Raw genomic sequence first — 52,035 nt, 5'->3', positions numbered from 1 at the left:
GGACATCTGCCGGCCATTGGATCTCGGCGAGCCCGTGGATCGCATCTACAACCTGGCATGCGCTGCCTCGCCGCCGCGTTACCAGGCCGACCCGATACACACCACGCGAACCTGCGTGATCGGCACGCTCAACCTGCTCGAACTCGCTGTCCGATATGACGCGCGGCTGCTACAGGCCTCGACGAGCGAAGTGTATGGCGATCCGGAGCAACATCCCCAGAGGGAGGACTATGTTGGCCATGTGAACTGCACAGGCCCGCGCGCCTGCTACGACGAGGGCAAGCGCACTGCCGAAACGCTTTGCTTCGACTATCTTAGAGCCGGCAAAGCCGACGTGCGCGTCGCGCGCATCTTCAACACCTACGGTCCGAGAATGGATCCGGCGGATGGCCGCATCGTCTCAAACCTGATCATGCAGGCGTTAGAAAAACGTCCTCTGACGATCTTCGGCGACGGCTTGCAAACGCGGTCCTTCTGCTATGTCTCCGATCAGATCGATGGATTGAGGCGACTGATGGACATCGACCCCAATCCGGGCAAGCCGGTCAATCTGGGCAATCCCGGAGAATTCACCATCGTGCGACTGGCGGCGCTGGTGAAGGCGATGACCGGCACCAAATCGGATTTGAGATTTCTGCCGCTGCCGCAAGACGATCCTCGGCGCAGGCAGCCCGATATTTCGCGTGCAAAAGCGCTGCTCGGCTGGACACCGAAGGTGCCCCTCAACGAAGGGCTCAAGCTGACGATCGATTATTTCGCGGCGCTCGAAGGCAGTCGCATCGGCGATCAGATGACAGGCTTTGCCAAAAGAGCGAGGCCGGCATCCGGCGGGCTGCAGAACCTTCCGGCGTGATGCGAGACGGCCGCCGAATCTTTCCCGAGATCGCGCGGAACATCCGCCCAAGCTTGTGGTTTGGCGGGAGGACCCGATACGGAGGATCATCCTCATGCAACCCAAGCGACCCGCGAGGGATATCGACCAGATGGCCGAACGCGAGACGGCTGCCTATCTGCGGCGCGCCTCGATCACCTATCTCGAGTGCTGCGTCAGCTTGATGATGACGCATCTGCAGCGCGAGGAAGTGGCCACTATTCTCGAGCAGGAAGCAGACATGTTGCGAAGGCTGGATTGATCGGAACGATCATATCAGGCATTCGTCCAGGAACCGTATCAGTCGCATCCTATATCGGTCTGCCGTCGCGGCCAGCCTTGCTTTTTCCCGGCCATTTTCGGATTGCGCAGCCGTGCTCCAGAGCCCGAGCTGGAATGCCAAATAGCACGGTTCGAAAAAGCCGATGTGGCCGTTGTCGATGGCACGCTTCATTCCTTGGACCAGGGTCCTCACATCGCTGTCGGATAGCCCGTACTCGACACGGGCGCCGGCAATGTCCCACTCTATTGGCTGGCAGCCGATCAAATCGTGTGCCCGGCAATGGTCGACGGCATCTGTCTTGAGCACCCTGCCGTCGGCACGAACGAGAAACTCCCATGGTTGGAGCTTTCCATCGATTTCAACGCGCTGCAGCCCGCTCGCGGGGGCCTGTTTCGAGAGCCAACCGCGCAAGGCTGCCGCGCGTTTTTCGCCCAGGGCTTCCGACGTATTGGAAACAGCCATCTCCGCGAGTGCAAGCAATGATGCACCCGGTTCGCAAGTTCGAAGATTGAGCGCACGCCAGGCCAGGTAATTTGTGAACTCCGCGATCAGTCTTTCCCTGGGTAGCGGCGCCTGATCCATCGTGGTGCCGTCAATCCACCGTTCAACCAGAAAGCCATGGCAAAGCGCGACAAACTGCGATCCGAACTCGGCTTCATGCAACATCGTCGCGGTTCGTTTCTTGCGCCGTCCGGTTTCGCCGAGGCCCGCGAATTTGACGAGCCAGCGGTCACGCCCGGCGGACGCCAGGAATTTACGCCGCTCGGTACCGCGAGGGCTCGGCGGCCAGCGCCCTTCGTCGGCGTAGTGGGCGGCCCGCCACTCGCCGCCAGATAGCTCGGTCAGGCCTAATTCCGGCCTGCCGACCGCCTCGGCCACCCAATCGCGCAACGTGGGAATTTTCGAGCTTTCGGAGAAGGTGCATTCAAACGCCGTCGCCACATGCTTCGGACAGCGCGACCATGTCTCCCGAGCCTCCCGCGACGCTTCGATGCCCGGGCCGCCTGAATGGCTGGGAAACAGGTGAATGCGGTCCGTATCGATACCCAGTTCACGCAGCCACATGATAACGGCATGCATCGAACTGCCGGACAGGCCAGGACCCTCGTCGACAACGGCGAAACGCGCCGACGGATTGTTCATCCAAGTGGCGATCGACTGCGGATCGGCGTTGATATACCTGCGGAAGGGATGGCCGATCGGGCGAACGCTGAATGGTGCCGGCGCACCAATCGAGGCCGCCACCATAGCTGCCAGCCCGAGGCCGATGCTGCGGACGCCGATCACACATGTGTTCGCACCGAGACCCGACTTCTGTGCTGCGTCCAAATAGCTTTCGGGATAAAGCGCATAGTGCGCATAACCCTCGGCAGAGCCGGTCACAACCTCGGCTTGGCAGTCGAGCCCGGCCAGCAGTTTGAGAAGTCCCGGATCGATGCCACCGCCGACGTCGAAACCGCTTCGCCACGACTTCGCCACCTCTGCCGCAAGTCCGACCAGCAACCTGGCACCTTGCTGTTGCCGCGGCGAAAAGATGTCGATGCCGCTGGTTTGGAAATCGACATCGGCAAGCGCCTGAACCAGCTCCGACACGCTGATGAATAGTCCGACCAATACAGCATGGCGGTGGACGCCATGAGACATCCGATCCAGGCTTTCGGCCATTTCGTTTGCTGCTTCCCGAAGCTGCTCTGCGCTCTCGGTCTGCCTGTGGTCGCCGTAGACGATCATCGATCGATTTTCCAATGTTGCCGTGCGGCAACGCATCGAATGCAGCTTCGATCCATGCAGTCTCGCGCAATTTTTCGATGGGCGGAGGAACATTCCGGCACGCTGATGGTTCGGCGCCAGGAACTTACCTTTGAACAACATAGGGTGGCGGTTTCGTGGGATCGAAAAAGGTTCGTGTTGGTATCGTTGGGGTCGGCAACTGCGCATCCTCCCTGGTGCAGGGCCTCTCGTTTTATCGTAACGCGAAAAGCAACGAACCAATCCCTGGGCTGATGCATGCCGACCTTGGCGGCTACCATGTCGACGACATCGAGATTGTCTGCGCATTCGATGTCGCCAGGAGCAAGGTTGGCCGCGACGTCGCGGAAGCGATCTACGCCGCCCCGAACAACACGTTCCGCTTCGCCGACGCGCTGACAACCGGCGTTCGCGTCGAGCGCGGGCCGACGTTGGACGGAATCGGCAAATATCTGCGCGACGAGATTGAAGAAGCTCCGGAGCCGGTTGCCAATGTCAGCGAGATCCTGCGCGACAGCAACGCTGACGTGCTGGTTTCCTACCTGCCGGTGGGTTCTGAGGAGGCAACTTGCTTCTATGCCGAATGCGCACTCGAGGCCGGCTGCGCCTTCGTCAATTGCATACCAGTTTTCATCGCCTCACGCCCGGAATGGCGCCGGCGCTTTGAGCAGCGAGGACTGCCGCTGGTCGGCGACGATATCAAGAGCCAGGTCGGCGCGACCATCGTGCACCGGCTGCTGGCCAATCTCTTCCGCGAACGCGGCGTACGCATCGACCGCACCTATCAGCTGAATTTCGGCGGCAACACCGATTTTCTCAACATGCTGGAACGCGAGCGGCTGGAATCGAAGAAAATCTCGAAGACACAGTCCGTGGCCAGCCAGTTCGATGTTCCCCTGGAGCCAGGCAATATCCACGTTGGGCCCAGCGACCACGTACCGTGGCTGACCGATCGCAAGTGGGCCTATATAAGGGTGGAAGGCACGACTTTCGGCGGCGTGCCGCTCAATGCCGAGCTCAAGCTGGAAGTCTGGGATTCTCCAAACTCGGCCGGCGTGGTGATCGATGCGGTACGCTGCGCCAAGCTGGCGCTCGATCGCGGCATGGCCGGAGCGCTGACCGGTCCCTGCAGTTATTTCATGAAGTCGCCTCCCGAACAGTTCACCGACGCCGAAGCGCGGCAGCGCACGCTCGCTTTTATCGCAGGCAAGGACGAGCCTTTGCTCGATGCTGCCGAATGACGACGACCTTCTTTCTGATCCGCCATGCGGCACACGACAATGTCGGCTCCTATCTGGCAGGCCGTATGGACGGCGTTTGCCTCGGGGATGCTGGTAAGACGCAGGCAACGCAGCTTGGCTGCCGCATGGCCCGGGAGCCGATTGCAGCGATCTTGTGCAGCCCGCGCGAGCGGACCCGAGAGACGGCCCTGCCAATCGCGCTCGCCTGCGGCGTCGGGGAAATCGCGATCTGTGCCGAACTCGACGAGATCGACTTCGGCGACTGGTCGGGAAAGACCTTCGATGAGTTGAGCGGCAACGCCGGCTGGCGAGCGTGGAACGACCAGCGGCAGGAGGCCAGGACACCAAACGGCGAAACCATGCTGGATGTCCAACAGCGCGTCGTCGCGGTGATGAACGCTGCCCACGAGCAGCATCAGAATCAGTGTGTCGCCCTGGTCAGCCACGCCGATGTAATCAAGGCCGCTGTCTGCAAAGTCCTTGGCTTGCCGGCCGGCGACTGCTTTCGCTTCGACATCGATCCCGCCTCGATCACCACGATCGTGTCGGGCGACTGGGGGGCGAAGCTGATCCGATTGAACGAAGTTGCCTGACGAGGATTTGCCGGATGCAGATGGTCATTTTCGGTCTTACCGTCACGTCTTCATGGGGTAACGGCCATGCCACCTTATGGAGGGGACTGATCAGAGCCCTCGCCCGGCGCGGCTGGTCCATCACCTTCTTCGAACGCGACACACCCTACTATGCCGGAACGCGCGATCTTGATCATCTGGACGGCGGCAACATCGTGCTCTACCCGGACTGGGAGGATATCCGCCGGGTCGCGGAGCAAACGATCAAACGATCGGATGTCGTTATCGTCACCTCTTATTGTCCAGATGCCGTGGACGCCTCGCGGCTGGCGCAGCAGGCAGGGCCCGGACTGCGGGTCTTCTACGATCTGGACACTCCGGTCACGCTTGCCCGCATCGAACAAGGTGAGCGTCCACCCTATTTCGGCCCCGAGGGTCTTGCCGATTTCGACCTCGTCCTGAGCTACACAGGCGGCTCGGCGGTCGACGCGCTGAAGGCGGTTCTGGGCGCGCGTCACGTGGTGCCGCTCTATGGGCATGTCGATCCGGATCAACACCGGCCGGCTACGCCGCGGGCCGAGTTCAAGGCCGATCTCTCCTATCTCGGAACCTACGCGCCCGATCGCCAGGCGGCCGTCGAGAATCTGCTGGTTCGCCCAGCTGCGCGCTTGCCGGACCAGCGCTTCATCATCGGCGGCGCACAATATCCGCAGGAATTCCCGTGGAGCGACAACATCTTCTTCGTCAGGCACCTTCCGCCGGCCGATCACCCGGCGTTTTTCTCATCCTCTCGTCTGACACTGAATGTGACCCGCGAGGCGATGGCGCAAAAGGGCTGGTGCCCTTCGGGCCGGTTGTTCGAAGCAGCGGCATGTGGAGTGCCTATCGTAACCGACACATGGCCGGGCCTAAGCAGCTTCTTCGAACCCGGCAGCGAGATCCTGCTGGCCCACGACACCGATGACGTGGTCGCGGCGCTCGCCTTACCCGCAGGAGAACTCGATGCTATCAAAACCCGTGCGCGCCAACGGGTTCTCGACGAACACACCTCTGGCCGGCGCGCGGCGGAGCTGGACCAGATTCTAAACGACGCCTTTCAAAGATCTCCCGGCGAACCGATGATGGAAGCAGTCTGATGTTGGGCATTGTGCCCGCTGCCGGGCGCGGCAGCCGCATTCAACCGCTCGGCTTCTCGAAAGAGCTGCTGCCGGTCGGCAGCCGGATCGATGGACAGACCGAGCGTCCCTGCGCCGTGAGCGAGTATCTGGTGCGGCGGATGGTGCACGCTGGCGTCGACAAGATCTGTTTCATCATTGGATCGGGCAAATCCGACATCCTCGAATATTACGCTGCCGGCTATGGTGAGGCCGCGGCTCTCTTCGTGGTGCAGCCCAATCCCGTTGGACTTTGCGATGCGATTTTTCGGGCAGCGCCTCTCGTCGCGTCCGATGAGGTCGTCCTGGTCGGCCTTCCCGACACGATCTGGTTTCCCGAGGACGGCTTCTGTCATTTGCCTGACGATCAGCTTTCATTTCTGCTCTTCCCGGTGGATCGTCCGGAATTCTTCGACGCCGTCGTTGTCGATGACCACGAGCGCGTGATCGAAATCCAGGTCAAGCAACAGGACGCCGCCACGAACTGGGTTTGGGGTGCGTTCAAGATGCCGGGCCAGATCCTGCATCAGCTTGCGGCACTCTGGCGTGAACGGGAATGCCGTGACGAATATATCGGCACGTTGGTCAACGCCTACCTTGCGGCCGGAGGTCAAGCCTCCGGCGTCAAGGCTGGGTCCGCCTATGTCGATGTCGGCACATTCAATGGCTATCGCACGGCTCTGCGGCTGCTCGAGGACGGCGCCGCACCCGTCCATCACCAACCCGCCACGATTATGCCAGGTGCCCGTTCGCATGTGCCTGTCGTTCCCGGCGAAGGAGCCTGATCATGCTGCATTCCCATGCCGAAATCCGCCGCCGTATCGATGCTCTCGGCCCATGGTTCCACAACATGGAACTGGCGGGTGTCGAAACCGCTCCCAACCATTTTCTCGGCAATTATCCGCTGATCAAATGGCGCAAATTCGCCGAGGCCATTCCCGCCGATCTGACAGGCAAGACGGTGTTGGATATTGGTTGCAATGCCGGTTTCTATTCCATCGAGATGAAACGGCGAGGTGCTGCCCGTGTCCTCGGCATCGATTTCGATGAGGCCTATCTGGCGCAGGCCCGCTTTGCCGCCGAGATCGCCGATTGCGAGATCGAATTCCAGAAACTTTCTGTCTACGACGTCGGCGCCCTGCGCGAAACATTCGATGTCGTGCTGTTCATGGGGGTGCTTTATCACTTGCGCCACCCCTTGCTCGCGCTCGACCTTATCCGTGAGCATGTCGCCGGTGACCTGATGATCTTCCAGTCCATGCAGCGCGGCAGCACAGATCTGCCCGAGATGGAAGAGAACTATCATTTCTGGACGCATGACCTGTTCGACCGGCCGGAATTTCCCAAGCTCCATTTCATCGAGCACCGCTATGCCGATGACCCGACCAACTGGTGGATACCCAACCGCGCCTGCACCGAAGCGATGCTGCGCAGCGCCGGTTTCGAGATCGTTCTGCACCCCGAACAGGAGGTCTATTTCTGCCGCGCCGCCGGCGACGCGGCCAGTGGGGGTCCCGTCTACCCCTCGAAAGGACAGCGCCATGATTGAAGCCGCGATGATCTGGAACGAGCCCAACAACAAATCGCATTGGGATCCCGAGCTCGACCCCGATTGGAGCCGCTTCGCCGGGATGGCAATCCTGGCGGCGGACGCAATCGCATCTGAAAACCCGGCTTTGACCAAAGTGCTCGGTGGCATCTCGCCAATAGATCCGGGGTTCATCACCCGCATGAAGGAATTCGGCGTGCTGGATCATGTCGATGCCGTCGCCGTGCACGGCTTTCCCCTCGACTGGAATCTGTGGCAGATCCAGGAATGGCCGCAGAAGATCGGCGAGATCGCGACCGTCACCGATCTTCCCATCTGGGTCAGCGAAGTCGGCGTATCGACCTTCGGCGCCGAGGAAATCCAAGTCTGGGGGCTCAAGCGCACAGCTGAATTGCTGCTCGGCAATGCGCCACGCATCCAGTGGTACAGCCTCTACGATCTTCCGCGTGAATGGGAAGCAACGACGCGTCACCGCGAAGCCGAGGGCTCCTCTTACTATCGTCATTTTCATATGGGGCTGCTGCGCCAGGACGGCACGCCAAAGCCCGCGCTGGAGGAATTCCTGCGCCATACACCCGCAATGGGCCTGGTGCAGTGGTTTCATTTCGAAGACCCGCGGCTGGACGATGCCGTCGCCTGGATGAAGCGGCTGGGTGTCACCAATATGCGTACCGGGCTTTCCTGGGCGGACAGTTTTCGGCCGAATGCGCTGGACTGGTTCGACCGGCAGATGGAAGCACTCGCCGATTTCGATGTGACGGTCACCTTCTGCTTCACACCCCAGCACCGCGGAATGATGCCCCACCACACCAGCCCGCCCCTGGTGCCGGAGGAGTTCGCTGAATTCTGTTCAACCATGATCCGCCGCTATGCGCCTGGCATGACATCCGCCTCGCTCCCCACGCAGCGGGCCTCGGCCGCGTGAAATGTCATGCTGCCCATGCATCAGGTGCAGGACTTCGCGACGCCGTTGACAGGTGGAGATACGGCGCGGGGCAACGAGACTCGCCCAGGCGAGACACTCACCGTCCTCAATGTCGCCTACCCTCTCGCGCCCGTCGGCCCCGACGCTGTCGGCGGTGCCGAACAGGTTCTGTCGGTGCTCGATCGGGCACTGGTTCAGGCCGGTCATCGATCTATCGTCATTGGCTGCCGAGGCTCCAGAACGACCGGCACGCTTGTGGAAATACCGGCCGAAAACGGCGTACTCGACGAGGCGGCGAAGAGCCGCGCGCAACAGGCCCATCGCGAGGCGATCGCGGCTGCCCGTGCCCGATGGCCCATCGACGTGGTTCATCTGCACGGCATAGATTTCGACGCTTATCTGCCCGACGATGGTCCGACCTTGGTGACCCTCCACCTGCCATTGGATTGGTATCCGGCCGCGGCATTGCGCCCGACGCGCGGTGATCTCTGGCTCCATGCGGTCTCGCCCACCCAGCAGAAAACCGCGCCATCAGACGCCCGGCTGACGGCGCCGATTCCGAACGGCGTTGACATCGAAGCACTGACCCTGCTGCAGTCGAAGCGCGGCTTTGCCCTTGTTCTAAGCCGGGTTTGTCCGGAAAAGGGCGTCCACCTGGCGCTCGACGCAGCCAAACAGGCAGATGTGCCGCTGGTCATCGGCGGCAAGGTCTATCCCTATGAAACGCATACGCGGTACTTTCGCGATGAGGTCCAACCTCGCCTCGATGGCCGCCGCCGCTTCCTTGGCCCTCTCGGCTTCACCGCCAAGCGACGCATTCTCAATGCGGCGCGCTGTCTGGTCATTCCGAGTCTCGCAGCCGAGACCAGCTCGCTTGTGGCCATGGAGGCCCTCGCCTGCGGTACTCCGGTGGTCGCCTTTCCAAATGGTGCGCTTCCCGATGTCATAGAGCACGGCAGGACGGGCTTTCTCGTCGATACGGTCGACGAGATGGCCCAAGCCATTCTTGCGGCGCCCAGCTTGGATGCCGAGACATGCAGGGCCGAAGCGCGACGGCGGTTTTCGCTGGAACGGATGATCTCGTCTTACATGGACGCCTATCAGGCGCTGGCACGGCTTGGCACTGGTCGCCGGCGCTTCGCGGCGACGCCGTGAGCTAAACTGTGCTGCGCAGCGAAATCATCGGTGACCTCACACAATTGGACGCCTTAACGCCGCACTGGTGGAAACTGTGGCAGCGGAGTCCCTCGGCGACTCCGTTTCAATCTCCCGCCTGGCTGGTGCCGTGGTGGCACGCATTCGCACCTGGTGAACTGGCGACGGTCGCGGTCTGGCGTGGCGACGATCTGGTCGGGCTGGCGCCATTCTACCTTGAGCATGGGATATCCGGTTCGAAGCTGCTTCCGGTCGGCATTTCGCTCAGCGATTATCTGGACATTCTGGCTGTCCCTGGGAGCGAAGCCGAGGTCGTCGACATTGTCGCCGAGTCGATCCTCTCGATCGGGTGGGCGCAATGGATCTTGTCGGACTTGCCGCAGGACAGCCTCTCCCTTGCGATGACGCATCCCGAGATGGATTGGCCGACCGCCCATGCCGCCTGCCCCGTGCTCGCCCTCGCCGGCGACGAAACGCTTGCAGGCTGCGTCCCCGCAAGACGCAGACGCCAGTTGCGTCGGGCGCGTCAAGCCGCATCAAGATGCGGCCGGATCGCGCTGTTGTCGGCAAGCGGCAGTCCGCAAACTTTCCTCGATCAATTGATCCGCCTGCACAATATGCGCTGGGCCGAACAAGGAGGCGGTGTGTTGGCCAACGCCGCCGTCGAGCAATTCCATCGGCTCTCACTTCCCTTGCTCGACGCTCACGGTCTGGTGCGATGCTGGCTGTTCGCGATCGATGGCGGAACCGTCGGCGCCTATTACGGATTTCACCACCGCGGCCGTGCCTATGCTTATCTCGGTGGTTTCGACCCTGCTTATGCCGAGGAGAGTCCAGGTGCGATCCTGATTGGCCACGCAATCGCGGAAGCGATCCGCGAAGATGCGTGCGAGTTCGATTTTCTGCGCGGCCAGGAGGCCTATAAATATGGCTGGGGCGCCGTCGACAGGTGGACGATGCGCAGGGTCTGGACGCGGAGTTGATGCATGAGTGTAACCGCACCGAAAGCCGCCCGGCGCACGACATCGGTCAGGCTGGCGGTTGAAGACTGCATGGCCGATGGCATTTGCGCCGAAGGTGTTCTCGTCAGGCTGGCGCTCCACCTGCCGCCCACAATTGGAGCGGCGGAATTGGCGGAGGTCGTGCTGAAGGTCCAGCCGGCGGATGCCGGCGACGCAGCAAGGCTGCGAAAGGTCGCCGGACTGCTGCGCTGCAAACCAGACGTCTTCGCCATGTTGCGGGCAACGGGTGGCGCCGTTCGGCATGAGCGCGATGAGGACGAGACGAATGTCGCTGTCGTCATGCGGCTGGCCTCCAGCTTCGATGCCGCGGCAGCGATTTCGGGAGCCGCGAGTGTCCAACTGGCATCCCTCGGCGATGAGGCAAGGCTCACAGTCACGACCAACGAAATCGTCGCATGGCTGGAAGCGCGAGAATTCACCGGAAGGGAACGGAGCATTCTCGACATCGGTTGCGGCATCGGCCGTTTCGAGCGCGCGCTGTGCAAATCCTTCAAGCGCATGGTCGGCATCGACATATCGCCGAGGATGATCTCCATCGCCTCCGAGCAATGCGCCGCACTCGGCAATGTCGAGTTGCGACAAACCTCCGGTCTCGATCTGTCCGAATTCGCCGATGCCAGTTTCGATTGCGTGCTGGCGGTGGACAGCTTTCCCTATCTGGTTCTGGCCGGCATGGCTGATCGGCATTTCGACGAAATTGCGCGCGTTCTGAAACGGCCGGGCTGGCTCGCCTTGCTGAACTATTCCTATCGCGGATCACTTCTCTCAGACCGCGATGATATCGGCCGTCTGGCGCAAGCTCATCAATTGCGGGTCCTCATCGACGGCGAGAAGCCGTTTCGGTCGTGGGATGGCGACGCCTTTCTGCTCGCTGGGTGAAGCGGAACATTACAGCGCGATGCCAGTTCGGACGTCGAACAACGGGCACCGACGAGTGTCCCCGACTCGAAGGAGGATATCATGGCATCCGGCGGTAAAAAACAATTCGGCCGCAGCAGCCAGGCAAGAGTGCCGGCGCCGGCGCGATGACCTCCCTGGAGAGGGACAAGATCGAAGAAAACGCGGTCTTGTCGAGTCGCAACAAGAAGCAGCATGGCCAGGAGCGCGGGCAGGACGGCAATCGGATCAAGTCCGATCAATATCAGGATCAGGCCGCTGACCGATTGCCTAGGGACTGAACGCCACCGCAGCGCGTCCATGGCCCGGGGCGACGAAGGAGCAGCAAGGAAATAAACCTGTGCAAGGGGCCGCTGGTGAGCTTCTTGACGGTGGACACCGCCTTGTAATGCCAGGCGCTTATCACCACACTAGGATCAAGGGACCCGCTATCAAGAGAATGTGATGTCTCGTTCGAGCGACGATACCCCGGATCCCCATGTCGAGATGGCTGTGGATCAGGAGATTGCTTCCCTGCTGGCCGCCATAGAGCAGGAAAAAATTCCAGACCGCCTGACCAAGCTGGCGATCGAATTGCAGAACGCGCTCGTCGAGAAACGTCGGCGCGACGTGAAGAACTGACTATCTGCGGCCGTCAACCTCGACATCGAGCTGACCATCCGACAGCTGGTTTCGTCTTTCCATCAATGTCTGCAGCGAACTCTCCCCCAGGAATTCAAGGATGTTGGCGCGCGCACGGTTCAGGCGGCTTTTGACGGTTCCGACCGCGCAACCGCATATGTCGGCGGTTTCCTCGTAGCTCACTCCCAAAACGCCGATCAGCATCAGGACCTCGCGTTGGTGTTCAGGCAGCCTTTGAATGGCGCCGTGAACTTCCTTGCTCTGAACGGTCCATTCCTGGGTGGCTTCCGAAATTGGCCTCGAAGAGGCGCAGTCGAGCAGGCCTGGCGACTCCCGGGCAGCGATCTTGACCCGGGTGTAATAAGTGTTGCGCATGATGGTGAAGAGCCACGACTTCATGCGCGTACCGGGTTCGAACTTGTCGATGTTGGCGAGACCCTTGGTCAGTGTCTCCTGCACGAGATCGTCAGCGTCGTCGGGGACGCGGCAGAAGGTGCGCGCAAATGCCCGCAGGGCAGGTATCAGGTCAACGATGGAAACTTCATTGGTTTCCTGGTCGGCCAAAAGGCAGCCTCCGGATGACAATGGTCCAGCTCCCAGAAGAAAGAGTGTGTGAACGCAGCCCCAGCTAAATGCATGGAAGTTTGGTTCGTTCCTCGTGCTGGAGACAACTCTTCATAAATTGTGCGCAGGTTGAGCTATCTGTCATCCGATCGGCGCGCACCATCGCCGCAGCAGCCACGGCTCCTCCGACAGCGGTGTCTCCAGCGTCCATTTTTTACGGGAACAAAGCTGCTCACCGGCAGTTTGATGGCTTGACCACTTTAACCTTCCGGTATCGATCGAGGATCTGTCATGGCCAAATCCGCTCGCCCCTCCGCTCGCCAATCGGCAAGTGGACTGGATCAGAATAGCGCGCGCGGAAATGGCGGCGAGTTGCACCAGATCGCGGGGGACGAAACGCCTGCGCTCACGACGGCGCTCGGAACGCCTGTCTCCGACGACCAAAACACATTGCGGATCGGTGAGCGCGGACCATCGCTGATCGAGGACTTTCACTTTCGCGAGAAGATTTTCCACTTCGACCACGAACGCATCCCGGAAAGGGTCGTTCATGCCCGCGGCTACGGCGCGCATGGTTATTTCGAGACCTACGAGTCACTTGCCAAATACACACGTGCCGACATTTTCCAGCGAGTTGGTGAAAAGACGCCGGCATTCGTTCGTTTCTCGACGGTTGCCGGCAACAAGGGCTCGTTCGATCTCGCCCGCGACGTGCGCGGCTTCGCGGTCAAGCTCTACACCAAGGAGGGCAATTGGGATCTGGTCGGCAACAACATCCCGGTCTTCTTCATCCAGGACGCCATCAAGTTTCCCGATCTGATCCACGCCGCCAAACAGGAGCCCGACCGCGCCTTTCCGCAGGCACAGACGGCGCACGACAATTTCTGGGACTTCATCAGCCTGATGCCGGAATCGATGCACATGGTGATGTGGATCATGTCGGATCGCGCGATCCCGCGTTCCTTCCGCTTCATGCAAGGCTTTGGTGTGCACACGTTCCGCCTCGTCAACGCGAAGGACGAATCCACCTTCGTCAAATTCATCTGGAAACCGAAGCTCGGCATGCAATCGGTGGTCTGGAACGAGGCGGTCAAGATCAATGGTGCCGATCCCGACTTCCATCGCCGCGATTTGTGGGAGGCCATACAGGCCGGCAATTTCCCGGAATGGGAGTTGACGGTGCAACTGTTCGATCAGGCATTTGCCGACAGTTTCGACTTTGATATCCTGGATGCAACGAAGATCATTCCCGAAGAGGTCCTCGAACCAATTCCGGTCGGTCGGCTGGTGCTCGACCGGATGCCGGACAATTTCTTCGCCGAGACCGAGCAGGTGGCGTTCATGACGCAGAATGTGCCGCCCGGAATCGATTTCTCCAACGATCCGCTACTGCAAGGCCGCAACTTCTCTTATCTCGATACCCAATTGAAACGGCTGGGCAGCCCGAACTTTACCCATCTGCCGATCAACGCGCCGAAGTGCCCGTTCGCCCATTTTCAACAGGATGGGCACATGGCCATGCGCAATCCGGCCGGTCGCGCCAATTATGAGCCGAACTCATGGGGACTGGGACCGCGCGAGGATCCGCAGCGTGGCTTCCGTTCTTTCGCCGATGCCGAAGAAGGGCAGAAAGTACGTCTGCGCGCGGAGAGCTTCGCCGATCACTACAGCCAGGCCCGGCAATTCTTCAACAGCCAGACACCACCGGAGCAGCGTCACATCGCGATGGCGCTGACATTTGAACTGAGCAAGGTCCAGGCGCCGGCGATCCGCGAGCGCATGGTTTCGCATTTGTTGAACATCGATGAAACGCTGGCGACCACGGTCGCCGATAAGCTCGGCATCCGTGACATGCCCGAACCTGCCGAAGCCGCCGTTCTGCCGCGCGATGACTTGCCGCCGTCGCCGGCGCTTAGCATCATCCAAAACGGGCCTGACAGTTTCGAAGGCCGCAAAGTCGGTGTCATGCTCAGCGATGGAGCCGATGTCGCGCTGTTCGAGGAACTTCGTTCCGCCATCGAAGCGGAAGGCGCGGTGATGGAGGTGGTTGCGCCCAAGGTGGGCGGCGTCGAAGCCGACGACGGCACCCACATCGAGGCAAGGCACATGATCGACGGGGGCCCGTCCGTATTGTTCGACGCTGTGGTGCTGCTCCTCTCCGAGGCGGGCGCCGAGCTACTGGTCAAGGAGGCCGCCGCGAAGGATTTCGTGTCTGATGCGTTTGCGCATTGCAAGTTCATCGGCTTCACCCCGGGGGCCGAGCCGCTCCTGATCAAAGCAGGCGTCGCTCCCGATGCCGACGAGGGGCTGACGCGGCTGGATTCAGCAGCTTCGGTAACTGCGTTTGTGCAGTCATGCCGGAAGCTGCGGCTCTGGGCGCGGGAGGCGGCTGTCAAGCTTTGATGCGATGGCGTCAGCTGTTTTCCGCTGGCATGTCCGCAGGCTTTGGTTTGCCGCCAAGCCTCAGCGGGCGCCGCGACCTACGAGCGACTTTCCTTACTGGACGCTTGTTGCCGCTGCTTTTCCAGGACCTCGTCGGTGCCGACCAGCTTTTTCGCTCCGCCTGAAATGGTCGTGGACACCACCGATGGCGGATCGCTCGCCGGAAAGGAATCCTCCAGCCCCGCCTGCAGTTGGTCCTCGAGCGTGCGTGGCTCTTCGGAACGGCCGGGCGTTCTGCGCGTGTCTATCTTCTCAAGCGGCTGTTTCCTTTTTGGCGAATCGTTGGCGTTCCGGACCAGGGCGTAAAGTTGCTCGATCGCGAATTCCTTGATCGTTTCGAAATCGGCGCGATCGTCCTCTGCCGCCTCGATCTGATCAACCATGGCTTTCTCGAAGCGGTCGAGGCTGTCGCCTCCGCAGGCATGGGAAAGGCGCAACAGGGCTTCGTTCAGCATCAACGGAGCAAAATGTGCTGAAGCTTCAAGCCTGAGTTGTCTTAGACGATCCGGAGTGGCGGCCTGCAACTTTGACATGGACAACCTCCTTTCTCCCACAAGCGTCTCAACGACAATTGACCGCCGATGTTCCACCGCGCCTGAACATCCTTCCCGCCCGGCGAGCTACAGGAACCAGCTTGCCACCAGTCCCGCCGACGCCGCAAAGATCGCCAGGGTCGTCACGCCGCCCAGGATGTTCGTGCTTATGCTGTTGACCTTGTCGCCCATGATCTTGCGATTGTTGGTCATGATCAGGATGAGAAGCAGCAGAGGTGGCGTTGAAAATCCTTGCACGACGCCCGACCAGACCAGGGCTTTCATAGGGTTGAAGCCGAAGAAATTGAGACCCACCGCCACCAGCGTTATGATCCCCATCACGATATAGAATTTGGGAGCCTGCCGAGGTTTGGCATGCAAGCTATTCTTCCATCCCATCGCCTGGGCGAAATCGAAAGCGGCGCCAGCGGTCATGATCGGCACGGCCAGAAAGCCGACGCCAATTACACCGGCCGCAAAGAGAATGCCGGCAGCGTCGCCGGCAAGCGGCCGCAGCGCTTCGGCCGCCTGTGCCGCTGTCTCGATCTGCGTCTGCCCGGCCTTGTAGAGCGTCGACCCTGTCGAAAGGATGATGAAGTACATGATCAGATTGGAAAACGTCATGCCGATCAGGATATCGCGGCGGGATCGGCGCAGCTCGCCCTCGGTGGCGCCTTTGCGCTCTTCGAGGCTCGTTCGACCCTTGGCGATCTCCTCCTCCACCTCCTGATTGGACTGCCATGTGTAAAGGTATGCGGAGAGCGTGGTCCCGATGATGGCGACGAGGATGGACAGGTATTCTCGGCTGAACTCGATTTTTGGCAACAGCGTGCCACGCAGGACAGAGGCGGCATCCGGTTTGGCAAGCACCGCGGAGACCACATAGGCAAGCAGAGCCAGAGCCAGCCACCGGAACACATTTCGGATCAATTTATACGATCCGAACACCTGCAGGGCAAAAATGACGATCGCGACGACAATGACGACCAAAGGAGCAGGCAGAGGAACGAACAGCACGATGGCCGCCGACATGGCGCCAAGATCGGCCGCTGCCTCGATCGTGTTGCCAATCAGCACGCCCACCAGCACGGACCATAGCAGCCAACGCGGATAGAAGTCCGATATGACCTTGAAAAGCCCGCGACCCGAAACCTGGCCAAGTTTGGATGAAAGGTAGACGACGAGATACATCATCGGCAGCGTGACAGGTGCCGTCCACAGCAGATCGGGTCCGAACCGCGCTCCGGCGCTCGCGTAGGTACCGATGGCCGAGCAGTCGTCATCGGCCGCACCGGTAATCAGACCAAGCCCGAGAGCCCGAACGACGCCGCCCTTTTTTTGCCCGCTTGCCCTTTGGCCGGCATTGTCAGACGGCTTGTTCATTGCAGGCGCGTCTTTACCGGGGCCACGCAAGAAATCATGACGAAAATTCCAATCGGATGCCGATGAAGCAGCCGTTTCAAGCTGCATCGAGATCGAGTTCGAACCTCTGGTCAGTCTTTTTGTTCCTGGACACGGTTCCGGCCCGCGACGGCGATTTCGGCGGAGCCGAACCTCCAAGCGAATGCTCGGTCCTCTAAAGAAGAGAATGCTTGTGTCGAAGCCTGTCCTTCAGGCGACGTGGCACAAAAGCTATTCCTTCAAAGTCAGCGGCTCGTACCGCCGCCGATGACCATCCGTAAGCCGAGGCCGATGATGAGACAGCCGGCGAGCCGCTGCTGCCAAAGCCTTGCGCGAGGGTGCCGCATGACCCATGCCCCGGCCGCGCCCGATGCCAAGGCATAGGCTCCCAGCACCAGCACACCGGTTATCTTCTGTGTTGCGCCAAGCAGCACCAGCTGCAACGTGACGGAGCCCCTGTGCGGATCGACAAACTGCGGCAGGAACGCAACCATGAACATCAAAGGCCAGGGATTGCTCAGATTGGCGATCATTCCTTCCCGGGCGGCGGCGAGCGGCCGCAGGGCCTTGAGGTCACCCGTGGGAATGGTTGCCGAGGATGAAAGCAGCAGCCGGACACCCAGCCAGACGATGTAGGCCGCCCCGGCCCATCGAAGCAGATTGAACGCCAGGGGCGAGGCGTGGACAAGCGAGGACAGGCCGAATGCAATCAGCGGAAGCTGCACAAGTCCGGCGCCCAGCGTCATGCCGAGCACCGTGAACAGCGCCACGTCGCGCCCCTGTCCAATGCCGCGGGCCATCACCAGCATGCTGTCGGGACCTGGCGGCACCTGCATGAGAATGACGGTTCCGACAAAAGCTATCCACAATGAGGGATCGATGGGGCATCTCCGTTAGCGCTGCCGATGACATCAAAGCGGCCAGCCGTCATCCGGGTTCCGCGGCAAATGAAAATGTCCCATCGCGAAGAACCAGGCATGAACCGTCAGATGGAACGCGGTGCCAGTCCTGGAAGTTGAAAAAAGCCGGAGCCGTTCCTGAGCCGGTTTTGGAGGCCTATCCGTGCATGAACCAATAAACGCCTTCCCGCTCCCGCTGGACACGTCTCCGATGGAGGCCAAGCTTGCCGATGAAATCCCCCGGGATGGAAACCGCTGGCAGTACGAGCCCAAATGGGACGGGTTTCGCTGCCTGGCTTTCAAGAGCGACGACACCGTTGACCTGCGCGGCAAATCCGGCAAGCCGCTCGGCCGCTATTTTCCAGAAATCACGGACATTTTGCGTGACCTCAAGCGCGGGCATTTCGTCCTCGACGGCGAGATTGTCATTGAGGTTGACGGTGAGCTTTCTTTCGAGGCGCTGCAGATGCGCCTTCACCCGGCACAAAGCAGAATCCGCAAACTGAGTTCGCAGACGCCTGCCAGTCTGATCCTCTTCGACATGCTTGCCAGGCCGGGCGGCGAGGTCATCACGGGCAAGCCACTTGTGGAACGGCGGCGAGCGATCGAGGACTTGGTGACCTCCTCGAACAGTCCAGATCTTCGCCTGTCGAAGTGCACTTATGATGCAGCCACGGCGGCTCGATGGCTACACGGCTCCGGCCATGCATCGACCGACGGCATCATGGCCAAGGTGCTTGATGAGCATTATCTGTGCGGCGAACGTGCGATGGTGAAGGTAAAGCCGAGGCGCACCGCCGATTGCGTTGTCGGCGGTTTCCGTTATCTCGCGGACAGTCGTGAGGTTGGCTCGCTGCTCCTCGGCCTCTACAATGACGACGGCAAGCTCGATCACGTCGGCTTCACGTCGACCATTGCCAGGACCGACAGAGGAGCGCTCACGCGCCGGCTGGAAGGGCTGCGGTCAGAGCCCGGATTCACCGGCAAGGCGCCCGGCGGCCCGAGCCGCTGGAGCACGGAGCGCAGCGGACAATGGGAACCCTTGCAGCCTGAACTGGTGGTGGAGGTCCGCTTCGACCACGTTACCGGCAATCGGTTCCGCCACGGCACCAAACTGCTGCGCTGGCGCCCCGACAAGGCGCCACGGCAATGCACGTTTGAGCAGATCGAATAGACCGCTCCTGGAAGATCGCTTCCACGATTTATTGTGACGAAGGAACCAACTCGGGATTCACCGGTTCGGACACCATCCACCGGAGCTACCCCGACATGCCAAATGCAGCAGAAATTCTCATCGATACGCTCGTCGCCTGGGACGTGGAGGTGGTGTTCGGCTTGCCGGGAGACGGCATAAACGGCGTCATGGAAGCGTTGCGGACGCGGCGCGACAAGATTGCCTTCGTTCAGGTCCGGCATGAAGAGTCGGCTGCCTTCATGGCATGTGCGTATGCCAAGTGGACAGGAAAGCTGGGCGTGTGCCTTGCGACGTCCGGTCCCGGCGGAACACATCTTCTGACCGGCCTCTATGACGCCAAGCTCGACCAGGCTCCGGTGCTGGCGATTACGGGCATGCAGTTCCACGATCTGATCGAGACGTTCACGCAACAGGATGTCGATCTGACGCGCGTGTTCCACGATGTCTCCGTTTACAATGCACATGTCGCCGACGCCGCGCATATGGAAAACGTCGCCAGCCTTGCCTGCCGAGCCGCGCTGGCGCGCAAGGGCGTCGCCCATCTTTCGATTGCCAGCGACATCCAGGAGCAGGAGAGCGATCCGTCGAAGCGCTCCAAGCGCAATCGCCCGGCGCACACGCCGCAGGATATGTTCGCCGGTCACAGCGTACCGCTGGAGGTTGAGCTCGACAAAGCCGCCGCCATTCTCAATGACGCTTCGCGGGTTGCGATCCTGGCCGGACGCGGCGCCATCGGCGCGGCCGCCGAACTCGAACACACGGCGCGCCTGTTGCAGGCGCCTGTCGCGAAGGCCTTGCTGGGCAAGGCGGTGCTGCCGGACGACCATCCTTACACCACCGGCGGGATCGGCATTCTTGGAACCCTGGCTTCGCAAGAGGCGATGGAGAGCTGTGACGCGGTGCTGATTGTCGGTTCGACCTTTCCCTATATCGAATACTACCCGCAGCCCGGGCAGGCCCGTGGCGTCCAGATCGACAGCGATGCGCAGCGGATCGGCTTGCGCTTTCCGGTCGAGGCCGGCCTTGTCGGCGACGCGGCCGAGACATTGCGCGCGCTCAACCAACGTCTGACGCAGAAGCCCTCCGATGAATTCCTGCACCGTTCCCAGGAGACCTTGAGAAAATGGCGCGAGATGATGCGGCAGTCGGAAGACATGCAGGCGCAACCCTTGAAGCCACAAGCGATTGCCCGGGCGTTCGGACAAAGATTGGCCGACGACACAGTGCTGGCCACGGATTCCGGTCAGAACACGGAGTTGGCCGCACGCCATGTCGATCTTCGCAGCGGCCAGGCATTCGGGGTGTCCGGATCGCTGGCGTCGATGGCTTGCGGTCTCGCCTACGCCATCGCTGCCGGCATCGCGTTCCCCGGTCGACCGATTGCCGCCATCGTCGGGGATGGCGGCTTTGCCATGCAGCTTGGCGAATTCTCGACGGCGGTGCGCTACAAGATCCCGCTGAAGGTTCTGGTGATCAAGAACAACATGCTCAATCAGATCGCCTGGGAGCAGATGATGTTTCTGGGCAATCCGCAATTCGGTTGCGAATTGCAGCCGATCGATTTTGCCATGGCGGCGGAAGCAATGGGCGCAAAGGGTTTTCGCATCGAGCGGGCCGATCAGATCGAGACGGTTCTCGACCAGGCTTTCGCCACGCAAGGCCCAGTCGTGATCGAAGCGCTGGTAGATGCCTATGAGCCGCTGATGCCGCCCAAAATGCCGGCAGACTACGCCAAGAACTTCCGCCAGGCCCTGCCGCGGACGCCGGGACACGAACGCATAGAAGAAAACATCGCCCGGGAGCCGGCGAAATCGATGATGGACGCCTAGAGGCACGGAGGTGAGAACAGCGCCTCAGTGGCTTCAATCTGGATCTTTCCAGATGAACCGGAGCTCCGGTGCTCTTCCGGCTGACGGATGCGGATCATGAGCTTCGACGCGCTCTTTTCGACCTCGATCTGCTATGGCAACGGCGCCCCGCAAGCCGGTTGGACACTGGCGCTTCCCATCACATTGCCGCTCCTGGCAGTCGTGTCGCTCTATACAGCGGGCGCCAGCCGACTGTGGCGACGGAGCGGACGCGGACGTCGCTTGCGATCACGGCAGGACTTCCAGTTTGCTGCCGGCTGGGCCGTCCTGGCGTTCGCCCTTGTAAGCCCGATCCATCCGTTGGGCGAACATGTGTTTGCGGCGCACATGATCGAGCATGAATTGCTGATGGCGGTCGCAGCGCCTCTGCTGGTTGCCTCCAGCCCGACAGCGGCGATGATGTGGGCACTGCCGGTACAGCTGCGCCAGATATTCGGAGCGGCCGGACATGCAAATACGCTTCGGGCGATCTGGTCGTTCATCAGCCGCCCTGTGGTCGCGACCGTCCTGCACGGAGCCGCGATATGGATTTGGCATGTCCCGGCGCTGTTCGAGGCTGCCCTCCAGCAGGGTTTCCTGCACTATGCCCAGCATGCGAGCTTCCTCGGTACCGGGCTTTTGTTCTGGTGGGTGCTGCTGCCTCGCCCTGGCCGCGAGCACGCTTGCGGCAATGCGGTGATGCATCTCTTCTTCACCTCGCTCCACACCGGGCTGCTCGGGGTTTTGCTCGTCGTCTCGCCAAAGCTGTGGTATCCGGCTAATGCCGTCGGCTCGGATCTGTGGGGGCTCAGCCCGCTCGAGGACCAGCAACTTGCAGGCTTGATCATGTGGATTCCCGCTGGCCTGATCTATGGCGGAGCCGCACTGCTCTCGGTCGCTTTCTGGATTCAAACGAGCAGCCGGCGGCATCAGGCTCCCCAGGAGTTGCGCATCGTCTAACCCGCACCGCTTCACGTCGGTTTTCACCGGGCGGTGTTGCCAAGCATCCTTTTTCAGCCAGCTGCGTTATGGCCTTGGCAACGATGGTGGATCCTTCATGGCGAGGTGCATGAGTCCGTTGGCCCGCTCTCGCAGGCGGACATGACCGCAAATGTCGCTTGCCTTTACATGTCCAACGCAAATCCTGACTGGCATTGTTCCGGGAAAGGCTGCGCAACCGCGTTTGAGGTGGGTCAGCGCAGCGTCGACGTTGCGGCGATCGGCAATCGGCCCTCCATGCACACGGTGCGAACGCCCGGAGAATCCTTGATCTGATCTGGTCTTTCAGCGCAGTCGCGGCGGCCACGTGGCTGCTTGTCATGCTGGTCTTGGCGGCAGCGCTTTTGCGTCGCCGCCTCTCCGAGACAACGCGCTCGCCGCTCGAGATCGATTCACATCAGGAGCGCCGATTTACCCGCGCTGTCGGCAGCGCCGTTGCGCTGACCGTTCTGGTGCTCGTCATGATGACGATAGCGAGTTTTTTCGCCGGCAAATCCATTGCTTCGCTGAGCGGAACGGAAACGCTTGCCGTGCGGATCACGGGGCACCAATGGTGGTGGGAGGTCCGGTATGCCGGTAATGATCCCTCGCAATCGATCGTCACGGCAAATGAAATCCATGTCCCGGTTGGCGAACCGGTCAAGGTCGAACTCGATTCGCTCGATGTTATTCATAGCTTCTGGGTGCCGAACCTTGCCGGTAAGCGCGATCTCATTCCGGGCCGGCCAAGCCAGCTTACCCTCATCGCCGATAAGCCCGGCATCTATCGTGGCCAGTGTGCCGAATTCTGCGGCTATCAGCACGCCCATATGGCCATCACCGTCATCGCGGAAAGCCGCGAAGCGTTCGACGCATGGCAATCCAGGCAAAACGCCGTCGCATCCGCGCCTGGCGGCGAGGAAGAACGCCGCGGCCAACAGGCATTTCTTTTCACCGGCTGTGCGCTCTGCCATACGATAAGAGGCACGCCTGCCAGCGGAACGGTCGGTCCTGATCTTACGCATCTCGCCAGCCGACGTGCACTGGCCGCAGATACGCTGGCCATGACCCCTGGCGCGCTCGCCGCCTGGATTGCCGATCCACAGTCGGTAAAGCCCGGCGCCAAGATGCCGCGCATTGCCCTTAGCGCCGACGATCTCAACGCGGTCGTCGCCTATCTCGGAAGCCTCGAATGAGCGGCTTTGGGAGAAAGCCGGCCGAGCATACCCAGGAGGGCCTGAAAGGCATCCGTGACACCGGCCTCGAAGAGGTGAGACTGCGCGCCTTTCTGGGGCATGCCTGGCGAACGCCGAAAGGCTTCTACGGCTGGCTGGTCACGGTCGATCACAAGCTGATCGGACGGCGCTATATCGTGACGGCTTTCCTGTTTCTCATCCTTGCGGGTCTATCAGCGCTCGCCATGCGTTTCCAGCTTGCCCAGCCTGAGGCCGGCCACATCGGCCCCGATCTCTACAACCAGCTGTTCACCATGCATGGCACGACGATGATGTTTCTGTTCGCCGTGCCGGTGATGGAAGCTTTCGCCATTTCCCTGGTGCCGCTGATGATCGGCACTCGCAATGTCGCCTTTCCGCGGCTCAATGCATTCAGCTACTGGGTCTATCTTTCCGGCGGGCTGATGATCTGGATCGCCTTCGCCTTCGAAACCGGTGCGGATGCCGGCTGGTTTTCCTACGTACCGCTCGCCGGACCCGAATATGGCATCGGCAAGCGCCCCGATTTTTGGGCGCAGATGGTGACCTACACTGAAGTGTCCGCGCTCGCGGTAGCGGTCGAGATCATCGCGACAGTGTTCAAACAACGTGCTCCCGGCATGTCGCTTGACCGCATCCCGCTCTATGTCTGGTCCGTCCTCGTCACGGCTTTCGTCATCCTGTTCGCCATGCCGGCCGTGATGGTCTCGAGCACAATGCTGATCCTGGACCGCCTGGTCGGCACGAAATTCTTCGATCCCGCTGCAGGCGGCGATGCACTGCTGTGGCAGAATCTGTTCTGGTTCTTCGGCCATCCCGAGGTCTACATCATCTTCATTCCGGCGACCGGCTTCGTCTCCGCGATCCTGCCGACCTTCGTTCGCCGCCCGATCTTTGGCTATCTCGGGATCGTCCTGTCGTTGATCGCGATCGGTTTTCTTTCCTTCGGCCTGTGGGTGCACCACATGTTCGCTACCGGCCTGCCGCAGCTCGGCGAAAGCTTCTTTACCGCTTCCTCGATGATGATCGCCATTCCGAGCGGCATTCAGATCTTCTGCTGGATTGCGACGATCTGGGGCGGCCGGCCGATCTTCGCCACGCCCATGCTTTTCGTGCTCGGCTTCATCTTCACCTTTGTGATCGGCGGCCTGACCGGGGTCATGGTCGCCTCGGTGCCGCTCGACCTGCAGGTACACGACACCTATTTCGTGGTTGCCCATTTCCACTATGTGCTGGTCGGGGGCGCCGTCTTCCCCCTGCTCGGCGCCGTTTACTACTGGTTTCCCAAGATCACCGGACGCATGCTGTCCGAGAGGCTCGGCCGCTGGAATTTCTGGCTCGTCTTCCTCGGGTTCAATCTCACCTTCTTCCCCATGCATATTTTCGGTCTGCAAGGCATGCCGCGCCGCGTTTATACGTATCCGCCGGCGAGCGGCTGGGGCGAGATGAACCTCTTCATCAGCCTCTCTTCACTGGTGGTGTTCGCCGGCTTTGCGCTTTTCTTCCTGAACCTCCTGCTCAGCCTTCGCAACGGCCGCATTGCCGGAGACAATCCCTGGGGCGCGAGCACGCTCGAATGGGCGACGACGTCGCCGCCGCCCTCCTACGATTTTTCGCGGCTGCCCGTGGTAACTCACCTCGAACCGCTTTGGGCCGAGCCCGATACGCTTCCCGTGGTCGAGGGTCTGCGTGTCGACGCACGCGAGGTGCTCGCCGGCACGGTCGCCGATGCGGTGCCGCAACTAAGGGTGCCATCGGCTGACAACTCCATCTGGCCGCTTCTGTCGGCCATTGCGGTGGGCGGTGCATTTCTCCGTTCGATATACACGCCATGGGCGGTGGTCTGGGGAGCGATCCCGGTTTCGATCGGCTTCATCTGTTGGTTCTGGCCGAAAGGCGAGCCGGAGGACGAGGAATGAGGCACCGTCCCGTCGCCGACGTCAGCCACCTGCCCACATATGATTTCGGGTCGGCGAGCCCGATGTGGTGGGGAACCCTTGCCTTCATTGCTCTCGAGGCAACAGGTTTTGCCTTGGCGATAGGCACCTACTTCTATTTGGCCGTGCTGGCCCGGCATTGGCCCATCGGAGCCCCGGCGCCAGATTTGCTGCCGGGCACGGCAGTGTTGATCATTCTGGTTGCGAGCGTCGTGCCCAACCACCTGATCGAGTTTTGGGCGCGTCGCCAGGACCTCGCGAAAGTTCGCCTTGGCATGGTCGTCATGTCGGTCGTCGGGATTCTTCCGCTGATCGTTCGCATCTGGGAATTTCCGGCTCTGCGGATTTCCTGGGATCAGAACGCTTACGGATCGATCGTGTGGTTCCTGCTTGGACTGCATACCACGCATCTTCTTACCGATGTCGGCGACACGATCGTCCTGGCAGTTCTCATGTTCACGCAAAAAGGCAAGGCGGGCCGCCGCTTCAGCGACGTCTCGGACAATGCGTTCTACTGGGACTTCGTCGTCGTCTCATGGGTCGTGCTCTATCTTGTTATCTATTGGGCTCCGAGGATGTGAGATGCAGGCGATCCGTACCGGCGTTTCCTGGGCAGGCCTGGTCAGCGGGCCAGTTGCATGGGCAATAGCCCTGCAGCTCGATTACTCCATTGCATCCTGGCAGTGCCATGCCGGCTTTCGTCCCACTGCCTTGTTCTCATTGATAGGCGCCGCTGTCGCCCTGGCAGGCACGCTCCTGTCGTGGCACGCCGTTCATGACCGCGGGCATGGTACGATCCCGCCCCGGAAGGCGCGCACGCGCGCGTTCCTTGCCAGGACTTCGGTGGGATCGGGGCGCTGTTCACGCTCATCTTGCTGGCGCAAGTGGTGGCAGGGCTGATCTTCAGCGGGTGCGAACTGTGACGACGCCAAAGACGCGGAGATTGGCCATCCGCCGCCGGTGCGCGCTTTGGCCTGCCACGGGCATTCCATTCCCAGCCGTCATTTCTCGGGCGGTCGTCGTTGGCGCTTTGCACCGAGCTGCGGGCGAGCGAAATCCAGAGGTGTGAATATCTCACGCGAGCGGCCGACTGCATCGGCTGTCACACGTCCAATCCGAGCCGCCCCTTCGCTGGAGGCTATCGCGTGCCGACACCCTTCGGCGATGTATACTCGACCAACATCACACCAGATCTCGAAACGGGCATCGGACGCTAGTCCGCGGACGAGTTCGTGCGAGCCGTCCAGAAAGGTATCAGGCGCGACGGAGCCGATCTCTACCCCGCCATGCCCTATGACAGCTTCGCCGCAATGAGCCGCGAGGACGTGCTTGCGATCCGGGCCTATCTCCTTGCGCAGCCGCCGATTTCCCAGCCGCGGCCGCGAAACATTCTGCCTTTTCCATTCAACCAGCGCTGGACGGTTGCGCTGTGGAAGCTCACGAACCTCCAAAGCGGCAGTTTCACGCCTGATCGGAGCCGGACCGCCGCATGGAACAGGGGAGCCTACCTTGTCGAGGTGCTCGGCCACTGCGGTGCCTGCCACACGCCAAGGAATGCGACGTTCGGCATGGATGAAGACCACAAGCTTGCCGGCGGCACCGCCGGCATCTGGCAACATCACCAGCGACAAGATCGCAGGCGTCGGCGGCTGGGGCAACGAAGAGTTGTCTCGATTCCTCAAAACCGGCGTCGTGCCCGGGAAGGCCTACGCAGGCGGGCCGATGGCGGAAACGGTCATGAACAGCCTGCAGCATCTTTCCGACGACGACATCCAGGCTATTGTCGCCTATCTCAGGGACGTGCCCGCCCAACCGGGAGACGAGAAGCAGCCGCGTTTCACATGGGGTAACGCGGCCGCGGCCGCGGCCGACGGCGATGCTGGAACCGAAGGGATGACGCAAGGCAGCGGAACCGCAACCGGCGATGATCTCTATCGATCGCTCTTTTCGACGTGCCATGGGGCGAACGGAGGCGGATCATCAGACGGATCCTATCGGTCCTTGACCAGTAACAGCACCCCCGGCGCGGCCACGCCCGAGGATGTCGTCATGACCATCCTTGAAGGCGTAAAAGCTGGTGACGTGGCCGGGCGTCAATCGATGGCGGCCTTCGGCGGCTGGCTGGATGATGGCCAGGTGGCAGCTCTTGCAAATTACGTCACCGCGCGGTTCGGAAATCCCGACCTCAGCGTCACCGCGGCCGATGTACGCCAGATGCGGGCAGGAACGACAACCAGCCAGACAATCATCATTCTGGCGGTTCAATCACTTGTAGCGGGCGCCGCCGTGTTGATGCTGGCCTGCTGCTTTTGCTGGCAAGACGCCTGCGCCGTAGGGCGACTTAAGCGAGCCTCATGTTCGCGCATAGAGATAGGCGGTAATGTCGCGCGCCTCTTGAGGCGACAGATTTGTATTGGGCATGGCCGTCTTCGGGTCAACGTCCCGCGCCCTGCTGATCCAGCGCATCATCGCATCCGGGGTGGCTCGCGACGGCCCGGTATATCCTCTTTCGACGACGCCTTGCAGGGACGGACCGACGGTGCCACGGGCGCCGGGCACTCCCGGGATTTCGTGACATCCGCCACAGCCGTTGCGGATCATTGCCGGGACGGCCCGGTCAGGGTCGCCCCCGATGGCCTGTGCAATGGTGGTTTCCCGGAGATTGTCGCCGCGGACCAAGTTGATGGCGCAAACCACCGGAACAATGACGACCGCCGCGGATACGCCTGCCACCCAAGGCAGCGCGGATGGCATCAGCCTGACGGGTTGTCGGCTCATCCGCGCCTGCTGCCGCCGCAAGACGCGGCCCGGTGACCGCTGCAAGCGCCCTCAAAAGCCCGATCATCCCCGGATCTTGCTGTAGACAGCTCAACCATCGCGACGAAAATCATACCAGTGGGCCGAACACGAATGTAGCCAGCAGAACAAGGAAAATCACAGCGATAACTGCGATCGCCCACATGACGATCCTTCTTGTCCCCCGTTGCTCTTGCTTGCGAGAGATATCTTCTGACACAGTACGAAATCCTTGCTGCAAAATTCAACTGTTGGGCCGCGTCTTGGAATTGGCCGCGGCCCGGGCCTCACGCGCTTACCAGCCCTGCTGACCGTACCAGTCATCGATATCGCGCCGCACACGGTCCTTTTCGAGGCCATAACGCTCCTGGATCCTGCCTTCGAGTTGATCGCGCTTGCCGGCGATGCGGTCAAGGTCGTCATCCGTGAGTTTACCCCACTGCTCCTTGACCTTGCCTTTCACCTGTTTCCAGTTTCCTTCCACGCGGTTCCAGTCCATGACACCGTTCTCCTTCGGTTTGAAAACGTCTAACCTCGGAGAGCAAACGCAAATCAACGACGGATGTTCCTGGAACTCGACGCTCGTCTTGCTCTCACAGGCCACGACCCATTCCTTTACGCTCAGCCTGCGCCATCAATTGAGGTCGTCCTACTCGAAGGCGACGCCATGACCTTCGACCCAAGACGCCTCCAAACCTTCCGCAACAGTTCCGCCACCAAGCAGGCGCAAGCGCTTTTCATCCTGTCGCCGCCGTCCGTCTACAGGCACAGTTATCTTAAGCCAGCGTAGTCCGATGATGTCGCTTTCGGGAAACGGCGAAGCTGGTCTTAATGACCGACTTGAGGCGCAAAGCCGCCGTTCGGCTTGAGATAAATTCGGTCAGCGAAATGGCTGGATCAGCTTCCTGAATCGATTTGAGCGGACCGCTTCGTAACCTGTTGACAAATAATGATTATGTTAGTCTCTGAGGGTCAGTGCTTCCTGCACAAATCAATATGTTAGGGGCTGGACTGGAGCGGCGGCCTCATTTTGTAAAAATCCGGGCGTTGGCAGCTTAGCCAGCTAAGCAGCGACGCCACCTAAATAGGCGCTGATAACCGCTTCATTGCTCGCGAGATCGCTGCCTGGTCCCTCAAGAACAACGCGTCCAGCCTTGAGAACGTAGCCGTAGTCGGCGAATTTCAAGGCGACTTTGCTATTCTGCTCCACAAGCAGGATGGTCACGCCTTCACGATTGAGGCGCTGCACGATGTTCATGACTTCCTTGATCAGTTGCGGCGCCAGACCCATGGAAGGCTCGTCGAGCAACAGCACCTTGGGCGCGGCCATGAGGGCTCTGCCGATCGCCAGCATCTGCTGCTCGCCTCCCGAGAGGTTCCTTGCATCGCCATTCTGTCTGCGCGCAAGGATGGGGAAGAGCTCAAAAACATGATCCAGCCGCCTGCGGCGCTCGGCGTCGTCGGCAAGCGTAAACGAGCCCAGGTCAAGGTTCTCCTTGATCGTCATGTCGCCGAAAATACGCCTTCCCTCCGGGACGTGGACGAGCCCGCGATGCGGCAGGCGATGGGCAGGGACCTTGGTTATGTCCTCGCCCAGGAAGCGGACACATCCGGAGGATGCGGCAACGAGGCCGGACAGCGTGCGCAGCGTGGTGCTCTTGCCCGCACCATTCGCGCCAAGCAGGGCGACGATCTGGCCGCGTTTGACCGAAAGGCTGACACCATGAAGGGCTTCGATGCCGTCATAGCGCGCGACGATGCGGTCCGCGGAAAGAACGATTTCGGCGTCCATCATTCCTCCGTGCCGAGATAGGCTTCGATGACCCTGGGGTCTGTTCGCACGGCCTCCGGCGGTCCGTCGGCGATCTTCTGCCCATAGTCGAACACCACGATCTTCTCCGACACCTGCATGACCAGGCCCATATCGTGCTCGATCAGCAGGACGGTGACACCGGTTTCGTCACGGATGCGGCGGATCAGGTGCACAAGGTCCAGCTTCTCGCGCTCGTTCAGGCCGGCGGCGGGCTCGTCCAGCAGGATGAGCTCGGGCGTCGACGCCAGGGCTCTTGCGAGTTCGAGCCGCCGTTGTTCGCCATAGGAAAGACCACCGGCACGGCGATGCGCATGCTGCTCGATGCCGACAAAATCGAGCCAGCGCATGCCAGCCGCGCGGATCGCCTCCTCCTCGCGCCGCTGTGCCGGCAAGTGCAGGATCGCCGACATGATGCCGTGGCGGCTGCGGCAATGCTGGCCGGACATGGCGTTTTCCAGAACGGTCATTTCCTTGAACAGCCGGATGTTCTGGAACGTACGGGCGAGGCCGAGCGCGGTGATGCGATGCGGCGGCAAGCCGGTGATTGGCCGGCCGCCCAGACTGATCGAGCCGCCCTTCGGCTTGTAGAAGCCGGTCAGGCAATTGAAGAGTGATGTCTTGCCGGCCCCGTTCGGCCCGATAAGACTGTTGATGGCGCCTTTCTCAACTGAGAACGAAATGTCGTGAAGGACTTTCAGTCCTCCGAAACTGAGGCGCAGATCGCGGACTTCCAGCAGCGCCATGGTCAAACTCGCTTGTCCGGCCACAGCCCGTTCGGCCTGAAGAGCATGATTGCCAGCAGCGCAACCGCAGTCACCAGCGGACGATAGGTCCCCGCGCCGCGCAGCACCTCCGGAAGCAGGGCCACGAGAACAGCACCAAGGACGACGCCGGGAATGCGGCCCATGCCGCCCAGGACGACGCCGAGAAGGATGAGCAGCGATTGGTTGAAGGTGAAACTCTCCGGCGAGATGGCCGTCATCTTGGCTGCGTAGAGGCATCCGGCCACGGAAGCGATCACAGCGCCCATCATATAGGCTTGCAGCTTGGCCGTGACACGGTTGATGCCGATGCCAGCGGCGGCGTCCTCATCGTAGCGAACGTAGAACCAGGCTCGTCCCATTCGCGATCGCTCGACGCTCAGACAGACGAAGGCGGTGAGCAGCGCAAGCACCAGGAACGCATAGTAGAAGTGCTGCACCTGCATCAACCTGAAGCCGAATATCTCCGGGCGCTCGATGCCGATGAGTCCGCTCGCGCCACCGGTGATGTCGAGGTTGCGGGCGATGATGCGCACGATTTCGCCGAAGCCCAGCGTCACGATCGCCAGATAGTCGCTGCGCAATCTCAATGTCGGAGCCCCGATGATGATGCCAGCCACGCAGGCTGCCGCCATGGCGACCGGGATGGTGAGCCAGAAATTGAACCCGAATTCGGCGGTCAGGATGCCTGACGTGTACGCGCCGACCGCGAAGAAGGCGGCGTAGCCGAGGTCGAGCAGGCCTGCATAGCCGACGACAATGTTGAGGCCGAGGCACAGAACGACATAGAGCAGCGCCGTGGTTGCCACCTCCGTCACATAGCCGTTGGCGAATTGCGGCAACACCAGCGCGACGGCGAGTGCCGTCAGGCCGGGCAGCACGACGGACCAGCGCATCAATTGCGGTTGCACGGCGGTCGGCATGGTTCTGACTTCGTCGATCATCACACCCGCTCCACGACAGAGCGTCCAAGAAGGCCGGTCGGCTTGAACACAAGGAACAGGATCAGGGTCCCGAAAACGAAGACGTCACGCCACTCCGATCCGACGAAGGGCAAGGACGAACCGAAAGCCTCGAGCAGGCCGAGCAGCAAGCCCCCGAGCATGGCGCCCGGCACGCTGCCGATCCCGCCTATGACAGCGGCGGTGAAGGCCTTGAGCCCCATGATGAAGCCCATGAAAAAATGGACACTGCCATAATAGGCGCCGGCCATGACCCCACCGCCGGCAGCGAGCGCCGAGCCCATGAAAAACGTCAAGGCGATCACCCGGTCGACATCGATGCCCATCAGGCGGCTCGCCCCCATGTCGATGGACACGGCGCGCATCGCCTTGCCGTACATGGTGCGGGAGACAAAGGCCTGCATGCCTGCCATAAGAGCAATGGAGGCGGCCACCAGAACCATCTGCGTGTAGGTGATATGAACGGTGGAAATGTCGACACCGGCAAAACCGAGGTCGGTGTTGAAGGCGTAATGCCGCCCGCCGGTCAGGGCGAGTGCCGTGCCGTTCAACACCATCGAGGCACCAAGCGCCGTGATGAGGATGGAGAGGCGCGGCGCATTGCGCATCGGCCGATAGGCGAAGCGTTCAATGATGACGCCGAGCAAGCCGACAGCCAGCATCGACACAAGCAGGGCGCAGACCACGCCCAGCCAGCCATTGCCGACCCATATGCCGACAAAGGAGAACACGATGAGGCCGACGAAGGCGCCGTTCATGTAGATGTCGCCATGGGCGAAATTCAGGAGCTTGATGACGCCGAAGACCATGCTGTAGCCAAGCGCGATCAGGGCATAGAACGAGCCGACGATAAGACCGTTCACCAGTTGCTGAATAAGCAGGTCGAGCGTCATTGATGCTCCAGGGCAGAATTGAAAAAGTCTTGTCTGGGCGCAGCGTCGGCGCACCAGACAATCGGCGGTGACGCCGAGGCCGCCACAAGGCCTGCCTCGGCATCAATCCGGTTGGCCTTTATTCGACAGCCACCCACTTGCCGCCCTTTGCAATCACCGGGCGGAAGTTCGAGGTCTGGAGCGTGTTCTTGTCGGTGAACTTGATTTCACCGGCGAGGCCCTTGAAATCGCTCGCCTTGAGCGCCTCGATGATCGCTTTCTGATCCGCCGACTTGGCCCGCGTGATCGCATCGACGATCAGGTCGCCCACATCGTGGGAGAGCGCCGCATAGGCGCCGGCGTCGCGGCCATAGGTTTCCTTGTACTTGGCCTTGAAGTCGGCGGCGCCGGACAAGAGGTCGACAGTCGGCGGAGACAACAGGTACACGCCCTCACCGGCCGACCCGGCGATCTCCAGATATTCCGGTGAATTGTTGCCGTCGCCCAGCACGATGCCGCCCTGGAACCCGGCCTGCCGGAGCTGCTTGGTGAGCAGAGCGCCACCGGCATGGTAGGCGGTCCAGAAGACAGCATCGGCGCCGCTCGACTTGATCTTGGTGACGACCGCCGAATAGTCCTGCTCGCCGGCCGTGGTGGTCTCCTTGGCGGCAATTTCGCCGCCAGCGCTCTTGAAAGCTTCGGCGGTCAACTTGGCCAGGTCGGACGAATAGGCATCGCCTTCGTCCACGAACGCGAACTTCTTGTAGCCATTCTTCTTGAAGAGTTCGACGGCTGTCGTCGCCTGCATGTCGCCGGTCGAATTGGCGAGGAAGGCATTGCCCTGATTGGCGGCGACCAGCTTGGTCGAGTTCGCTCCGATGATGACGAACGGAATGCCGGCGTCACCATAGATCTTTAATGTCGGCAAGACGGCGCCCGAGCAGTAGCCGCCGACGATGGCGGTCACGCCTTCCGAGACAAGCTTGCTGCCTGCGGTCACCGCCTGTTGCGGATCGCAGGCGTCGTCGGCGGTGGTGATAGTGATCTTGTCGCCGTTTACGCCGCCCTTGGCGTTGACGGCATCGATCGCCATCTTCACGGCGTTCTCCATATCCTGCCCTTCACTGGCCAGTTGGCCAGTCATGGGGGCCACGATGCCGATCTTGATGTCGGCAGCCGCGGCCATCGTGGTCAGAGCCAGCCCGGCAAGGGCGGTGGCGCAAGCTAGCCTCTTGAAGGAAACAACCATCAATTCTCTCCATTTTCCCCTGTTGGTGCATCCAGGCGGCGTGCCCGAAATGCATTGTTTCGCCCCTCGGTTAGCTGCGGAGCGGTTATGTTGAGCAGGATCGCCAGCCGGCCACACGATTGTCACCGGCAAGGACTGACCCGGCAGATCAGTGACTGCCGCTTGAAGCCCGGGCATAGGCTCCCTGATAACGGTTCTCCTGGATGCTCTGCATGATCTCGGCCTCGCGGGCTTCCTGCGCCCGGACGGCCGCCAGCAAGGCCGCGGCACCGTCGATTGGAAATGCCACGACGCCATCCTCGTCGCCGACGACGATGTCGCCAGGACCGACGACCATGCCGCCTATGCAGACGGGAACATTTATGGCTCCCGGACCATCCTTGTAAGGTCCGAGATGGATGGCCGACCGCGCGAAACATGGGAACGGATTGCGGCCGATGGCACCGGCATCGCGAATGGCGCCGTCGATGACAATGCCTGCGGCGCCGCGCGAAGCCGCGACACTTGTCATGATTTCGCCGACCAGCGCGCGCCCCTCATAGCCACCGCCGTCCACGACAATGACGTCGCCGGGCTGCAGCAGATCGAGCGCACGATGGATGAACTGGTTGTCGCCGGGGCGGGTCCTGACCGTCAGCGCCCTCCCCGCCATGACGCCGCTCACCCGATGAAACGGCCGTAACCCGACAGCCCCGGGGACACGAGCGAGATTGTCGCTGATCAACGCCGTCGCAAGGGCGCGGAACGCGTCGATCAGTTCGCTTTCCTGAGATCCATCCGCCATCGCCTACACTCCTCGCCGTCGTCACTTTATGAATATAATATCCAATCACAATTAATTCAGTGGAGTCAACCGGCTTAAGATGGTTGGCAGAAAAAAGCCAAAAGTGGCTTAGGAACGGCAAACAGCTGCAGAACCGACCCAACAGATCCACTTATCCGGGGCTTGCAATGGCGTCGAAGTTCAAGATAGATTGGATAACATATCCATAAATGCGTATTGTGAAAAAGGGATTGGGTTGTGAAGCACGCAGGAAAAGTCGTGATCGTCACCGGGGCGGCACGAGGCCTGGGCCTTGCCTGCGCCGAGCGCTTTCATGCCGATGGCGCCAAGGTGGTGCTTGTCGACATACAGGCCGATCGCGGGCGCGAGCATGCCGAACGTCTTGGTGAGCGTGCCGCATGGCTATCGGCGGATCTCTCCGAATGCACGCAGGAAATGGCAGCTGATATTGTTGCCAAGGCCACGGAGCGATTCGGCGGCGTCGACGTCCTCATCAACAATGCCGGCATCATCCATCTGGACGATTTCGTCGACTTCCCCGAGGAGGCGTTCGACCTGGTTCAGCGGATCAATCTCAAGGCGCCCTTCCTGCTCGGGCAGGCCGCGGCAAGAGCCATGATCGCACAGGGACGCGGCGGCTCGATCATCAACATGTCCTCGATCAACGCCATTCTGGCCATCCCCAATTCCGTCGCCTATGCCGTGTCCAAGGGCGGCATCAAGCAATTGACCGCGGTGATGGCCGTCGGACTGATCCCGCACAATATCCGCGTCAATGCCATCGGCCCCGGCACCATCCTGACCGACATGGTCAAGAGCTCGGTCATGGCCAGCGAAGCGCAGCGCCAGACCATCCTGTCGCGCACGCCGAGCGGCCGCTGTGGCGAGCCATCGGAGATTGCCAGCGTCGCTTCCTTCCTGGCCAGCGACGACGCTTCCTACATTGTCGGCCAGACCATCTATCCGGACGGCGGCCGTCTGATCCTGAATTATACGGTGCCGGTGAAGGACTGACCGCCCATGGTTGTCGGTACGCCCCACATCAGTCTTGCGGGATCGGGCGCGCTGCTGCTCGATGGAATGCAGGGGGCTTTCAACGATGCCACCCAGGAACTGGTCTGGGCGGTAGCGAATGCCGCGCTGAGCCTCGAAGGGGTGCGCGAGGCCGTTCCCGGCATGAACAACCTGCTGGTGGTGTTTGACCCGCTCGCCACAGACGCCCACAGCGTCGGAGATCAACTGATGTCGCTCTGGTCCGCCACCGATGCCCACCCGGTGACCGGCACGCATCATACGATTCCCGTTCACTACGGCGGCGCGCGCGGCGAGGATCTCACCGGCTGGGCCGCGCATTGCGGCCTGTCTGTCGACGAGACCGTCAGGCGCCACGCGGCGGCCCGCTACACCGTCGCCGCCATCGGCGCCATGCCGGGTTTTCCCTATCTATCCGGTCTCGACCCGCTGCTTGCCTGGGCAAGGCGCAGCACGCCTCGCCTCAAAGTCGCTGAGGGCGCCGTCATCATTGGTGGCGCGCAGGCGGGAATCATGCCGATGACCGCGCCGTCCGGCTGGCACATCATCGGCCATACCGACGTGAAGCTGTTCAAGGCCGAAGCGGAATTGCCCGTGCTGCTCAGGCCCGGAGACAAGATTCGCTTCGCAATTGCAGGGATCGAGGCATGATCGAGATCCTCACCACCGGCCTGCCGAACACGGTCCAGGATCTCGGCCGGCCCGGTCATCTGGCGCTGGGGGTCAGCCATGGCGGCGCCATGGACAAGCAGGCACTGGCGATCGCCAATCTCATGCTGGGCAATGATCCTTCGGCCGCCGGGATCGAGGTCACGCTTCATCCGTTCCGGCTGCGCGCGCATATCGACACCGCCGTCGCCATCACCGGCGCTGATTGCGCCGTCAGCATCGGCGACCGGCCCTGCCCGCCCTGGTGGGCCATGACGATCCGCGCAGGCGAGACCCTTGTCCTCGAGGCACCGCGCGCCGGTGCTCGTTCCTACATCGCCTTTGCCGGCGGGATCGATCTGCCGCCCGTCATGGGGTCGCGCGCGACGGATGTGAAAGGCGGTTTCGGCGGGTTCGCTGGACGCGGCCTGTCGCGCGGTGACCGGCTTGCGCTCAAACCTGCGCAATGCCGCCTTCCCGCGGGCGGCATCGGCGCAGCGCTGGAGGAGCGACGAGGCGCGGCGGACGCCTTGGCCTCGGCAATCGAATTGCGGGTTCTGCCGGCCGCCGAGTTCGACGCCTTCACGCCGGAGGCCCAGGCGGCCTTCGCCGGCAGCGAATGGCGCATCACCAACGACGCCAACCGCATGGGATATCGCATTGCTGGAGAGACGCTTTCGCTCCTCTCACCGCTCGAATTGCTCTCGCACGGCATCGTACCAGGCACAGTCCAGGTGCCGCCGTCCGGCCAACCGATCATCCAACTTGCCGATGCCAACACTTGCGGCGGCTATCCGAAGATCGCTACGGTGATCGAAGCTGACCTCTGGCGGCTGGCGCAAGCGCCGGTCGGCGCGCGCCTGCGTTTCTCAGCGGTCTCGATAGAAGCGTCGACGGAAGCGCTTCGCGCGAACCGGCAGCAAAGTCACGACTTTATCGCCGCCCGAAACCTTATGGCCGGCGAGCAGAGGACTCCATGAAAATTCGCCCCTTCACCATCGAGATTGCCCAGTCTGAAATCGACGATTTGAAGAAGCGCATCTCGACCTGGCGCGAGCCGGACCAGTTGCAGGCGATAGGCTGGGCGCAGGGAACGGAGCACGAGGAACTGCGCCGACTAATGCAGCACTGGCGCACCGGCTTCGACTGGCGCAAGCAGGAAGCCGCCTGGAACATCCATCCGCACTACCAGACGGATATCGGCGGCGAAACCATCCATTTCATCCATGCGCGTGCCGCTGTGGCGACCAACAGAACGGTCATACTCACCCATGGCTGGCCAGGCAGCGTCTTCGAATTTCACAGGCTGATCCCGCTTCTGACCGATCCGCTTTCGCATGGCGGAAGACAGGAGGACGCCTTCAACGTCGTGGCCCCCTCGATTCCCGGCTATGGCTTTTCAAGCCGACCGACCAGGCCTGGTCTCAACCTGTTCACCGTCGCCGACCTTTGGGCCGAGTTGATGAGCCGTCTCGGCTACAAACGATATCTCGCGCAAGGTGGCGATCTGGGCGCCGGCGTGTCGACCTGCCTGGCGCACGCGTATCCAGACAGTCTCGCCGGCGTGCATCTGAACTTCATCCCCGGCTCATACTCACCTCCTCACGATCCAGGCCCGGATGGCGACCTGAGCTTGGAAGAACGCGCCTTCCTGGAACGGAAAGCCGGATGGGCGGATCTTCATGGCGCCTATGCTCATATTCAAGCGACGCGCCCGCAAACGCTTGCCTACGGGCTGACGGATTCGCCGGTCGGACTGGCGGCGTGGATGATCGAAAAATTCCGCGACTGGAGCGATTGCGATGGCGATCTGGCCAACGCCGCTTTTTCGCGCGACGACATGCTCGCCAACATCTCGCTCTACTGGTTCACCCGGACCGTCGCTTCGTCGATGCGGCTCTATTGGGAAACGCGCGCCCGTCCGCTTGCATTCGCGCCCGGCACGGCGATCAACGTCCCGCTTGCAGTGGCTTTGTTTCCCAAGGAATTGCCGATGCCGCCAAGGAGTTGGGTCGAGCGCGTCTTCAAGGACATCCGCCAGTGGACAGCGATGCCGCGCGGTGGTCATTTCGCAGCCCTCGAGCAGCCCGCTTTGCTTGCACAGGATCTAAGAGCCTTTGCCGGTGGTCTGGATTTTTAAAGGCAGCGTTTGCGCGCAGCCAAGCCCGAAGGCCAGAAATGACCAACACCACGATCACCATCGATGCCCTGCATGAGCGCGTCGATGCAATTTTCCGCAAGGCCGGACTGAACCCCATTCAGGCCAGCGCCATTACAAGGGTCATCGTCGCGGCGGAACGCGATGCCTGCAAGTCGCATGGCATCTACCGGATCGAAGGCGCCCTGCGGACGATCAAGGCCGGAAAGGTAAAACCGGACGCGCTGCCCGAGTTGCTGCCGCAAGACGCTCCCGCCCTCGTCAAAGTGGATGCGAAGCATGGTTTCGCCAACCCAGCCTTCGAACTGGGTCTGCCCGTGCTGATCGAGCGGGCACGGTCGTGCGGCATTGCCGCACTCGCGATCAACGATGCGGTGCATTTTTCCGCCCTTTGGGTGGAGGTCGAAGCTTTGACACAGGCAGGCCTGACCGGCCTGGCCATGTGCCCGAGCTATGCCACCGTCGCTCCGACCGGTGGCAACGGACCGTTGCTGGGCACCAATCCTTTTGCCTTTGGCTGGCCGCGAGAAGAGCAGCCTCCCTACGTTTTCGACTTCGCGACCTCGGTTGCCGCGCGCGGCGAGATCGAGCTCCACCGCCGGGCCGGCAAGAAGCTGCCGGAAGGCTGGGCCATGGATTCGGACGGCAGGCCAACGACCGATCCCGAAGCTGCCTTGGCGGGCGCCATGCTTCCCTTCGGCGGGCACAAGGGCTCCGCCATCGCGACGATGATCGAGCTGCTCGCCGGGATCATGATCGGCGACCTGACCAGCCCCGAGGCGCTCGAGCTGCTTGGCACCACGACGCTTTATCCGTCGCACGGAGAGTTGGTCATCGCTTTCTCGCCGAAAGCCTTCGCCGCCGGCCGGCCCGGCAATCCGCTGGGCCGTGCTGAAGCGCTGTTCGAGGCGATCTTGGGCCAGGGTGCGCGCCTGCCCTCGCAAAGGCGGTTCCTAGCCCGCGAGACGTCGGAGCGCGACGGTATCGTCCTATCGCACCAGGAAATGGAACAACTCGATCGTTTTCTCGAACGAGGGCTCGACGCGGTCTGAATCGGTATCGCCAGGGCCAAGACCAATCACAGGAGGAGAAAAATGCGCTGGACGAAAACATTCACGGTCGTCGGCTGCCATGCCGAGGGCGAAGTCGGCAATGTGATCACCGGAGGCGTCAAGGACGTTCCGGGCAAGACCATGTTCGAAAAGAAGGAGTATCTCGAAGCGCATATGGACGACATTCGTGGGCTGCTCTTGTTCGAGCCGCGCGGTGCGCCCTACGTCAACGGCAACATCATCCTGCCGCCTTGCGATCGCTCGGCGGATCTCGGCTACGTCATAATTGAAAGCACGGAATACCCGCCCATGTCTGGCTCAAACACCATCTGCGTCGCCACAGTGGCGCTGGAAACGGGGATGGTGCCGATGAAGGAGCCTGAGACATTGCTGCGCATGGAAGCGCCGGCCGGCATGATCGAGGTGCGCTGTCTCTGCGAGAACGGCAAGGTGAAGCAGGTGGAGTTCACCAATGTACCGGCTTTTGCACTCCACCTCGACACGCATGTCGAGGTGGAAGGGCTCGGCACGATCACCGTCGACACCTCCTATGGCGGCATGACTTTCGCCCATGTCAATGCGCGCGCACTCGGCTTTTCCATAACACCCGACGAGGCCCACCAGATGTCGCTGATGGGCCAACGCATCAAGAAGGCGGTCAACGAACAGCTCGAGGTCGTGCATCCGGAGAACCCGAAGATCCGCGACGTGTCCAACGTGATTTTCGAAGGACGATCGAGCGCGTCGACGGGCGCGTGGAAAGCGTCAACGGCACGGTGTGCCTGCATGGCAGGCTCGACCGCTCGCCGACAGGCACCGGCACCACCGGGCGGCTGGCGGTAATGTCGGCAAAGGGGCAGATCGCCAAGGGCGAGCTGTTCCGCAACAGATCGATCATCGGGACCCATTTCGATTCCCGCGTGATCGCCAATACGCGCCTCGGCGATCGCGACGCTGTCGTGGTCACCATCGCCGGACAGGCCTGGATCACCAGCATCGGCCAATATGGCCTCGACCCGACAGACCCTTATCCACGCGGGCATCGCCTCAGCGACGTCTGGTTCTGAAACGGACGCGGCCGTGCTCAGGCCGCGAACGCTCTGACCCTGACGCCGCTCGCCTCCAGCCGTCGCCGAACGCGCGCGGCGATGGCGACGGCTGCCGGCGTGTCGCTGTGGACGCAGATCGAATCGATCGGCGTCTGCAGCATCTGCCCGGAAAGCGTCTCGATGGCGCCTTGCTTGACCATCCGCACGACCCGTTCTGCCGCCTTCTCGGCGTCGTGGATGACAGCGCCTTCCAGCTTGCGCGAGACAAGAAAGCCTTCCTCCGTATAGGCGCGGTCGGCAAAGATTTCGGACCTGACCGTCAGGCCCGCGTCGCGCGCGATCCTGTCCTGGAAGCCGAGCGCAATGGACAGGCAGATCAGGCCGGGATCGACGGCCTTGACCGCGCGCGTCACCGCTTCGGCAACGCCACGGTCGGTCTGGGTAAGGTTGCCCAGCGCGCCATGCGCCTTCACATAGCGGATCGGGTGGCCGGCATAGGCGGAAAGCGCCTGCGCCGCGCCGATCTGGTAGGCGACCAGCCTTTCGATCTCATCCATGGAATGCGGGATGATGCGGCGTCCGAACCCCCACAGATCGGCAAAGCTCGGATGCGCGCCAACGGCGACGCCCTTGTCGCGCGCCATCGAGAACGTGGCCGCCATGATCTCGGGGTCGCCGGCATGAAAGCCGCAGGCCACATTGGCTGAACTGACGATGTCGAGGATCGCCGCATCGTCGCCGAGCCTGTAGGCTCCAAAACCCTCGCCCATGTCGGAATTGATATCGACCTGCAATCCTTGGGCCGCCATGGCGCTTTCCTCAGTGGTTCGAACCGTCGCCTTGCTTCACACCAGCTCGTAGAGCGGCGTCCCGTAGCCGACGACCGCTCCGTCCTCGATCAGCGCTGCACCCAGCACACCGTCTGCCGGCGCAACGATTGCCTTCAGGCATGGGCCGACCTGCAGGACGCCGACCGTCTCGCCCTTGCGAACCGTCTGGCCAGGTTCGGCGATCGGACGACCGGTCGTTGGGTGATCGAGACGGAACACGCCGACGCCGGGCGCGCGCACGCCCTTGAAGACCGTTTCGGCCTTCAGGGCTTCGACCGGGGGTGTCGAGGCAACAACGGATTGCATGTGCAAGCGCAACGAAAACCCGGCCTCCGACACTTCGATCTCGCCGATGCCGGCGCTAGCGCACCAGGCGGCCAGCCTTTCGATCTCCTCAACCGTCATCGCCGCCTCGTCCCTGGAGCAGACCGCCTTCAATGAGACGTTCGAGATGATGGATATCGAAGCCGCCGGCAGCGAAGCCGGGCTCGTCCATCAGGAGGCCGTGCAGCGGCGCGTTGGTGGCGATGCCGACGGCCTCCATCTCGCCCAGCGCGCCACTCATGCGCCGGATCGCCTCGGCTCGCGTCACGCCATGCGCCAGCAGCTTGGCCACCAATGAATCGTAGTGCGGCGGCACGGTGTAGCCGGAGTAGAGATGCGATTCGACGCGGATTCCGGGACCTCCGGGCGGCGTCCAGCGCTCGACCCGGCCCGGATGCGGGCGAAAGCTGTATGAATCTTCAGCGTTGATGCGGCATTCGACGGCGTGGCCCTGGATGCGGATGTCTTCCTGGCTGAACGACAGGGGTTCGCCCCGGGCGATGCGGATCTGCTCGCGCACGATATCGATGCCGGTGACAAGTTCCGTGACGGGATGCTCCACCTGCACGCGGGTGTTCATCTCGATGAAAGAGAAGCGCCCGTCCTCGTAGAGGAATTCGAATGTGCCCGCGCCTGTATAGCCGATGGTCAGGCATGCCTGGGCACACAGCTCGCCGATCTCGGCAACCGCCTCGCGGGCGATGCCGGGCGCCGGCGCCTCCTCGATGATCTTCTGGTGGCGGCGCTGCATGGAGCAATCCCGCTCGCCGAGCCAGACCGCCCTACCATGCTTGTCCGCCAGAATCTGGATCTCGATATGGCGCGGATGCTCGAGGAATTTTTCCAGATAGACTTGCGGGTTGCCGAAGGCCCGGTCCGCCTCTTTCACCGCCATTGAAACGGCTTCCATCAGGGCGTGCTGCTCGCGCACGATGCGCATGCCGCGCCCGCCGCCGCCGCCCGCTGCCTTGACGATGACCGGATAGCCGATGGCCTCGGCAATGGCGCGCACTGCCTGCTCGTCCTGCGGCAGCGCCCCCTCCGAGCCCGCAACGCAGGGAACGCCGGCGGCGATCATCGTGCGCTTGGCGGAGACCTTGTCGCCCATGGTGCGGATCGCCGCCGCCGACGGCCCGATGAAGGCAAGGCCGGCATTCTCGACAGCCTCGGCGAAGGCGGCGTTTTCCGAGAGGAAGCCGTAGCCCGGATGGATCGCGCCCGCGCCGGTGAGTTGCGCGGCCGCGATGATCTCGGCGATGTTGAGATAGCTCTCCGTCGCGGCCGCCGGTCCGATGCAGATCGCCCTGTCCGCCAGCGCGACATGTCGAAGGCTCGCATCCGCTTCCGAGTGCGCCGCCACCGTCTTCAATCCGAGGTCGCGGCAGGCGCGCAGGATGCGCAGCGCGATTTCACCACGATTGGCGATGAGGACGGTGTCGAACATCGCCTCAGCCCAAATCTTCGAGAACGAACAGCACATCGCCGGACTGCACCGCGGCATGGTCGTCGAACGCGATCTGGACGATCCGCCCAGCGCGATCGGATTCCACGACATTGAACGTCTTCATGGCTTCGAGGACACCAACCTTCTGCCCTTCCACGACCACATCGCCAACCGAAGCGAGCGGCGGTTCACCTTCGGTGCCGGAGCGGTAGAACACGCCCGTCAGCGGCGCGCGGATCGAATAGCGTGCGATGGGCGGAGATGTCGAAGCCGGATTTGTGAAGACGGCAGGGACGGCGGCTGGCCCCGACTGCGACGCAGATTGCGCTTGCGACGCGGATTGCGCCGGCGCCATCTGCCTGGACATGCGGATGCGAACGCCATTGCGCTCGATCTCCAGTTCGGCAATGGGCGAACGCGAGACAAATTCGATCAGCTTCTGGACGAAGTCGAGATCCATCGCCGACCCTATCGCAGCGCTTCGACAGCCTTGGCGATTCGCCCGATCGCTTTTTCGATCAGATCCATCGACGTGGCTATGGAAATGCGGAAATGCGGCGACAGCCCGTAGGCAGAGCCCTGCACCACCGCGACCCGCGCCTGATCGAGCAGGTAAAGCGAGAAATCATCGTCGCTGCCGATGGGAGTGCCGTCGGGGCGACGACGGCCGATCAGGGCCGAGCAATTGGGATAGAGATAGAAGGCGCCCTCGGGCGTCTGGCAGGTAAGGCCGGGAATCTTGCGCAGCAGCTCCAGAGCGCGGTCGCGCCGAGCCTGGAATTCGAGCGCCCGAGGGCGAAGAAAGTCCTGGGGACCTTCCAGTGCGGCAATGGTCGCGGCCTGCGAGATGGATGACGGGTTCGACGTGCTTTGGCTCTGCACGGTGGCCATGGCGCGGATCAGCGGTTCCGGCCCGCCGGCATAGCCGATCCGCCAGCCGGTCATGGCATAGGCCTTCGACACGCCATTCACTGTCAGCGTACGGTCCTTCAGCCTCGGCTCGACGCCGGCGATGGTATGGAAGGTACGTCCATCGAACAGGATATGCTCGTAGATGTCGTCGGTCAGAACGTGCACATGCGGGTGATCGAGCAACACCCCGGCCAGGCCGGCAAGTTCGTCGGGGCTGTAGACGGCGCCAGTCGGATTGGAAGGCGTGTTGAGCAGCAGCCATTTGGTGCGCCCGGTGATCGCGGCTCGCAGGGCTTGCGGTGTCAGTTTGAAGCCCTGCGCCTCCGTGCAAGGAACGACCACGGGCTTGCCTTCGCCGAGCAGGACGATGTCGGTGTAGGAAACCCAATAGGGCGCGGGGACGACCACCTCGTCACCGGGGGCCAGCGTTGCCAGCAGGGCGTTGTAGATGATCTGCTTTGCGCCACCCGCGACGCTGATTTGCGAAGGCTTGTAGTCGAGGCCGTTCTCGCGCCTGAATTTCCCGGCCACCGCCTTCTTCAGCGCGGCGGTGCCGTCGACCGCCGTATAGCGCGTTTCACCCCTGCGCATCGCCTCGTAGGCCGCCTCGACGATGTGCGGAGGCGTTGGAAAATCCGGCTCGCCGGCGCTCAGGCTGATGACGTCGATGCCGGCCGAGCGCATTTCGATTGCCCGCGCGGTGACCGCCATGCTGGGGCTTGGCTTGATGACGTCAAGACGGGGAGCGATGAGGCCCACGGGAAATCCTCGTCATGGCTGCCGCGACGTTGCCGGGCAGGTGATATCTGGTGAAAATTGGATAATGTATTCTGATTTTCGCGTCAAACCCCTTTTTCTGCATCGAAGACCGGGTTATGTCTCATTCCAGTGGTGGGTCGATAGAGGAAAGTATCCAATCCTTCATCGCCGCGTATGACATTCGAGATAGGGAACACGATTGGAATGGGCACAAACTATGATGTGGTGATCGTCGGCGGCGGCGTTGTCGGCAGCTCGATCGCCTATTTCCTGTCAGCCAATCCGGATTTCGATGGCAGTATTGCGGTGATCGAGCGGGACCCCTACTACACGGCCTCCTCGTCTTCCTTGTCGACCAGCGCCATCCGCCAGCAGTTCGGCACGGCGCCCAACATTGCCATGTCGAAGTTCAGCATCGACTTCCTGCGCCAGGTAAAGACGCGGCTTGCCATCGGCGACGAGTTGGCCGACATCGGCCTGCATGAGCCCGGTTACCTCGTGCTGGCGACACCCGAGCGGGCAGACGCGCAGCGTGCCAAGAACCGCGTTCAGCGCGGCATGGGCGTCGACGCCGAACTGATCGAGCAGGTTGATCTGGCACGACGCTTCCCGTGGCTCAACACGGACGATCTCGCCCTTGGCTCGCTCGGCCTTGGCAGCGAAGGCTGGTTCGACGGCCCCGGCCTGATGCAGGCCTTTCGCCGCAAGGCGCGCACGCAGGGCGTGGACTATCTTGCCGCGACGGTGACCGGACTGACCATGGCGTCTCCCCAAAAGGTCGGCGAAGTGGTGCTCGACAATGGCGACCGGCTTGCCGCCGGCACGGTGATCAACGCGGCCGGACCGTGGAGCGCGGGCATCGCCAAGATGGCCGGCGCCGAACTGCCGGTTGTCCCGAGCAAGCGCTGCGTCTTCGTCTTCGAAACGCCGGCAAGGATCGAAAACTGCCCCTTCGTCTTCGACACGAGCGGCTTCTGGCTGCGGCCGGAAGGCCAGCTCTTCCTGTGCGGTATTCCGCCGGTGCGCGAGAACGAGCCGGACGATTTTGGCCTGGATGTGGATTACGACCTGTTCGACGAGTTGATCTGGCCGGCGCTCGCCCATCGTGTGCCCGGGTTTGAGCAATTGCGGATGTTGCGCGCCTGGGCGGGGCTCTACGAATACAACACCTTCGACCACAGCGGTATCATCGGCCGGCATCCCGAGGTTTCGAACTTTGTCCTGGCCACCGGCTTCAGCGGCCACGGCATGATGCATGCAGCGGCGACCGGGTCGGGCGTCAGTGATCTCATTGCCTATGGCGAGTACCGCTCTGTCGACCTGTCGGCCTTCCGCTACGAACGGATCGCTGGCAATCAACCTATCGAGGAACATGTCTACTGAAGCGAAACGGGCGACATGGCATCGCGGTGACAACGGTGCTATGCGTCCACTTCTTCAATCAACACGGCGCCAGTCAACAAACACGGCGGCCGCCTCAGGCTGATTCATGCTCGTACAGAAGAAAACCATCTCGACCCAGGTCGCCGATGCCATCAGGCAGAAGATCCTGATCGGCGAATACGAGGCCAACTTTCAGTTGCGGCAGGAGCATCTGGCCACCGAGTTCGGCGTCAGCCGAATTCCGGTGCGAGAGGCGCTGCATCAGCTTCATTCGGAAGGCTTCGTCACGCTGGTTTCCCACAAGGGCGCCGTCGTCACCTCCATTTCCCTGGACGAGATCCTCGAGCTCTACGAATTGCGGGCCCGGATCGAAACATGGCTACTGGCCCTCGCCATTCCAAGGATGACGGAGGCCGACCTCGCGCTGGCCCGGGAGCGTGCAAAGCAGCACCAGGAGCAGGGCAAGACCGGCGAGTATTCGAACCAGCTCAACTGGAACTTCCACGCCGCGCTTTACGCGCCGTCCGGCCGCAAGGCGACGATCGAACTGGTCGGGCGCATCTATCAGCAGCTGGAACGCTACACGCGCATGATGGTGACGCTCACCGAGATCCAGGCACAGTCCGACCGCGACCACTGGCAGCTCATCGACCTGTGCGAAGCCAAGGATACGCTGCGCGCCGTCGGCCTTTTGGAAATGCATATCATCACCAGCGGCAAATTCCTGGTCGACCGGCTTGAGGAATTGCGGGGCAGCTGATCAGTCGCCCCGTCTCCTTGTCCAGCCCAATCCTTCGCGCGAAGATCATTTGCCGGGCAGATTGGTCGCCCTCGTCAGCAGGATCACGCCCGCCTTGTCGGCCGTATCGTAATAGGTGAAGCCGGTGCGGTTTTCCCGGCGCCCGCGCATCAGCACGGGAAGCCCGTCGTCCTGCGCCTTGGCCTCGGCTGCATCCGCATCGCGAACCTCGAAGCCGATATGGAAGACGCCTTCACCCTTGCTGTCGAGATGAATCCGCTGCGGTGAAGGATCGCCGTTCGGCTCGCACAGCTGCAGCTGAACGTTCGGCAAGTTGCAAATCCGGTATTGCATCGCCTTGAAACCCTCCGGGCTTGGGACCTGGAGTTCTTCGTATTCGGCCAGCGGCGGATAGGACTCCCATGGCCCGATGCCGATGGAGTCATAATAGGCCTGCGCCTTGTCGATATCGTGCACGACGATGCAGATGTGATGCAGCTTGTCGAAATTGCCCATGTCGTCACTCCCCATTCTTCTCACTCCTTGATCGGGACCGTATAGTTCAGAACGCGGCGCCCCCCGTCGGGGTAGATCGTCTCGCCGGTGATGTAGGAAGCGTCGTCGCTGGCCAGGAACGCCACGACCGAGGCGATCTCGGCTGCCGTGCCGAGGCGCCCGAGCGGTGTACGCGAAAGGACTGCCCGTCTCATTTCTTCCGAATCGATGAATGTCCCGTCCATGACCATGTCCGTGGCGATGGTGCCCGGGCCGACACCGACCACACGGATGCCATGGGGAGCGAAGGCGACGGCCGCGGTGCTGGTGACCTGGTTCATGCCGCCCTTGGAGATCGCGTAGGTGGCGACACGTGGGTTGGCGAGGCCCGAATTGATCGACGACATGTTGATGATGACGCCGCCTCCACCTTGCGCGATCATCTGGCGGGCTGCGGCCTGGGTGCCCATGAACGCACCTTTGAGATTGACGGCGAGAACCCTGTCGTAGTCCGCCTCTGTGATGTCGAGAAAGTCCTGGACCGGAGCGATGCCGGCATTGTTGACCATGATGTCGACACGGCCGAACTTCGCCACCGCCGCTGCAATCAGCCCATCGACCTGGTCCTTCTTGCTGACATCCGTGACGACCGCCAGGACGCTGTCGGTGGTACCGATTTCAGCGGCACATTTTTTTAACTCCACGGCATCGATGTCGCCGAGCACGAGCTTCGCGCCTTCGGCCAAAAAGCGTTCCGCGCAAGCGCGTCCGATGCCGCGCGCCGCGCCTGTGACAACCGCCACCTTGCCTGCCTGTCTCATGTCCAATCCTTCGATCATTTGTAAGTCGGCCACCGTCTCAGGGAGCATGGGCCGAGCTTGGCTAGGAATGGGGTTTCTCCCACCGAAGCCTAGCCTAGCGGATAACGAAGGGATTGGCGGTCTTGCCGGCGGTGTCTATCCACACCGTCTTGGTCTGCAGATAGGAATTGATGGCATCCTGCCCGCTTTCGCGCCCGATACCGCTCCTCTTGTAGCCGCCGAAGGGCGCCATGTAGGAGACGGCACGGTATGAGTTGATCCAGACCATCCCCGCTTCCATCGCGGCCGCGCCGCGCAGCGCCCTGCCCATGTCGCTGGTCCATATTCCCGCCGCCAGCCCATAGGGGCTGTCATTGGCAATGGCGAAGGCCTCGTCCTCGTCGTCAAAGGGGATGACGGACAGGATCGGCCCGAACACCTCCTCACGCGCGATCCGCATGGTGTTGTTCACGCCGGTGAAGATGGTGGGCTCGACGAACCAGCCCTCGGCCAGTTCACCCGAGGCCGGCTTGCCGCCGCCCAGCACGCAAAGCGCACCCTCGCGGCGCGCGATGCCGAGATAGGACAGCACCTTCTCGCGCTGGGCTTGCGTGGTGATCGGCCCGACCTGCGTCTCTTGCAGCGCCGGATTGCCCAATCGAGCGCTGGCCGCCAGCGTTATGACGCCTTCCACGAACCGGTCGTGGATTTTGCGATGCACCAGCAGCCGCGAACCCGCGATGCAGGTCTGGCCGCTGGCCGCGAAGATGCCTGAGATCGCGCCGTTGACCGCGCTCTCGATATCGGCGTCGTCGAAGACGATGTTGGCCGATTTGCCGCCGAGCTCCAGCGTGACGACTTTTAGCTGTTCGGCAGCCGCCCGATAGACCGCGATCCCGCCAGGCTCACCACCGGTGAAGGCGATCTTGGCGACGTCGGGATGAGAGACGAGTGGCGCGCCGACATCAAGCGGCATGCCGGTAACGGTGTTGACCACGCCGGGCGGGAAGCCTGCCCGCGCAAACAGTTTCACGAACTCCAGCGTCGAGGCCGAGGCGTGTTCCGACGGCTTGATGACGACAGTGTTGCCTGCCGCCAGCAGCGGCGCGAGCTTCCATGTCAGGAGTAAAAGCGGCGAATTCCAGGGCACGATCGCTGCAATGACACCCAGCGGCTCGTGGCGGGTGAAAGCGAACATGCCAGCCTTGTCGATCGGCAGCACCGACCCTTCGATCTTGTCGGCAAGACCGCCGAAATAGCGGAACCATTCCGGGATATAGCGCAGCTGTGCCGTCATTTCGGTGAGCAGCTTGCCATTGTCGCGCGTCTCGATGGCGGCAATACGATCTGCGTTCTCGGCGATCAGATCGGCCAGCCGCACGAGCAGCTTGCCCCGCGCGGTCGGCGTGATGCCGGCCCATTCCTTCGACCGGAATGCTGCCTTCGCGGACGCCACGGCGGCGTCCACCTGGCTCGCTCCTCCACGCGGGATCAGCGCCCAGGGCCTGCCGGTGAACGGATCATGGCTCTCGAATGTATCGGCTGTCGATTGCAACCGACCGCCGACCGTGTTCTGGAAACTGACCAGCGCCATATCGGTCCTCAACAGGTGGCAAAGCCCAGATGGGCGCGAAAGCGGTTCTTGACCTCGACCGCGTCGCGCGGCGGCAGAGAGCGCGGCAGGTTCTCGGCGGTGATTTTCAGCACGAAAAGGCGCGGACCGTCGGCCGGGCGCCGAAGTTCTCCACAGAGCATGTCGACCTCCTCCAGCGTACGCAGCTCGGCGGTCTTCGAAAAACCGCAAGCGGCCGCGACCTTGTCGAAACCAATGCCCTTGCCGGTATGGCTGGACTGCATGCCGGTCTCGCCGAAATGCTGGTTGTCGAGCACGATCAGGTCGAGATTTTTCGGCCGCGCCACCGAGATCGTCGCCAGCGAACCGAAGGCCATCAACTGTTCGCCATCCCCGGTGATCACCATGACCCGCTTGGCGGGCTGGGCCTGGGCAATCCCCAGGCCGATCAGCGCAGCGCCGCCCATGGCGCCCCACAGATAATAGTTGTCGTTGCGGTCGCCGGCGGCATGCACGTCGTAGCTCGGCGAGCCGAGACCCGTCACGACCAGGGCTCCGTCGCGGGCGTCGAGCAGCTTCTTCACCGCAACCCGGCGGTCCATGGTCGGTAAATTCATGTCGCTCACCACTTCTTCTTGCCGAGCAGCCGCTGCCCGATCAGCACGGCAATCTGCTGGTCGGCGTCGAAAGCCATCAAGGCTGCCTGCGCCACCGTCTCCACCAGGTCGGGACCGGTTTCGGCGCGCAGCACCCTGAGCCCGATCGCCTTCAGCGACGCCTCCGTCGCCTGCCCCATCGGCACTTGCCACGGGTTGAACTCGGCCCATTCGCCCCGCATCGTCACCAGGACGAGCAAGGGGAAGCGCGCCTGCACGGGAAGCGACAGCATGTTGATGCAATTGCCGACACCGGAGGATTGCATGAGCACGACGCTCCGCTTGCCACCGAGCCAGGAGCCTGCTGCGATGGCGATGCCCTCCTCCTCCGTCGTCAGCACATTGGTGACGACTTCGGGATCCTCACTGAAAAGGCGGATCAATGTGGTATGACCGGCATCCGGCACATAGGACATGTGGCTGATGCCGGCAGCCTTGAGCACCTCATAGACCTGATCCGGCCACTGCCTTTCAGACACGGTCGGAGCGGCGGCAAGCGCTGCTGCTTCCGGAGGTTTTGCTTGTATGCTCGCCGTCACCTTGCATCTCCGAGATATTGGACTGGCATTAGACTAGCGCGCTTGACCGATGCAATCTTCGTCTCTTTCTCGTGATCAGATATAATGGTATTCGATAGCTCATGGAGTTATCGCAGCTACGCACCCTCATCCACGTCGCCGAACTCGGCAGCCTCAGCAAGGCCGCCGACCGGCTGCACATTGCGCAGCCGGCGCTCAGCCGGCAGGTGCGCATGCTGGAGGAGGAATTGGGCTTTGCCCTTTTCCTGCGCCATGGACGCGGCATGGTGCTGTCCGAGCAGGGCAAGGAGGTGCTGGCGCACGCCATGCGCGTGATGGCCGAGATCGACGAGATCCGCGCCACGGCCACGCCCGCCGATGCGCCGCTGACCGGCGAAGTGGCCATCGGCCTGCCGCCCACCGTTGCCGACATTATTTCGCTGCCGCTGGCGGCCGCCTTCGGCAAGGCCCATCCCAAGGCGAAGCTCAGACTTGTCAGCGCCTACACCGGCTATCTGCTGGACTGGATGCACCGCGGCGAGGTGGACGTCGCGGTACTCTACGATCCGCGCATGGCGCGTTCGCTGCGCTCGCGCCCGCTGCTCCTGGAAAACCTCTTCCTGATCGGACCGCCGGATGCGGGATTTTCAACCGTGCGCGCCGTGTCGTTCGCCTCGCTCGCCGGCAAGCGCCTGCTGCTGCCCAGCATCAAGCACGGGCTGCGCATCATCGTCGAACGCTGCGCCACGGATGCCGGCATCACGCTCGATGTCGGCATCGAAGCGGACTCCTATTCGGCGCTGAAGGACCTGGTGCGCAACGGCCATGGCTGGACGATCCTGCCGCTCGCCCCTATCCATGCCGATGTGACCGCCGGGCTGCTCACCGCCGCGCCATTGATCGATCCGGTGCCCGTGCGCCGCCTGATCCTTGCCTACCCGGCGGACCGGCCTGCCTCGCGGCTCGCGCGGTTTGCCGGACAAGCGATAGAGGACATCGCCAAGGATCTTGTCGGGCGGGCCGTCTGGGTCGGCCAACTTCTCGGCCCTCCACCATAAGCATTCGAATTCCGTTATATCTGCTCACGTCCGCTCTGCATTGCTGACAGGGCATGGAGGCGCGATAGTGAGGCCGCAGCAAGACGAAAACCCGGACAAACCTCATGGAAGCCTATCAAGACATTCGCGATGCCGTCGCCAGGCTGTGCACGCGCTTTCCCGGAGAATACTGGCGCGCACTCGACAGGGACATGGCCTATCCCGGCGACTTCGTCGCAGCGTTGACGCAGGCCGGTTGGCTCTCGATCCTGATCCCGGAGGCGTATGGCGGCTCGGGCCTGCCACTTTCGGCCGCCGCTGCCGTGCTGGAGGAAATTCA

General features: G+C 62.0%; 52 protein-coding genes and 2 pseudogenes (1 of these 54 cut by a window edge). 32 read left to right on the top strand and 22 right to left on the bottom strand.

Annotated elements, in window-relative coordinates; genetic code table 11:
* On the top strand, positions 1 to 853 hold an 853-nt coding region (locus EOB59_RS08645), incomplete at its 5' end, for an NAD-dependent epimerase/dehydratase family protein (RefSeq protein WP_245486570.1).
* A gap of 94 nt (positions 854 to 947) precedes the next feature.
* Positions 948 to 1,133: a hypothetical protein gene (locus EOB59_RS08640; RefSeq protein ID WP_032900517.1), complete on the top strand. Its 186-nt coding sequence runs from the start codon at positions 948 to 950 to the stop codon at positions 1,131 to 1,133.
* 9 nt (positions 1,134 to 1,142) lie between these two features.
* On the opposite strand, the gene EOB59_RS08635 is transcribed toward EOB59_RS08640, so the two are convergent.
* Entirely contained in the window at positions 1,143 to 2,885 is a 1,743-nt protein-coding gene (locus tag EOB59_RS08635) for a hypothetical protein (protein ID WP_128288168.1), read from the bottom strand.
* A gap of 155 nt (positions 2,886 to 3,040) precedes the next feature.
* Between EOB59_RS08635 and EOB59_RS08630 the strand changes: the two genes are divergently transcribed.
* From EOB59_RS08630 to EOB59_RS08580, 10 genes are all read left to right on the top strand, one after another.
* A complete protein-coding gene (locus tag EOB59_RS08630; protein WP_128288167.1) occupies positions 3,041 to 4,144 on the top strand; it encodes an inositol-3-phosphate synthase in 1,104 nt (367 codons plus the stop codon).
* Positions 4,141 to 4,737 (top strand): histidine phosphatase family protein, encoded by a 597-nt coding sequence (locus tag EOB59_RS08625; RefSeq protein ID WP_128288166.1) that lies wholly within the window; start codon positions 4,141 to 4,143, stop codon positions 4,735 to 4,737. The genes EOB59_RS08630 and EOB59_RS08625 overlap by 4 nt, the downstream gene beginning before the upstream one ends.
* 14 nt (positions 4,738 to 4,751) lie before the next feature.
* The gene (locus tag EOB59_RS08620) at positions 4,752 to 5,852 is read left to right on the top strand and encodes a glycosyltransferase (RefSeq protein ID WP_128288165.1); all 1,101 of its coding nucleotides are present in this window, start codon (positions 4,752 to 4,754) and stop codon (positions 5,850 to 5,852) included.
* Positions 5,852 to 6,655, top strand: a complete 804-nt coding sequence (locus EOB59_RS08615; protein WP_128288164.1) for a sugar phosphate nucleotidyltransferase — start codon at positions 5,852 to 5,854, stop codon at positions 6,653 to 6,655. Before EOB59_RS08620 ends, EOB59_RS08615 begins: the two co-directional genes overlap by 1 nt.
* A 2-nt stretch (positions 6,656 to 6,657) precedes the next feature.
* Positions 6,658 to 7,419 (top strand): TIGR04290 family methyltransferase, encoded by a 762-nt coding sequence (locus EOB59_RS08610; protein WP_128288163.1) that lies wholly within the window; start codon positions 6,658 to 6,660, stop codon positions 7,417 to 7,419.
* Positions 7,412 to 8,344, top strand: coding sequence for a beta-xylosidase (locus EOB59_RS08605; RefSeq protein ID WP_127269611.1), 933 nt, complete (start codon positions 7,412 to 7,414; stop codon positions 8,342 to 8,344). Before EOB59_RS08610 ends, EOB59_RS08605 begins: the two co-directional genes overlap by 8 nt.
* Positions 8,345 to 8,350: 6 nt before the next feature.
* Complete coding sequence (locus EOB59_RS08600; protein WP_128288162.1) at positions 8,351 to 9,499, top strand: glycosyltransferase; 1,149 nt, start codon at positions 8,351 to 8,353, stop codon at positions 9,497 to 9,499.
* An 8-nt stretch (positions 9,500 to 9,507) separates the two neighbouring features.
* The gene (locus EOB59_RS08595; RefSeq protein ID WP_164895610.1) at positions 9,508 to 10,482 is read left to right on the top strand and encodes a GNAT family N-acetyltransferase; all 975 of its coding nucleotides are present in this window, start codon (positions 9,508 to 9,510) and stop codon (positions 10,480 to 10,482) included.
* A 3-nt stretch (positions 10,483 to 10,485) separates the two neighbouring features.
* Positions 10,486 to 11,400, top strand: coding sequence for a class I SAM-dependent methyltransferase (locus tag EOB59_RS08590; RefSeq protein ID WP_128288161.1), 915 nt, complete (start codon positions 10,486 to 10,488; stop codon positions 11,398 to 11,400).
* Positions 11,401 to 11,862: 462 nt separating this feature from the next.
* The gene (locus tag EOB59_RS08580) at positions 11,863 to 12,039 is read left to right on the top strand and encodes a hypothetical protein (protein WP_127270589.1); all 177 of its coding nucleotides are present in this window, start codon (positions 11,863 to 11,865) and stop codon (positions 12,037 to 12,039) included.
* Here EOB59_RS08580 and EOB59_RS08575 read toward each other — a convergent pair whose 3' ends face one another.
* A complete protein-coding gene (locus EOB59_RS08575; RefSeq protein WP_127326434.1) occupies positions 12,040 to 12,603 on the bottom strand; it encodes a sigma-70 family RNA polymerase sigma factor in 564 nt (187 codons plus the stop codon).
* Positions 12,604 to 12,894: 291 nt separating this feature from the next.
* Between EOB59_RS08575 and EOB59_RS08570 the strand changes: the two genes are divergently transcribed.
* Positions 12,895 to 15,006: a catalase gene (locus EOB59_RS08570; protein WP_128288160.1), complete on the top strand. Its 2,112-nt coding sequence runs from the start codon at positions 12,895 to 12,897 to the stop codon at positions 15,004 to 15,006.
* A 77-nt stretch (positions 15,007 to 15,083) separates the two neighbouring features.
* Here EOB59_RS08570 and EOB59_RS08565 read toward each other — a convergent pair whose 3' ends face one another.
* The 3 genes from EOB59_RS08565 to EOB59_RS08555 form a co-directional block, all read right to left on the bottom strand.
* Positions 15,084 to 15,578, bottom strand: a complete 495-nt coding sequence (locus tag EOB59_RS08565) for a hypothetical protein (protein ID WP_128288159.1) — start codon at positions 15,576 to 15,578, stop codon at positions 15,084 to 15,086.
* A gap of 87 nt (positions 15,579 to 15,665) precedes the next feature.
* Complete coding sequence (locus tag EOB59_RS08560) at positions 15,666 to 16,961, bottom strand: Nramp family divalent metal transporter (RefSeq protein ID WP_128288158.1); 1,296 nt, start codon at positions 16,959 to 16,961, stop codon at positions 15,666 to 15,668.
* Positions 16,962 to 17,224: 263 nt separating this feature from the next.
* Complete coding sequence (locus EOB59_RS08555) at positions 17,225 to 17,815, bottom strand: LysE family translocator (protein WP_128288157.1); 591 nt, start codon at positions 17,813 to 17,815, stop codon at positions 17,225 to 17,227.
* A gap of 226 nt (positions 17,816 to 18,041) precedes the next feature.
* Here EOB59_RS08555 and EOB59_RS08550 point away from each other — a divergent pair, with 226 nt between their 5' ends.
* The 8 genes and pseudogenes from EOB59_RS08550 to EOB59_RS35240 all read left to right on the top strand — a co-directional run bounded on the left by EOB59_RS08550 (position 18,042) and on the right by EOB59_RS35240 (position 27,863).
* The gene (locus EOB59_RS08550; protein ID WP_128288156.1) at positions 18,042 to 19,052 is read left to right on the top strand and encodes an ATP-dependent DNA ligase; all 1,011 of its coding nucleotides are present in this window, start codon (positions 18,042 to 18,044) and stop codon (positions 19,050 to 19,052) included.
* Positions 19,053 to 19,147: 95 nt separating this feature from the next.
* Positions 19,148 to 20,902: a thiamine pyrophosphate-dependent enzyme gene (locus tag EOB59_RS08545; protein ID WP_128288155.1), complete on the top strand. Its 1,755-nt coding sequence runs from the start codon at positions 19,148 to 19,150 to the stop codon at positions 20,900 to 20,902.
* Between the two features lie 96 nt (positions 20,903 to 20,998).
* Positions 20,999 to 21,880 carry a cytochrome c oxidase assembly protein gene (locus EOB59_RS08540; RefSeq protein WP_128288154.1) on the top strand — a complete coding sequence of 294 codons (882 nt, stop codon included), beginning with the start codon at positions 20,999 to 21,001 and terminating at the stop codon, positions 21,878 to 21,880.
* Positions 21,881 to 22,179: 299 nt separating this feature from the next.
* Positions 22,180 to 22,767: pseudogene (coxB, locus tag EOB59_RS37175) on the top strand (cytochrome c oxidase subunit II); the annotation flags it as partial.
* Entirely contained in the window at positions 22,744 to 23,094 is a 351-nt protein-coding gene (locus EOB59_RS37170; protein ID WP_281040165.1) for a c-type cytochrome, read from the top strand. The pseudogene coxB and the gene EOB59_RS37170, both read left to right, overlap by 24 nt.
* On the top strand, positions 23,091 to 25,031 hold the full coding sequence (ctaD, locus tag EOB59_RS08530) for a cytochrome c oxidase subunit I (RefSeq protein ID WP_128288153.1): 1,941 nt from the start codon (positions 23,091 to 23,093) through the stop codon (positions 25,029 to 25,031). Before EOB59_RS37170 ends, ctaD begins: the two co-directional genes overlap by 4 nt.
* Positions 25,028 to 25,630 carry a cytochrome c oxidase subunit 3 gene (locus EOB59_RS08525; RefSeq protein ID WP_128288175.1) on the top strand — a complete coding sequence of 201 codons (603 nt, stop codon included), beginning with the start codon at positions 25,028 to 25,030 and terminating at the stop codon, positions 25,628 to 25,630. The genes ctaD and EOB59_RS08525 overlap by 4 nt, the downstream gene beginning before the upstream one ends.
* Positions 25,631 to 26,621: 991 nt before the next feature.
* A complete protein-coding gene (locus EOB59_RS35240; RefSeq protein WP_164895609.1) occupies positions 26,622 to 27,863 on the top strand; it encodes a c-type cytochrome in 1,242 nt (413 codons plus the stop codon).
* 277 nt (positions 27,864 to 28,140) lie between these two features.
* Here the strand turns inward: EOB59_RS35240 and EOB59_RS08505 are convergent, their stop codons facing one another.
* The 7 genes from EOB59_RS08505 to EOB59_RS08475 form a co-directional block, all read right to left on the bottom strand.
* Positions 28,141 to 28,344 carry a CsbD family protein gene (locus EOB59_RS08505; RefSeq protein ID WP_128288151.1) on the bottom strand — a complete coding sequence of 68 codons (204 nt, stop codon included), beginning with the start codon at positions 28,342 to 28,344 and terminating at the stop codon, positions 28,141 to 28,143.
* Positions 28,345 to 28,908: 564 nt separating this feature from the next.
* A complete protein-coding gene (locus tag EOB59_RS08500) occupies positions 28,909 to 29,637 on the bottom strand; it encodes an ABC transporter ATP-binding protein (protein WP_127266690.1) in 729 nt (242 codons plus the stop codon).
* Entirely contained in the window at positions 29,637 to 30,401 is a 765-nt protein-coding gene (locus EOB59_RS08495) for an ABC transporter ATP-binding protein (protein ID WP_127398881.1), read from the bottom strand. The genes EOB59_RS08500 and EOB59_RS08495 overlap by 1 nt, the downstream gene beginning before the upstream one ends.
* Positions 30,402 to 30,403: 2 nt before the next feature.
* The gene (locus EOB59_RS08490; RefSeq protein WP_245466214.1) at positions 30,404 to 31,363 is read right to left on the bottom strand and encodes a branched-chain amino acid ABC transporter permease; all 960 of its coding nucleotides are present in this window, start codon (positions 31,361 to 31,363) and stop codon (positions 30,404 to 30,406) included.
* Positions 31,363 to 32,274 carry a branched-chain amino acid ABC transporter permease gene (locus tag EOB59_RS08485; RefSeq protein ID WP_023809510.1) on the bottom strand — a complete coding sequence of 304 codons (912 nt, stop codon included), beginning with the start codon at positions 32,272 to 32,274 and terminating at the stop codon, positions 31,363 to 31,365. Before EOB59_RS08485 ends, EOB59_RS08490 begins: the two co-directional genes overlap by 1 nt.
* 118 nt (positions 32,275 to 32,392) lie before the next feature.
* The gene (locus EOB59_RS08480; RefSeq protein WP_127326424.1) at positions 32,393 to 33,502 is read right to left on the bottom strand and encodes a branched-chain amino acid ABC transporter substrate-binding protein; all 1,110 of its coding nucleotides are present in this window, start codon (positions 33,500 to 33,502) and stop codon (positions 32,393 to 32,395) included.
* Between the two features lie 148 nt (positions 33,503 to 33,650).
* Positions 33,651 to 34,286: an RraA family protein gene (locus tag EOB59_RS08475; RefSeq protein ID WP_127396967.1), complete on the bottom strand. Its 636-nt coding sequence runs from the start codon at positions 34,284 to 34,286 to the stop codon at positions 33,651 to 33,653.
* 237 nt (positions 34,287 to 34,523) lie between these two features.
* Here EOB59_RS08475 and EOB59_RS08470 point away from each other — a divergent pair, with 237 nt between their 5' ends.
* Genes EOB59_RS08470 through EOB59_RS36070 form a run of 7 tightly spaced genes read left to right on the top strand, consistent with a single transcriptional unit; the run spans position 34,524 to position 40,243 of the window.
* Positions 34,524 to 35,300, top strand: a complete 777-nt coding sequence (locus EOB59_RS08470) for an SDR family oxidoreductase (protein WP_164873809.1) — start codon at positions 34,524 to 34,526, stop codon at positions 35,298 to 35,300.
* A 6-nt stretch (positions 35,301 to 35,306) separates the two neighbouring features.
* Entirely contained in the window at positions 35,307 to 35,969 is a 663-nt protein-coding gene (gene pxpB / locus EOB59_RS08465; RefSeq protein ID WP_127322232.1) for a 5-oxoprolinase subunit PxpB, read from the top strand.
* Positions 35,966 to 36,946, top strand: coding sequence for a biotin-dependent carboxyltransferase family protein (locus tag EOB59_RS08460; RefSeq protein WP_128288150.1), 981 nt, complete (start codon positions 35,966 to 35,968; stop codon positions 36,944 to 36,946). Before pxpB ends, EOB59_RS08460 begins: the two co-directional genes overlap by 4 nt.
* Positions 36,943 to 38,106, top strand: coding sequence for an epoxide hydrolase family protein (locus EOB59_RS08455; protein ID WP_128288149.1), 1,164 nt, complete (start codon positions 36,943 to 36,945; stop codon positions 38,104 to 38,106). The genes EOB59_RS08460 and EOB59_RS08455 overlap by 4 nt, the downstream gene beginning before the upstream one ends.
* A gap of 38 nt (positions 38,107 to 38,144) precedes the next feature.
* Positions 38,145 to 39,176: an Ldh family oxidoreductase gene (locus EOB59_RS08450; RefSeq protein WP_127326620.1), complete on the top strand. Its 1,032-nt coding sequence runs from the start codon at positions 38,145 to 38,147 to the stop codon at positions 39,174 to 39,176.
* Between the two features lie 42 nt (positions 39,177 to 39,218).
* Entirely contained in the window at positions 39,219 to 40,019 is an 801-nt protein-coding gene (locus EOB59_RS08445; RefSeq protein ID WP_245486568.1) for a proline racemase family protein, read from the top strand.
* Positions 39,932 to 40,243, top strand: coding sequence for a proline racemase family protein (locus tag EOB59_RS36070; RefSeq protein WP_348639506.1), 312 nt, complete (start codon positions 39,932 to 39,934; stop codon positions 40,241 to 40,243). The genes EOB59_RS08445 and EOB59_RS36070 overlap by 88 nt, the downstream gene beginning before the upstream one ends.
* Positions 40,244 to 40,260: 17 nt before the next feature.
* Here EOB59_RS36070 and EOB59_RS08440 read toward each other — a convergent pair whose 3' ends face one another.
* Genes EOB59_RS08440 through EOB59_RS08420 form a run of 5 tightly spaced genes read right to left on the bottom strand, consistent with a single transcriptional unit; the run spans position 40,261 to position 44,494 of the window.
* Positions 40,261 to 41,034 (bottom strand): 5-oxoprolinase subunit PxpA, encoded by a 774-nt coding sequence (locus EOB59_RS08440; protein ID WP_127809641.1) that lies wholly within the window; start codon positions 41,032 to 41,034, stop codon positions 40,261 to 40,263.
* Between the two features lie 36 nt (positions 41,035 to 41,070).
* Entirely contained in the window at positions 41,071 to 41,460 is a 390-nt protein-coding gene (locus EOB59_RS08435) for a biotin/lipoyl-containing protein (protein WP_127809640.1), read from the bottom strand.
* A complete protein-coding gene (accC, locus tag EOB59_RS08430) occupies positions 41,450 to 42,823 on the bottom strand; it encodes an acetyl-CoA carboxylase biotin carboxylase subunit (protein ID WP_127809639.1) in 1,374 nt (457 codons plus the stop codon). The genes EOB59_RS08435 and accC overlap by 11 nt, the downstream gene beginning before the upstream one ends.
* Positions 42,824 to 42,827: 4 nt before the next feature.
* On the bottom strand, positions 42,828 to 43,283 hold the full coding sequence (locus tag EOB59_RS08425) for an acetyl-CoA carboxylase biotin carboxyl carrier protein subunit (protein WP_127809638.1): 456 nt from the start codon (positions 43,281 to 43,283) through the stop codon (positions 42,828 to 42,830).
* Positions 43,284 to 43,291: 8 nt separating this feature from the next.
* Positions 43,292 to 44,494: a pyridoxal phosphate-dependent aminotransferase gene (locus EOB59_RS08420; RefSeq protein WP_127269418.1), complete on the bottom strand. Its 1,203-nt coding sequence runs from the start codon at positions 44,492 to 44,494 to the stop codon at positions 43,292 to 43,294.
* Between the two features lie 204 nt (positions 44,495 to 44,698).
* Between EOB59_RS08420 and EOB59_RS08415 the strand changes: the two genes are divergently transcribed.
* Together EOB59_RS08415 and EOB59_RS08410 are read left to right on the top strand one after the other, a co-directional pair.
* Positions 44,699 to 45,877 carry an FAD-binding oxidoreductase gene (locus EOB59_RS08415; protein WP_128288148.1) on the top strand — a complete coding sequence of 393 codons (1,179 nt, stop codon included), beginning with the start codon at positions 44,699 to 44,701 and terminating at the stop codon, positions 45,875 to 45,877.
* A gap of 106 nt (positions 45,878 to 45,983) precedes the next feature.
* Positions 45,984 to 46,637 (top strand): GntR family transcriptional regulator, encoded by a 654-nt coding sequence (locus tag EOB59_RS08410; RefSeq protein WP_023809526.1) that lies wholly within the window; start codon positions 45,984 to 45,986, stop codon positions 46,635 to 46,637.
* Positions 46,638 to 46,682: 45 nt separating this feature from the next.
* Here EOB59_RS08410 and EOB59_RS08405 read toward each other — a convergent pair whose 3' ends face one another.
* From EOB59_RS08405 to EOB59_RS08385, 5 genes are all read right to left on the bottom strand, one after another.
* A complete protein-coding gene (locus EOB59_RS08405; RefSeq protein WP_245463670.1) occupies positions 46,683 to 47,147 on the bottom strand; it encodes a VOC family protein in 465 nt (154 codons plus the stop codon).
* A 5-nt stretch (positions 47,148 to 47,152) separates the two neighbouring features.
* A complete protein-coding gene (locus EOB59_RS08400) occupies positions 47,153 to 47,932 on the bottom strand; it encodes an SDR family oxidoreductase (RefSeq protein ID WP_024503240.1) in 780 nt (259 codons plus the stop codon).
* A gap of 94 nt (positions 47,933 to 48,026) precedes the next feature.
* Positions 48,027 to 49,505, bottom strand: a complete 1,479-nt coding sequence (locus tag EOB59_RS08395; protein WP_127809636.1) for an aldehyde dehydrogenase — start codon at positions 49,503 to 49,505, stop codon at positions 48,027 to 48,029.
* Between the two features lie 8 nt (positions 49,506 to 49,513).
* Entirely contained in the window at positions 49,514 to 50,101 is a 588-nt protein-coding gene (locus EOB59_RS08390) for a thiamine pyrophosphate-dependent enzyme (RefSeq protein WP_128288147.1), read from the bottom strand.
* Between the two features lie 5 nt (positions 50,102 to 50,106).
* Positions 50,107 to 50,619, bottom strand: coding sequence for a thiamine pyrophosphate-binding protein (locus tag EOB59_RS08385; protein WP_164748823.1), 513 nt, complete (start codon positions 50,617 to 50,619; stop codon positions 50,107 to 50,109).
* A gap of 161 nt (positions 50,620 to 50,780) precedes the next feature.
* Here EOB59_RS08385 and EOB59_RS08380 point away from each other — a divergent pair, with 161 nt between their 5' ends.
* Together EOB59_RS08380 and EOB59_RS08375 are read left to right on the top strand one after the other, a co-directional pair.
* Positions 50,781 to 51,716: a LysR substrate-binding domain-containing protein gene (locus EOB59_RS08380; protein ID WP_127267891.1), complete on the top strand. Its 936-nt coding sequence runs from the start codon at positions 50,781 to 50,783 to the stop codon at positions 51,714 to 51,716.
* Between the two features lie 104 nt (positions 51,717 to 51,820).
* Positions 51,821 to 52,035: pseudogene (locus EOB59_RS08375) on the top strand (acyl-CoA dehydrogenase family protein) (it continues 912 nt past the right edge of the window).

This window comes from Mesorhizobium sp. M7A.F.Ca.MR.176.00.0.0, from assembly GCF_004023165.1.
Taxonomy (GTDB): domain Bacteria; phylum Pseudomonadota; class Alphaproteobacteria; order Rhizobiales; family Rhizobiaceae; genus Mesorhizobium.
This window is presented reverse-complemented; position numbering and strand designations above follow the sequence as displayed.

Excerpts from the sequence above, each read along its gene's own strand:
- pxpB (WP_127322232.1), top strand. The coding sequence starts at position 35,307 with ATGGTTGTCGGTACGCCCCACATCAGTCTTGCGGGATCGGGCGCGCTG.
- EOB59_RS08490 (WP_245466214.1), bottom strand. The coding sequence starts at position 31,363 with ATGATCGACGAAGTCAGAACCATGCCGACCGCCGTGCAACCGCAATTG.
- EOB59_RS08395 (WP_127809636.1), bottom strand. The coding sequence starts at position 49,505 with ATGGCGCTGGTCAGTTTCCAGAACACGGTCGGCGGTCGGTTGCAATCG.
- EOB59_RS08610 (WP_128288163.1), top strand. The coding sequence starts at position 6,658 with ATGCTGCATTCCCATGCCGAAATCCGCCGCCGTATCGATGCTCTCGGC.
- EOB59_RS08540 (WP_128288154.1), top strand. The coding sequence starts at position 20,999 with ATGAGCTTCGACGCGCTCTTTTCGACCTCGATCTGCTATGGCAACGGC.
- EOB59_RS08570 (WP_128288160.1), top strand. The coding sequence starts at position 12,895 with ATGGCCAAATCCGCTCGCCCCTCCGCTCGCCAATCGGCAAGTGGACTG.
- EOB59_RS08485 (WP_023809510.1), bottom strand. The coding sequence starts at position 32,274 with ATGACGCTCGACCTGCTTATTCAGCAACTGGTGAACGGTCTTATCGTC.
- EOB59_RS08635 (WP_128288168.1), bottom strand. The coding sequence starts at position 2,885 with ATGATCGTCTACGGCGACCACAGGCAGACCGAGAGCGCAGAGCAGCTT.
- EOB59_RS08640 (WP_032900517.1), top strand. The coding sequence starts at position 948 with ATGCAACCCAAGCGACCCGCGAGGGATATCGACCAGATGGCCGAACGC.
- EOB59_RS08590 (WP_128288161.1), top strand. The coding sequence starts at position 10,486 with ATGAGTGTAACCGCACCGAAAGCCGCCCGGCGCACGACATCGGTCAGG.
- EOB59_RS08480 (WP_127326424.1), bottom strand. The coding sequence starts at position 33,502 with ATGGTTGTTTCCTTCAAGAGGCTAGCTTGCGCCACCGCCCTTGCCGGG.
- EOB59_RS08605 (WP_127269611.1), top strand. The coding sequence starts at position 7,412 with ATGATTGAAGCCGCGATGATCTGGAACGAGCCCAACAACAAATCGCAT.
- EOB59_RS08410 (WP_023809526.1), top strand. The coding sequence starts at position 45,984 with ATGCTCGTACAGAAGAAAACCATCTCGACCCAGGTCGCCGATGCCATC.
- EOB59_RS08620 (WP_128288165.1), top strand. The coding sequence starts at position 4,752 with ATGCAGATGGTCATTTTCGGTCTTACCGTCACGTCTTCATGGGGTAAC.
- EOB59_RS08445 (WP_245486568.1), top strand. The coding sequence starts at position 39,219 with ATGCGCTGGACGAAAACATTCACGGTCGTCGGCTGCCATGCCGAGGGC.
- EOB59_RS08405 (WP_245463670.1), bottom strand. The coding sequence starts at position 47,147 with ATGGGGAGTGACGACATGGGCAATTTCGACAAGCTGCATCACATCTGC.
- EOB59_RS08615 (WP_128288164.1), top strand. The coding sequence starts at position 5,852 with ATGTTGGGCATTGTGCCCGCTGCCGGGCGCGGCAGCCGCATTCAACCG.
- EOB59_RS08600 (WP_128288162.1), top strand. The coding sequence starts at position 8,351 with ATGCTGCCCATGCATCAGGTGCAGGACTTCGCGACGCCGTTGACAGGT.
- EOB59_RS08440 (WP_127809641.1), bottom strand. The coding sequence starts at position 41,034 with ATGGCGGCCCAAGGATTGCAGGTCGATATCAATTCCGACATGGGCGAG.
- ctaD (WP_128288153.1), top strand. The coding sequence starts at position 23,091 with ATGAGCGGCTTTGGGAGAAAGCCGGCCGAGCATACCCAGGAGGGCCTG.
- EOB59_RS08415 (WP_128288148.1), top strand. The coding sequence starts at position 44,699 with ATGGGCACAAACTATGATGTGGTGATCGTCGGCGGCGGCGTTGTCGGC.
- EOB59_RS08555 (WP_128288157.1), bottom strand. The coding sequence starts at position 17,815 with ATGCAGGTGCCGCCAGGTCCCGACAGCATGCTGGTGATGGCCCGCGGC.
- EOB59_RS08450 (WP_127326620.1), top strand. The coding sequence starts at position 38,145 with ATGACCAACACCACGATCACCATCGATGCCCTGCATGAGCGCGTCGAT.
- EOB59_RS08525 (WP_128288175.1), top strand. The coding sequence starts at position 25,028 with ATGAGGCACCGTCCCGTCGCCGACGTCAGCCACCTGCCCACATATGAT.
- EOB59_RS08505 (WP_128288151.1), bottom strand. The coding sequence starts at position 28,344 with ATGGACTGGAACCGCGTGGAAGGAAACTGGAAACAGGTGAAAGGCAAG.
- EOB59_RS08400 (WP_024503240.1), bottom strand. The coding sequence starts at position 47,932 with ATGAGACAGGCAGGCAAGGTGGCGGTTGTCACAGGCGCGGCGCGCGGC.
- EOB59_RS08435 (WP_127809640.1), bottom strand. The coding sequence starts at position 41,460 with ATGACGGTTGAGGAGATCGAAAGGCTGGCCGCCTGGTGCGCTAGCGCC.
- EOB59_RS08380 (WP_127267891.1), top strand. The coding sequence starts at position 50,781 with ATGGAGTTATCGCAGCTACGCACCCTCATCCACGTCGCCGAACTCGGC.
- EOB59_RS08460 (WP_128288150.1), top strand. The coding sequence starts at position 35,966 with ATGATCGAGATCCTCACCACCGGCCTGCCGAACACGGTCCAGGATCTC.
- EOB59_RS08425 (WP_127809638.1), bottom strand. The coding sequence starts at position 43,283 with ATGGATCTCGACTTCGTCCAGAAGCTGATCGAATTTGTCTCGCGTTCG.
- EOB59_RS08455 (WP_128288149.1), top strand. The coding sequence starts at position 36,943 with ATGAAAATTCGCCCCTTCACCATCGAGATTGCCCAGTCTGAAATCGAC.
- EOB59_RS08565 (WP_128288159.1), bottom strand. The coding sequence starts at position 15,578 with ATGTCAAAGTTGCAGGCCGCCACTCCGGATCGTCTAAGACAACTCAGG.
- EOB59_RS08560 (WP_128288158.1), bottom strand. The coding sequence starts at position 16,961 with ATGAACAAGCCGTCTGACAATGCCGGCCAAAGGGCAAGCGGGCAAAAA.
- EOB59_RS35240 (WP_164895609.1), top strand. The coding sequence starts at position 26,622 with ATGAAGACCACAAGCTTGCCGGCGGCACCGCCGGCATCTGGCAACATC.
- EOB59_RS08545 (WP_128288155.1), top strand. The coding sequence starts at position 19,148 with ATGCCAAATGCAGCAGAAATTCTCATCGATACGCTCGTCGCCTGGGAC.
- EOB59_RS08625 (WP_128288166.1), top strand. The coding sequence starts at position 4,141 with ATGACGACGACCTTCTTTCTGATCCGCCATGCGGCACACGACAATGTC.
- EOB59_RS08390 (WP_128288147.1), bottom strand. The coding sequence starts at position 50,101 with ATGAATTTACCGACCATGGACCGCCGGGTTGCGGTGAAGAAGCTGCTC.
- EOB59_RS08475 (WP_127396967.1), bottom strand. The coding sequence starts at position 34,286 with ATGGCGGATGGATCTCAGGAAAGCGAACTGATCGACGCGTTCCGCGCC.
- EOB59_RS08580 (WP_127270589.1), top strand. The coding sequence starts at position 11,863 with ATGTCTCGTTCGAGCGACGATACCCCGGATCCCCATGTCGAGATGGCT.
- accC (WP_127809639.1), bottom strand. The coding sequence starts at position 42,823 with ATGTTCGACACCGTCCTCATCGCCAATCGTGGTGAAATCGCGCTGCGC.
- EOB59_RS08495 (WP_127398881.1), bottom strand. The coding sequence starts at position 30,401 with ATGGCGCTGCTGGAAGTCCGCGATCTGCGCCTCAGTTTCGGAGGACTG.
- EOB59_RS08500 (WP_127266690.1), bottom strand. The coding sequence starts at position 29,637 with ATGGACGCCGAAATCGTTCTTTCCGCGGACCGCATCGTCGCGCGCTAT.